This is a genomic window from Leptotrichia rugosa (assembly GCF_041200005.1).
Classification (GTDB): domain Bacteria; phylum Fusobacteriota; class Fusobacteriia; order Fusobacteriales; family Leptotrichiaceae; genus Leptotrichia; species Leptotrichia rugosa.
This window is the reverse complement of sequence record NZ_CP165644.1, coordinates 1839979-1897649: the sequence shown is the minus strand read 5'-3', so window position 1 is coordinate 1897649 and position 57671 is coordinate 1839979. Positions and strand designations below refer to the sequence as shown.

55 protein-coding genes and 9 tRNA genes (2 of these 64 only partly in view) are annotated in these 57671 nt (G+C 29.3%); 39 read left to right on the top strand and 25 right to left on the bottom strand.

What is annotated here, in order from left to right:
• The 20 genes from AB8B22_RS09680 to ricT all read left to right on the top strand — a co-directional run.
• A protein-coding gene (locus AB8B22_RS09680) for a prephenate dehydrogenase (RefSeq protein WP_369710965.1) crosses the window boundary here: on the top strand, positions 1–116 show its final stretch. Its footprint begins 763 nt before the window's first position; the window shows 116 of its 879 coding nt (coding positions 764–879); its start codon lies off the left edge, out of view; it ends in the stop codon at positions 114–116.
• Positions 117–302: 186 nt separating this feature from the next.
• The gene (gene aroB, locus AB8B22_RS09675; protein ID WP_369710964.1) at positions 303–1394 is read left to right on the top strand and encodes a 3-dehydroquinate synthase; all 1092 of its coding nucleotides are present in this window, start codon (positions 303–305) and stop codon (positions 1392–1394) included.
• An 87-nt stretch (positions 1395–1481) separates the two neighbouring features.
• Positions 1482–2258 carry a hypothetical protein gene (locus AB8B22_RS09670; RefSeq protein WP_369710963.1) on the top strand — a complete coding sequence of 259 codons (777 nt, stop codon included), beginning with the start codon at positions 1482–1484 and terminating at the stop codon, positions 2256–2258.
• Between the two features lie 16 nt (positions 2259–2274).
• The gene (locus AB8B22_RS09665) at positions 2275–2811 is read left to right on the top strand and encodes a hypothetical protein (protein ID WP_369710962.1); all 537 of its coding nucleotides are present in this window, start codon (positions 2275–2277) and stop codon (positions 2809–2811) included.
• 103 nt (positions 2812–2914) lie between these two features.
• On the top strand, positions 2915–3448 hold the full coding sequence (locus AB8B22_RS09660) for a DUF2262 domain-containing protein (protein WP_369710961.1): 534 nt from the start codon (positions 2915–2917) through the stop codon (positions 3446–3448).
• Between the two features lie 45 nt (positions 3449–3493).
• Entirely contained in the window at positions 3494–4024 is a 531-nt protein-coding gene (locus tag AB8B22_RS09655) for a DUF2262 domain-containing protein (RefSeq protein WP_369710959.1), read from the top strand.
• A 39-nt stretch (positions 4025–4063) separates the two neighbouring features.
• A complete protein-coding gene (gene aroA, locus AB8B22_RS09650) occupies positions 4064–5356 on the top strand; it encodes a 3-phosphoshikimate 1-carboxyvinyltransferase (protein ID WP_369710958.1) in 1293 nt (430 codons plus the stop codon).
• A gap of 162 nt (positions 5357–5518) precedes the next feature.
• Positions 5519–6139 carry a Type 1 glutamine amidotransferase-like domain-containing protein gene (locus AB8B22_RS09645; RefSeq protein ID WP_369710956.1) on the top strand — a complete coding sequence of 207 codons (621 nt, stop codon included), beginning with the start codon at positions 5519–5521 and terminating at the stop codon, positions 6137–6139.
• 27 nt (positions 6140–6166) lie between these two features.
• Positions 6167–7258, top strand: coding sequence for a chorismate synthase (aroC, locus tag AB8B22_RS09640; RefSeq protein WP_369710954.1), 1092 nt, complete (start codon positions 6167–6169; stop codon positions 7256–7258).
• Positions 7259–7287: 29 nt separating this feature from the next.
• On the top strand, positions 7288–8871 hold the full coding sequence (locus tag AB8B22_RS09635; RefSeq protein WP_369710953.1) for a prolyl oligopeptidase family serine peptidase: 1584 nt from the start codon (positions 7288–7290) through the stop codon (positions 8869–8871).
• 282 nt (positions 8872–9153) lie between these two features.
• A tRNA-Leu gene (locus AB8B22_RS09630) sits at positions 9154–9241 on the top strand.
• Between the two features lie 12 nt (positions 9242–9253).
• A tRNA-Gly gene (locus AB8B22_RS09625) sits at positions 9254–9329 on the top strand.
• Between the two features lie 6 nt (positions 9330–9335).
• Positions 9336–9411 (top strand) — tRNA-Lys (locus tag AB8B22_RS09620).
• Between the two features lie 12 nt (positions 9412–9423).
• Positions 9424–9500 (top strand) — tRNA-Arg (locus tag AB8B22_RS09615).
• Between the two features lie 3 nt (positions 9501–9503).
• A tRNA-Ile gene (locus AB8B22_RS09610) sits at positions 9504–9580 on the top strand.
• 12 nt (positions 9581–9592) lie between these two features.
• Positions 9593–9667: transfer RNA gene (locus AB8B22_RS09605), tRNA-Glu, on the top strand.
• 69 nt (positions 9668–9736) lie between these two features.
• Positions 9737–9823, top strand: a tRNA-Ser gene (locus tag AB8B22_RS09600).
• 3 nt (positions 9824–9826) lie between these two features.
• Positions 9827–9902 (top strand) — tRNA-Phe (locus AB8B22_RS09595).
• Between the two features lie 122 nt (positions 9903–10024).
• Positions 10025–10723, top strand: a complete 699-nt coding sequence (gene radC / locus AB8B22_RS09590; RefSeq protein WP_369710952.1) for a RadC family protein — start codon at positions 10025–10027, stop codon at positions 10721–10723.
• Positions 10720–11232 carry a PSP1 family protein gene (ricT, locus tag AB8B22_RS09585; RefSeq protein WP_094079677.1) on the top strand — a complete coding sequence of 171 codons (513 nt, stop codon included), beginning with the start codon at positions 10720–10722 and terminating at the stop codon, positions 11230–11232. Before radC ends, ricT begins: the two co-directional genes overlap by 4 nt.
• A 237-nt stretch (positions 11233–11469) precedes the next feature.
• On the opposite strand, the gene AB8B22_RS09580 is transcribed toward ricT, so the two are convergent.
• From AB8B22_RS09580 to AB8B22_RS09530, 11 genes are all read right to left on the bottom strand, one after another.
• Positions 11470–13965, bottom strand: coding sequence for an AMP-binding protein (locus tag AB8B22_RS09580; protein ID WP_369710950.1), 2496 nt, complete (start codon positions 13963–13965; stop codon positions 11470–11472).
• Between the two features lie 250 nt (positions 13966–14215).
• The gene (locus AB8B22_RS09575; protein ID WP_314082017.1) at positions 14216–14467 is read right to left on the bottom strand and encodes a hypothetical protein; all 252 of its coding nucleotides are present in this window, start codon (positions 14465–14467) and stop codon (positions 14216–14218) included.
• A 38-nt stretch (positions 14468–14505) separates the two neighbouring features.
• Positions 14506–16545: a hypothetical protein gene (locus AB8B22_RS09570; protein WP_369710948.1), complete on the bottom strand. Its 2040-nt coding sequence runs from the start codon at positions 16543–16545 to the stop codon at positions 14506–14508.
• A gap of 73 nt (positions 16546–16618) precedes the next feature.
• Complete coding sequence (locus tag AB8B22_RS09565) at positions 16619–17788, bottom strand: YARHG domain-containing protein (protein WP_369710946.1); 1170 nt, start codon at positions 17786–17788, stop codon at positions 16619–16621.
• 96 nt (positions 17789–17884) lie between these two features.
• Positions 17885–18343, bottom strand: coding sequence for a hypothetical protein (locus AB8B22_RS09560; RefSeq protein ID WP_369710944.1), 459 nt, complete (start codon positions 18341–18343; stop codon positions 17885–17887).
• Positions 18344–18486: 143 nt separating this feature from the next.
• Positions 18487–19119: a hypothetical protein gene (locus tag AB8B22_RS09555; protein ID WP_369710943.1), complete on the bottom strand. Its 633-nt coding sequence runs from the start codon at positions 19117–19119 to the stop codon at positions 18487–18489.
• Positions 19120–19218: 99 nt separating this feature from the next.
• A complete protein-coding gene (locus AB8B22_RS09550; RefSeq protein WP_369710941.1) occupies positions 19219–19803 on the bottom strand; it encodes a hypothetical protein in 585 nt (194 codons plus the stop codon).
• 34 nt (positions 19804–19837) lie between these two features.
• Complete coding sequence (locus AB8B22_RS09545) at positions 19838–20308, bottom strand: hypothetical protein (RefSeq protein WP_369710939.1); 471 nt, start codon at positions 20306–20308, stop codon at positions 19838–19840.
• 116 nt (positions 20309–20424) lie between these two features.
• Positions 20425–20901 (bottom strand): B-box zinc finger protein, encoded by a 477-nt coding sequence (locus AB8B22_RS09540; RefSeq protein WP_369710937.1) that lies wholly within the window; start codon positions 20899–20901, stop codon positions 20425–20427.
• Positions 20902–20981: 80 nt separating this feature from the next.
• Positions 20982–21599, bottom strand: a complete 618-nt coding sequence (locus AB8B22_RS09535; RefSeq protein ID WP_369710935.1) for a J domain-containing protein — start codon at positions 21597–21599, stop codon at positions 20982–20984.
• Positions 21600–21752: 153 nt separating this feature from the next.
• Complete coding sequence (locus AB8B22_RS09530; RefSeq protein ID WP_369710934.1) at positions 21753–22301, bottom strand: hypothetical protein; 549 nt, start codon at positions 22299–22301, stop codon at positions 21753–21755.
• 669 nt (positions 22302–22970) lie between these two features.
• Here AB8B22_RS09530 and AB8B22_RS09525 point away from each other — a divergent pair.
• The 8 genes from AB8B22_RS09525 (at position 22971) to AB8B22_RS09490 (ending at position 31133) form a co-directional block, all read left to right on the top strand.
• Complete coding sequence (locus AB8B22_RS09525) at positions 22971–23903, top strand: hypothetical protein (protein ID WP_369710932.1); 933 nt, start codon at positions 22971–22973, stop codon at positions 23901–23903.
• Positions 23904–24518: 615 nt separating this feature from the next.
• Positions 24519–25766, top strand: coding sequence for an RNA-guided endonuclease InsQ/TnpB family protein (locus AB8B22_RS09520; protein ID WP_369710931.1), 1248 nt, complete (start codon positions 24519–24521; stop codon positions 25764–25766).
• Between the two features lie 29 nt (positions 25767–25795).
• Positions 25796–26614, top strand: a complete 819-nt coding sequence (locus AB8B22_RS09515; RefSeq protein ID WP_369711954.1) for a M3 family metallopeptidase — start codon at positions 25796–25798, stop codon at positions 26612–26614.
• Between the two features lie 138 nt (positions 26615–26752).
• A complete protein-coding gene (gene cysK / locus AB8B22_RS09510) occupies positions 26753–27673 on the top strand; it encodes a cysteine synthase A (protein WP_369710929.1) in 921 nt (306 codons plus the stop codon).
• A gap of 167 nt (positions 27674–27840) precedes the next feature.
• Positions 27841–28380: a serine O-acetyltransferase EpsC gene (gene epsC, locus AB8B22_RS09505; protein ID WP_094079681.1), complete on the top strand. Its 540-nt coding sequence runs from the start codon at positions 27841–27843 to the stop codon at positions 28378–28380.
• A 175-nt stretch (positions 28381–28555) separates the two neighbouring features.
• Positions 28556–28630: transfer RNA gene (locus tag AB8B22_RS09500), tRNA-Gln, on the top strand.
• 312 nt (positions 28631–28942) lie between these two features.
• A complete protein-coding gene (gene glmS, locus AB8B22_RS09495; protein WP_369710927.1) occupies positions 28943–30772 on the top strand; it encodes a glutamine--fructose-6-phosphate transaminase (isomerizing) in 1830 nt (609 codons plus the stop codon).
• A 49-nt stretch (positions 30773–30821) separates the two neighbouring features.
• On the top strand, positions 30822–31133 hold the full coding sequence (locus AB8B22_RS09490) for a hypothetical protein (protein ID WP_068155935.1): 312 nt from the start codon (positions 30822–30824) through the stop codon (positions 31131–31133).
• 95 nt (positions 31134–31228) lie between these two features.
• Here AB8B22_RS09490 and AB8B22_RS09485 read toward each other — a convergent pair whose 3' ends face one another.
• The 3 genes from AB8B22_RS09485 to AB8B22_RS09475 all read right to left on the bottom strand — a co-directional run bounded on the left by AB8B22_RS09485 (position 31229) and on the right by AB8B22_RS09475 (position 33679).
• On the bottom strand, positions 31229–31891 hold the full coding sequence (locus AB8B22_RS09485) for a hypothetical protein (RefSeq protein ID WP_369710926.1): 663 nt from the start codon (positions 31889–31891) through the stop codon (positions 31229–31231).
• A gap of 70 nt (positions 31892–31961) precedes the next feature.
• Entirely contained in the window at positions 31962–32276 is a 315-nt protein-coding gene (locus AB8B22_RS09480; protein WP_094079684.1) for a winged helix-turn-helix transcriptional regulator, read from the bottom strand.
• Between the two features lie 83 nt (positions 32277–32359).
• Positions 32360–33679: an MATE family efflux transporter gene (locus AB8B22_RS09475; RefSeq protein ID WP_369710925.1), complete on the bottom strand. Its 1320-nt coding sequence runs from the start codon at positions 33677–33679 to the stop codon at positions 32360–32362.
• Between the two features lie 188 nt (positions 33680–33867).
• Here AB8B22_RS09475 and AB8B22_RS09470 point away from each other — a divergent pair, with 188 nt between their 5' ends.
• From AB8B22_RS09470 to AB8B22_RS09440, 7 genes are all read left to right on the top strand, one after another.
• Complete coding sequence (locus tag AB8B22_RS09470; protein ID WP_369710924.1) at positions 33868–35223, top strand: glucose-6-phosphate isomerase; 1356 nt, start codon at positions 33868–33870, stop codon at positions 35221–35223.
• Between the two features lie 260 nt (positions 35224–35483).
• Complete coding sequence (locus tag AB8B22_RS09465) at positions 35484–36857, top strand: aminopeptidase (protein WP_369710923.1); 1374 nt, start codon at positions 35484–35486, stop codon at positions 36855–36857.
• A 12-nt stretch (positions 36858–36869) separates the two neighbouring features.
• Positions 36870–39902 carry an alpha amylase N-terminal ig-like domain-containing protein gene (locus tag AB8B22_RS09460; RefSeq protein ID WP_369710922.1) on the top strand — a complete coding sequence of 1011 codons (3033 nt, stop codon included), beginning with the start codon at positions 36870–36872 and terminating at the stop codon, positions 39900–39902.
• A complete protein-coding gene (locus tag AB8B22_RS09455; protein ID WP_369710921.1) occupies positions 39899–40492 on the top strand; it encodes a GNAT family N-acetyltransferase in 594 nt (197 codons plus the stop codon). Before AB8B22_RS09460 ends, AB8B22_RS09455 begins: the two co-directional genes overlap by 4 nt.
• 117 nt (positions 40493–40609) lie before the next feature.
• Positions 40610–41812 (top strand): phosphoglycerate kinase, encoded by a 1203-nt coding sequence (locus AB8B22_RS09450; RefSeq protein ID WP_369710920.1) that lies wholly within the window; start codon positions 40610–40612, stop codon positions 41810–41812.
• 320 nt (positions 41813–42132) lie between these two features.
• Positions 42133–43059, top strand: coding sequence for an acyltransferase (locus tag AB8B22_RS09445; RefSeq protein ID WP_369710919.1), 927 nt, complete (start codon positions 42133–42135; stop codon positions 43057–43059).
• A 192-nt stretch (positions 43060–43251) separates the two neighbouring features.
• Complete coding sequence (locus AB8B22_RS09440; protein ID WP_369710918.1) at positions 43252–43947, top strand: FAD-dependent oxidoreductase; 696 nt, start codon at positions 43252–43254, stop codon at positions 43945–43947.
• Positions 43948–44029: 82 nt separating this feature from the next.
• Here AB8B22_RS09440 and AB8B22_RS09435 read toward each other — a convergent pair whose 3' ends face one another.
• The 3 genes from AB8B22_RS09435 to AB8B22_RS09425 form a co-directional block, all read right to left on the bottom strand.
• Positions 44030–45283, bottom strand: coding sequence for a dicarboxylate/amino acid:cation symporter (locus AB8B22_RS09435; RefSeq protein WP_369710917.1), 1254 nt, complete (start codon positions 45281–45283; stop codon positions 44030–44032).
• A 261-nt stretch (positions 45284–45544) separates the two neighbouring features.
• Complete coding sequence (locus AB8B22_RS09430; protein WP_369710916.1) at positions 45545–46267, bottom strand: endonuclease; 723 nt, start codon at positions 46265–46267, stop codon at positions 45545–45547.
• A gap of 35 nt (positions 46268–46302) precedes the next feature.
• Positions 46303–46692: a MerR family transcriptional regulator gene (locus AB8B22_RS09425; RefSeq protein ID WP_369710915.1), complete on the bottom strand. Its 390-nt coding sequence runs from the start codon at positions 46690–46692 to the stop codon at positions 46303–46305.
• A gap of 86 nt (positions 46693–46778) precedes the next feature.
• Here AB8B22_RS09425 and AB8B22_RS09420 point away from each other — a divergent pair, with 86 nt between their 5' ends.
• Both AB8B22_RS09420 and AB8B22_RS09415 read left to right on the top strand, forming a co-directional pair.
• Complete coding sequence (locus tag AB8B22_RS09420) at positions 46779–47549, top strand: SDR family NAD(P)-dependent oxidoreductase (protein ID WP_369710914.1); 771 nt, start codon at positions 46779–46781, stop codon at positions 47547–47549.
• Between the two features lie 77 nt (positions 47550–47626).
• Positions 47627–48040 carry a hypothetical protein gene (locus AB8B22_RS09415; RefSeq protein WP_094079700.1) on the top strand — a complete coding sequence of 138 codons (414 nt, stop codon included), beginning with the start codon at positions 47627–47629 and terminating at the stop codon, positions 48038–48040.
• Between the two features lie 177 nt (positions 48041–48217).
• Here the strand turns inward: AB8B22_RS09415 and AB8B22_RS09410 are convergent, their stop codons facing one another.
• Both AB8B22_RS09410 and AB8B22_RS09405 read right to left on the bottom strand, forming a co-directional pair.
• Complete coding sequence (locus AB8B22_RS09410; protein ID WP_369710913.1) at positions 48218–48565, bottom strand: glutamyl-tRNA amidotransferase; 348 nt, start codon at positions 48563–48565, stop codon at positions 48218–48220.
• 17 nt (positions 48566–48582) lie between these two features.
• Positions 48583–48951: a winged helix-turn-helix transcriptional regulator gene (locus AB8B22_RS09405; RefSeq protein WP_018450686.1), complete on the bottom strand. Its 369-nt coding sequence runs from the start codon at positions 48949–48951 to the stop codon at positions 48583–48585.
• A 112-nt stretch (positions 48952–49063) separates the two neighbouring features.
• On the opposite strand from AB8B22_RS09405, the gene AB8B22_RS09400 reads away from it, so the two are divergent.
• On the top strand, positions 49064–50059 hold the full coding sequence (locus tag AB8B22_RS09400; RefSeq protein ID WP_369711953.1) for an NAD(P)H-dependent flavin oxidoreductase: 996 nt from the start codon (positions 49064–49066) through the stop codon (positions 50057–50059).
• Positions 50060–50216: 157 nt separating this feature from the next.
• Here AB8B22_RS09400 and AB8B22_RS09395 read toward each other — a convergent pair whose 3' ends face one another.
• From AB8B22_RS09395 to AB8B22_RS09375, 5 genes are all read right to left on the bottom strand, one after another.
• The gene (locus AB8B22_RS09395) at positions 50217–51563 is read right to left on the bottom strand and encodes an MATE family efflux transporter (protein ID WP_369710912.1); all 1347 of its coding nucleotides are present in this window, start codon (positions 51561–51563) and stop codon (positions 50217–50219) included.
• 83 nt (positions 51564–51646) lie between these two features.
• A complete protein-coding gene (locus tag AB8B22_RS09390; RefSeq protein WP_094079704.1) occupies positions 51647–52681 on the bottom strand; it encodes an RluA family pseudouridine synthase in 1035 nt (344 codons plus the stop codon).
• Between the two features lie 954 nt (positions 52682–53635).
• Positions 53636–54301 (bottom strand): thiamine diphosphokinase, encoded by a 666-nt coding sequence (locus AB8B22_RS09385; protein WP_369710911.1) that lies wholly within the window; start codon positions 54299–54301, stop codon positions 53636–53638.
• A gap of 185 nt (positions 54302–54486) precedes the next feature.
• The gene (locus AB8B22_RS09380; protein WP_369710910.1) at positions 54487–55746 is read right to left on the bottom strand and encodes a sensor histidine kinase; all 1260 of its coding nucleotides are present in this window, start codon (positions 55744–55746) and stop codon (positions 54487–54489) included.
• 130 nt (positions 55747–55876) lie between these two features.
• Positions 55877–56581: a response regulator transcription factor gene (locus AB8B22_RS09375; protein ID WP_369710909.1), complete on the bottom strand. Its 705-nt coding sequence runs from the start codon at positions 56579–56581 to the stop codon at positions 55877–55879.
• A gap of 210 nt (positions 56582–56791) precedes the next feature.
• On the opposite strand from AB8B22_RS09375, the gene AB8B22_RS09370 reads away from it, so the two are divergent.
• Entirely contained in the window at positions 56792–57136 is a 345-nt protein-coding gene (locus tag AB8B22_RS09370) for a hypothetical protein (RefSeq protein ID WP_036060094.1), read from the top strand.
• Between the two features lie 229 nt (positions 57137–57365).
• Here the strand turns inward: AB8B22_RS09370 and AB8B22_RS09365 are convergent, their stop codons facing one another.
• A protein-coding gene (locus AB8B22_RS09365; protein WP_369710908.1) for a hypothetical protein crosses the window boundary here: on the bottom strand, positions 57366–57671 show its end. The gene runs 633 nt beyond the window's last position; only the last 306 of its 939 coding nucleotides appear in the window; its start codon lies off the right edge, out of view; it ends in the stop codon at positions 57366–57368.

Below are 57671 nucleotides of genomic sequence, written 5' to 3'. Positions count from 1 at the left end.
TTCAGCAGTTTGAAAATGAACTGGATATAATAAAAAATGCTTTGAAAAATGATGACATTGGAACATTAAAAGAGCAGTTTATAATTTCCACAAGAAGAAGGGAAAAAATAGACTAAAAGATTTTTAGTTTTAAATTTTTCTAAAAAAAATAAAAATAAAACAAAATTTTTAAAAAAAAATCAAAAACAAAAACAAAAAAATATAAAAGATAAAAAATAGTGAGTGCTTTCACAAAAAAAGAGTTTTGTAGTCAAAGCCTCACTTTTGAATTATAAAAATATAAATATTTAGGAGAAAAAATTATGAAAAAATTACATGTTGGCTTGGGAAAAAATTCTTATGATATTTTAATTGGAGAAAATTATGCGAAAGATTTTCCAAAATATATAAAAGAAATTTATAGCGGGAAAAAATTATTTGTCATAACTGACTCGAATGTGAACGAAATTTACAAAAATATTTATGAAAAAATGTTTAGTGGATTTGATTACATGGTTTATGTACTAAAAGCTGGAGAAAAAAACAAACATATCGGAATTATGCCACAAATTTATTCGGCGATGGTAGAAGCTGGTGTAAAAAGAAAAGATTTAGTCGTGGCTTTTGGTGGTGGAGTTGTTGGCGATATTGCAGGATTTGCAGCGGCTTCATTTTTGAGAGGAGTTAATTTTATTCAAATTCCTACGACAATTGTTTCACAAGTTGACAGCAGCGTTGGTGGAAAAGTTGGAGTTGATTTGCCTGAGGGGAAAAATCTTGTTGGGGCATTTCATCAACCGAAACTTGTTTTAATTGATAATTATTTTTTAAATACATTAACAGATAGATATTTTTACGACGGATTTGGGGAAATTGTGAAATATGGATGTATTTATGACAAGAAATTTTTTGATAGACTTGTGGAAATTGTGGAAAAAGTTGGGGTTTCGCAAGATGATGAAAATTATATACAAAAATTGCGTGAACATTTGATGAAGTATGTGAATGAGCTTGTTTATCGTTCTTGTGAGATAAAGAAGGAAGTTGTGGAAAAAGATGAGAAGGAAAGCAACTTGAGAATGATATTGAATTTTGGGCATACGATTGGTCATGCGATTGAGCAGTTTACAAATTATGAAAAATATTCACACGGAGAGGCAATTTCTGCTGGGATGGTGGATATTACAAAAATTGGAGAGAAAAAAGGATTTACTAAAGAAGGGGAAGCTGTGAAAATTGCAAAATTGCTTAAGGCATTGAATTTGCCGACTGAAATTGAGTATCCAAAAGATGAGATTGCTAAGATTATGAAAAGAGATAAGAAAAGTACGAGTGATGGAATTAATTTTGTAATTTTGAAGGAAATTGGGGAAGTTGAGATTATGAAGATTGGGGCGGAAGAGATTTTTGAGTAAGTGTTTGAAATTGTAAAAATAGAAATGTGTGATTATGAGGGGAAATTAAAAAGGTTAGGCTTTAAAATAGTGAGGGAGTGATAAAATATGGTACAGGAAAATTTTAAAAAAGTGGAAAAGGCGAACTGGTTAAAAATAATTTTTAATTCTGCAAAATTCTTAATTTCTTTGCTGATATTAAATATAGGAGTAGTTTTATTATTTGCTGTTGAAATTAGCAGAAATTTTTATGTTTCTACTGTTGTGATTTTTGTAGTTTTATTAATTATATTAGGTATAGTAGATTTCTTTGTGTTTTCGTATTATAAAAAGAAGTATCCAAATATTTATTTTTATGATGATAGTTTTAGTGTAGGAAAAAATGAAAAAAATTATTATAAAAATTTACAATATTTTCTTTCAAAGGAAGTATATATGGTGGGAAATACATTTACAGCCATCTTTTTCAAATCTAACGAAGGAAAGTGGGAAAAAATCAATGCAGGCGGGTATAGAAAAGATGCTTTTGATTTATTTCAGGAAGACTTTGTAAAACAGAATTATCCAAGTGCATTAGAAAAGATTGAAAATGGGGGAAGTGAGGAGTTTCCATTTAGAAAATCACATAGATTAAGTTTCAGTCTTTTCTCAGACAAGAAGCAAATTGAGAATTTTGATAATTTAAAGAAAATAAAAGTTTCGAAAGAAAATATTACATTTGATGATGAAATATATAACTGGGAAGAATATATAATTGGTGTAGCAGATGGAGTGATATTTGTAAAGGATTTAAACAATAATATTATTTTAGCTTTTGGAAATGAAATGGAGATTTTCTGTGAAAATCTGTTAGTCTTTTTAATAAAAGAGCTGAATAAAAATTAGATGAAAGGGATTATTTATGAAGAGATATTTAAACGGAATTTTATTTGCGGGGTTAAGCTCTATTATTGCAGCTATGATTTGCTTGGGTTTTTCGATGATTTTTTTAGGATATAAAATAATCTCTATAATTATATTTTTTATAGTTTTTTTTGGCTGGATATTTGGAATAAAAATTAAAAAGACAGAGACAGAAAGTAAAAATATTGTTGAACCTATACGTCAAAGTAAATTTGGAGCAAATGCTAAAAATGAAAATTTGCTAAATCCAAAATATGAAACTTTACCAATGAGGGATATTACAAAAGGAATTCCTGTAATTACAATTTTTTCTATTATTACAGTATATTTTATTGATGTAATTTTGGTAGCTTATTATTTGAAAAGAGAGCAAAAATTACCATTTCCAGAAGGTTTATCTTATTCATGGATGGAAGTTTTTAAAATAAGTAATGAAATATATACAGATTGGGCTTGGATAATTTTAGTTGCGATTGTATCTGTAGTTGCTTTTATAAAAGCTGAGAAAAAGGAACAAATGAGTAAGGAGAATTAAGAGGGAAATTAGATTTTATATAGTTTATTCAAAAAATGGAATTCGTCAGACAGTGTCTGATGAATTTATTTGGGATTAAAAAAGAATAAAATGGAGGACTAATATGAGTGATGCTATAAAAGATGAAGTTTTTGGAGAAATAAAAAATTTTGAAACTGAAGTTGAGTGGCTTGGGAGAAAAATAGGTGTGAATTTTCATTATGGAATTGAGCGTGATTGGAGTGAAGAGAAAAAATTAGAAGAAGTTAAAGGGGCAATTGAACAATTTAAAATTATGTATCTCAATCAAAAAGAATGGGATGAGAGAATAAAGGATAGAATTGTGGAAGATTTGCGTTGGTTAGCAGAAGATTGGTTTTCTTCAGTAGATGAGGAAGATGTGGATGAAATGATAGAAATACTTGAAAAAAATTCAAATTCTAAATTTACGGAAAAAGAAAAGGAAGAGTTAAAAGAACAAAAAGTTTCAAAAGAAGTTTTTAAAAATGGGATTTATCTTGAAGGGGTACATATAACTTCTGATGGAGATTTTACGGTGTACTATTATGATGATGAAGTATTTTTTGCAGGGCATGGGATTGATTTAATGGGGAATATTAGTGGGGAATTTAGCGGTGAAGCAGATATTATAGGATAATTTTAATTTTATGAAATAAAAAAAATAATAAAATGGAGGATTAGTGTGTGTAAAGCAATTATAGATGAAGTTTTTGGGGAAATAAAGAATTTTGAAACTGAAGTTGAGTGGCTTGGGAGAAAAATAAGTGTGAGTTTTGATGGTGGAATTGAGAGTGATTGGAGTGAAGAGAAAAAAGTAGAAGAAATTAAAAAGGTAATTGAACAATTTAAAATTATGTATCTCAATCAAGAAGAATGGGACACAAAAATGAAAGATTTGGTAAGTGATTATGGGAAAGACGGAGTTATGGATTGGCTTTGTGTTGACGATGAAGAAGAATTGGAAGAATTTATTGAGAATATTCATGAAAATTCAGAGATTGAATTATCAGAGGAAGAAATTGAAGAATTGAAGAGAGAAATAGTTCCTGAAAGAGTATTTAGAAATTGTATTTATTTGCAAGGTTTATGGGTAACCGCTGATGGAGATTTTACAGCATTTTATTATGACAATGACATATTTTTTCTTGGACATGCTATTATGTTAAGTGGAAATGTTAATGGAGAGTTGGATTGTGATGGTGAAGTAGGATAAAATTTTTAAAGTAGAATGAATAAAAAGGAGAAAAAATTTATGAAAATAAAAATAAAACCAAGCATATTAAACGGAAAAATAGAAATCCCGCCATCTAAAAGTTATTCACACAGAGCGGTAATTGCGGCTGCATTAGCTGAAGGCGGGAAGAAGTCAAAGATTGATAATTTGAAGTTTTCAGTAGACATTACAACAACGACAGATATTATGGAAAACTGGGGAGCGAAAATTAAAAGATTTGAGAGTGCTCTTGAGATTATCGGGAATGATGGGAAAGTCGTTCCGAAAGATAAATATGTACAATGTAATGAGTCGGGATCTACAATCAGGTTTTTGATACCGATTGGGATTACAAGTGAAAATGAACTGATTTTCGATGGAAAAGGAAAACTGGTGGACAGACCGCTTGAATCGTATTATAGGATTTTTGATAAGCAGGGAATCTTTTATAAAAATGAGAATGGGAAATTGCCGCTTACAGTAAATGGAAAATTGAAGGCAGGAAATTATGAAATTGACGGGAATATAAGTTCACAGTTTATTACTGGACTTTTGTATGCCTTACCACTCTTGGACGGAGATTCAAAGTTGACTATTAATAAGAATTTGGAGTCTAAGGGATATATTGATTTGACATTGGAAATATTGAAACTGGCTGGAATTGAGATTGTGAACAATAACTATAAGAGTTTTGATATAAAGGGAAATCAGATTTATAAGCCTTTTGATTATACTGTTGAGGGGGATTATTCACAAGTGGCGTTCTGGATTGTGGCTGGAATAATTTCTGCAAACAAGGATAATGAAGTGAAATGTCTGCATGTGAATAAAAATTCGTTGCAAGGAGATAGGGAAATTATTGAGATTGTTACTAGAATGGGGGCAAATCTTGAGATTTTGGATGATTATGTGATTGTGAAGCCATCTAAAACAAAAGGAACTGTGATTGATATTTCTCAATGTCCTGATATTGCACCGATTTTGACTGTGCTTGCTGCATTGAGCGAAGGAGAAACTCGAATTATTAATGGAGAAAGACTTAGAATTAAGGAGTCGGATAGAATTACTTCAATAAAAACAGAGCTTAATAAACTTGGTGCGAATGTGACTGAGGAAGGAGATAGCTTGATTATTCAAGGTGTACAAGGATTTACTGGTGGAGTTACAGTAAGTGCTTGGAATGACCATAGAATTGCAATGTCGCTTGCGATTGCTTCAACAAGATGCAAAAAGGAAATAATTCTGGAAGAGGCTGAAAGCGTTAGAAAATCTTATCCGCATTTCTGGGATGATTTTGTGAAAATGGGTGGAGAAATAGAGAAAGACTTTTAAAAAGATTTTTTAGAAAGATAAAGTTTATTTGTAATAGAAAAATAAGTTAAAAATGGTAGAATTTAAAATAAAATTTTTTAAAATAGAAATAGAGAGTTAATTGAATATGCGAATGTGAAATTTAATTAAATATTGTTAAAACCGTTAGGAAAGGGAATTTATATGAGTAAATTATTTTTGACATCATATTTAGCGGGAACGAAAAATTTAGTGAAAGAATTTTTAAAAGATATACTAGAAAAAGAAATTACGTTTGTTCCTACTGCTTCAAATACTGAAGATTATAAAGGATATGTAGACGAAGCTGAGCAGACATTTTTGGAATTGGGATTTTCAATAAATATTTTAGATATTTCAAAAACAGAAAAACAAAAAATAGAAAATATATTGAAGGATACAAAAATTTTGTATGTATCAGGTGGAAATACATTTTATCTATTGCAGGAACTAAAACGTAAAAAAATTTTAGATACTATTAAAGACAAAATTTCAAATGGAATGCTTTATATAGGAGAATCGGCTGGAGCGATTATTACTTCTAAAAATATAGAATACAATCAGATAATGGATAATAAGGATATTGCTCCTGATTTAGATAATTATGAAGCAATGGGGATTACGAATTTTTACATTTTGCCACATAATAATGAATTTCCATTTGTTGAAAGTACAAAAGAAACTATAAAAATTTATGAAAATAAATTAAATTTGCTTCCAATAAGCAATAGTGAGGCAGTTTTTGTAAATGGAAAAGATTTTGTTGTAAAAAATGATGATAAATAAAAATTTGGGAAAATAGAAAGGAAAAAAATGGCAGCAAATTTTGGAAAAAATTATAAAATTTCGATTTTTGGAGAATCGCATGGAAATGCATTGGGAGTAAATATTGACGGAATTCCGGCAGGAACGGAGCTGAATTTGGAATTTCTCTCACAGGAAATGAGAAGAAGAGCACCTGGAAGATCTAAATTGACAACGCCTAGAGTGGAAAAGGATGAATTTGAAATTTTGAGCGGCTTTTTTGATGGAAAAACAACTGGAACACCACTTGCAATGATTATCAGAAATTCAAACCAGCGTTCAAAGGATTACAGCGAATTGAAAAGAAAGCCAAGACATGCAGATTGGAGCGGATTTAACAGATATAACGGTTTTAACGATATTCGTGGAAGTGGGCATTTTTCTGGGAGAATAACAGCTTCATTGGTATTTGCTGGAGCGATTGCAAAACAGATTTTGAAAAGTCAGGGAATTTTAATTGCGGCACATATCAAATCTGTAAAGGATATTGAAGACAGGGACTTTGTGGAAAGCGATATTACAGAAAAAAATATTAATAAACTCAGAAATATGACTTTACCTGTCTTGAATGAGGAAATTGTGGAAAAAATTGAAAAAGTTGTGGAAAAAACTAGGGAAGAAAAAAATTCACTTGGTGGAATTGTAGAACTTATGGTTACAGGACTTCCTGCGGGAATAGGAGATCCATATTTTGAATCAATGGAAAGCGAGCTTTCAAGAATGATTTTCTCAGTACCAGCTACAAAGGGAATAGAATTTGGAGCAGGCTTTGGAATTACAGAAATGACAGGGTATGAAGCTAATGATGAGATGTATTTTGATGAAAATGGAGAAATAAAATCATTTACAAATAATAATGGTGGAATTATAGGTGGAATAACGACTGGAATGCCAATTTCATTTAAAGTGGCAATAAAACCGACGGCTTCAATTGAAAAAGCACAAAAAACTGTGAATCTTGAAACTAAGAAAAATGATATTTTGGAAGTTCATGGAAGACATGATCCAATAATAGTGCCGAGAGCAGTGCCAGTATTGGAGGCGGCTACGGCGATTGTAATTTTGGATAGAGTTTTGGAAGCTAAGAAATATCAATTGTAAAAAATTAAAATAGAGAAAGTGAGAAAATTATGAAAAAAAGCTTAATGACTGCAATATTTTTTCTCTTAGCGATTGGAGTAGTCGGGAATAGTGCTAAAAAGATCAATGTAAAAACAAGGAATTTTAGGAAGGTAAGTGAAAAGTCCGTGAAATTACCGAATTATGATGGAGTAAAGAAAATCAGTATTTTTGTAAAAGGTTTTGAAAGTGGGCCTACAGTGAGTAAAATTATTTTGCAAATGGATGATTATCGAATTACTGGGCTTGATAAAAATAATTGGAAGGTCAAGACTAATGGAGTTGAGAGAAAGGTAACTAATGTATATATTTCAGATGGTAAGGGGAAAAAAGCCTTTGATACTGGAATTGTTACGCTTGAATTGGAAAATGTATTTAATCAGAAGACTTTGAAATACGAAGGCTCACCGTTTTCATATAATATTAAGAAATTTTTTAATGAATGGGCGAAAGAATATGTTGTAGAAATTGACGGGAAAGTTACTGTTGATGGGGAAAATTATTCAGTTAATAAAAAGGAGGATGTGATTAATAATCGTGTTTCAAATGATACAGCATTATTTAATTACAGAAGTTCATTTAGTGAAAATTACAAAAATCCGATTACTAAAAAGATGGAAAATTTGAAATTGGAAATGGCTGCATATGAGCCTGAAAATTTGAAAAAAGGTGAGAAGAAACCATTAGTTATTTGGCTTCATGGACAAGGTGAAGGTGGAGATGATCCTGATATTGATATTTTGGGAACAGAAACTTCGGCACTTGCGAAAGAGGAAATTCAGAAATATTTTACTACGAGTGGAACTGATACGAAGGGAGCATTTGTGCTAGCTGTGCAGTCGCCTACTTACTGGATGGATGAAGGTGACGGGACAAATGGAAATGGAAGTGGAATTTCACGATATACGCAAATTTTGATGGATACGATTAAAGAATATGTGAAACATAATCCTTCTGTTGATACAGAAAGAATTTATCTTGCTGGAGATTCAAACGGCGGATATATGACAGTAAATATGATAATTAATTATCCAGACTATTTTGCAGCGGCCGTACCAATTTGTGAGGCGTATGCTTATTATGAATATGAGAGAAATGCTGACGGAACTTATAAAACAAATGATATTGAAGTTTCTGCAGGCGGGGAAAATAGTGCAGTTTCAAAATTTAAAGAAACAAAGAAATTATGGGTAACAAAGGAAAAAATTCAAAAAATGAAAAAAACGCCAATTTGGTTTATCGCAGCGGCAGATGATAGAATTGTAACGCCGCAAAAGTTTTCGCTTCCAACATACAGAGATTTATTGAAGGCTGGAGCAGATAATGCGTGGTATTCGTACTATGAAAATGTGATAGGGACAGATGAGCCAAATTCTAGATTTTCAGGACATTTTTCGTGGATATATTTTTTAAATAATCAAGTGGAAGGTGTGCAAAATCGAGAAAAAATAAAAAATTCTAAAGATGAGTCAACTTCTGGTTTTGAGCCAAGCAATTCTGGGAAAGGTGGAAACAAGAAAGCTCAGTTGAAAGGAAAGACATTTGAAAATGTGTTCGAGTGGATGAATTTTCAGAAAAAAATAAAAAACAGATAAAAGTTTAGAGAAATTTAGAAAGGAGCTGTCTTTTTCAGAAAAAATTAAATATTTGCAGTAACTTTTTTAAATTTATGTTATTATTACCTTGCATAGTAAAAATGATTTTTTCTAATTAGGCGAGATATTTTAGTATATCATTTTTACTATGTTTTTTAATGCATTTTTTTGTTACACTTAATTATACAATGTACTTTCAAAAAAAAATTAAAAAAAGTGTTGACAAGATAAAAAATATATGATATACTAACTAGGTAGTTAGGAATTTTGAAAAAAGATTATGCCTTGGTGGCGAAATCGGTAGACGCACAGGACTTAAAATCCTGTGGAATATTATTCCGTGCCGGTTCAAGTCCGGCCCGAGGCACCAAATCATATTTATGCGGGAGTAGCTCAGTTGGTAGAGCGTCAGCCTTCCAAGCTGAATGTCGCGAGTTCGACCCTCGTCTCCCGCTCCAAAGTATGAGCCATTAGCTCAGTCGGTAGAGCACTTGACTTTTAATCAAGGTGTCACTGGTTCGATCCCAGTATGGCTCACCATTTTTACCATATGTGCCTGTAGCTCAGTTGGATAGAGCAACGGCCTTCTAAGCCGTGGGTCAGGAGTTCGAATCTCTTCAGGCACGCCATATGGATCCATAGCTCAGCTGGTTAGAGCACTCGGCTCATAACCGAGCGGTCGCTGGTTCAAGTCCAGCTGGATCCACCATTTGAATTTTATGCGGCCTTCGTCTAGTGGTTAGGACTTCAGGTTTTCATCCTGGCAACAGGGGTTCGACTCCCCTAGGCCGTACCATTTTTTTTAAAAACCATATTAAATGTGGTATTTTTTTTGAAGTAATTATAATATAAATTTTTAAGTTATGGGTGGATGTCCGAACGGCTAAGGGACCGGTCTTGAAAACCGGCGAAATCGCAAGATGTCTGGGTTCGAATCCCAGTTCACCCGCCATATGCCCAGATAGCTCAGTCGGTAGAGCAAGGGACTGAAAATCCCTGTGTCCGTGGTTCGATTCCGCGTCTGGGCACCATTAAATTCAATAATTTGTATTTTAAGTATGATGTTTTATAAAAACATCTTTTTTTTTATTTGTTGAAAAAAAAAGGGAAATACGATATAATAAAAAAGGGTTAAAAAATTGAGGGGATTGTAATGGAAGAAATTTTAAAAAAAGATGAAGAAAAAGAAAAAGGGCATCGCAAGCGGTTGAGAGAAAAATTTTTGACTGTTGGAACTAAAGGGCTTCAGGATTATGAAATTTTGGAATTACTCTTGACTTATACAGTTGTGCGAAAAAATTGCAGGGGGATTGCTAAAGAATTGCTTTTGAAATATGGGGATTTGTATTCTATTTTGAAGCAATCTGGCGAAGAATTGCAAAAAAATAAAAATGTGACAGAAAGAGCTGTCGTTTTTTTGAAATTGATATTTGAAATAATTGAAAATGGGTTGTATAAAAAAATTTATAACAAAAGAATCGAAATATCCAGTAATACTAAATTATTAAATTATTTGAGTTGTTCTCTTTTAAAAAGGGATGTTGAAGTTTTTAAAGTTTTATTTTTAAATAGTCAAAATAAATTGCTGAAAGAAGAAGAGTTATTTTTTGGGACTTTGGATAGAAGTACAGTTTATATCAGGGAATTGATAAAAAAGATATTAAATTATAATGCAAAATCAATAATTATTGTCCATAACCATCCATCTGGATCGTTAAAGCCATCAGATTCAGATATTTTTTTGACAAGAAAGATAAAAGAACTTTTTGACAAGATAGAAATACAGCTTTTGGATCATTTGATAATTAGTGAGCGGGGATATTTCAGCTTTTTAGAAGGTGGAATATTGTGAAAATAATAAATATAAAATTTAGGAAAACTAAAAAAGTTTATCCGTTTATAATTAATGAAGTGGAAAATTATAAAAAAGGAGACTATGTCTTGGTTGATACCATTCGGGGAGAGCAGATTGGGATTGTTTTGGACGCTGTGTTAAATCAGGAAAAGATTTTGGAGGAAAAAGAAGAACTTAAAATGCGTGAAGTTAAGCGAAAATTGAATGAAAGTGAAATAAATAAACTTACGGAGCTTGATAAAAAGGCAGACGAGGCTTATTTTATATGTAAAAAAATTGTAAAAAGATTTCTTCCTGAAATGAATCTTGTAATTGGCGAGTATACTTTTGATGAAAATAAGCTAATTTTTTATTTTACAGCGGAAAAAAGACTTGATTTTAGGGAATTGGTAAAAGAAGTGAACAGAACTTTTAAAAAGAGAGTGGAGTTTTATCAAATTAAAGTAAATGATGAAGGTCGTATTTTATCAGCATTTGGAAAATATGGAAGAGAAATTTATTGGTAAAATTATATACTCAAACCTATTTAAAATTAAATTATTAAAAATTATATAAATCTAGGAGTTGAGTAAAATAGTCATAGTTTTTGAGTTCGGTTTTAAAACAGTTTTACTATAAAATAAAAAATTAAAAAAGATAAAAATTAGAAAATATCTAAAATTTATCTTTTTTTATTTTTATGTTAAGAAAAAATTGTTTTTTATAAATTTAATTTTTATGTATTTTTATTTTTCATAAAAATTTTAATTATTTATTATTAAATTTTCCACATATTTTTTTATAATATTTTGTGCTTTCTTGCAAATTTCGTCATAACTGCCAGCTGGCTTAAATTTTTCTAGTACCGCAACTTCAATTTTTTTCGGTCTTGGAAATTTCATATATCTCGAATATGCGTTAAATGCGCCTTTTATCCCAAGGCACTGAATATCTACACCCATTTCTTTAGCTATGATTGCGAATACTTTTTTAAACTCGGCAACTTTACCATCTTTTGTCCTTGCACCTTCAGGGAAAATTAGCACACTTTTACCACTTTTTAAATGTCCAACAATCTCTTCCACACTTTTTCTTATATTTTTGTTTATGTCAACTAAAATAACATTTCCATGGTTTACAAGAAGTTTCATAAAACCTTTTTTAAAATACCAGTCAATTGCTAAAAATAAAGTGTTATTTAATATTTTTCGTGGAAGCAGAGTTCCTAATACAACTGGATCAACAAAACTTTGATGGTTTGAGACAAAAATTTGAGGTTCTGCCGTAAGATTTTTTTTATTTATTTTTTTTGTCCTAAAATACAAATCAACTATTGGCTGAAGTGGTTTTAAAATTTTTGTAACCCAACGATTTTTATTGTCAACAATCGGTTTAGTTTCATCAATTATCTTTTTCCAGTCAACTTCATTATCTTCAATTTTTGTAGCTTTTTGGTTGATATATTCAGAAAGCAAAAGCAAATTAGGCATTTTAGAAAACTCATCTTCATCCAGTCTAATTCCAAAGTTACTTTCAATATATGCAAAAAATTCGACGATGTCAAGTGAATCCATTCCAATTTCAAGTTCCAGATTTTCCTGTGGCTGTGGAGCAATTCCCTTATTCTTTTTGACATATTCTTTTAAAATTCTGTAAATTTCGTTATCTGGCTCGATTACTTTTTCTTTTTTATCCGTTTCACCTTTTTCGTATAAGTCAGGCAACATAAATCTTCTTGTTTTTCCAACTCTTGTTTTCGGCAATTCATTTTCAAACAATTTGTAATCCAGTATTTTTTCATAGTTATGAGCTTTTAAGTTGTAGTCTTCCACAATATTTTTTATGTAAGTTTTTGTGTTTGTAATATTTCTTTTTCTAAATTCCAATAAATCTGGAACAATTATTGCCGCAAGTTTATTTTTATGATTAAAAATTCCGATTTCCTTTATAAGTCCGTCACTTTTTTTTAGAACTCTATCTTCTAGGGTTTCAGGATCAATATTTTTACCATTCGATAAAACAATCATCGTATTTCGTCTTCCACGAATTGTAATAAATCCTTCGTCGTCAATTGTTGCCAAATCTCCTGTTTTAAACCATCCATCTTCAGTAATCACTTCTTTTGTTTTTTCCGGTTTATTGTAATAACCTTTCATCACAATTGGTCCTTTTACCATAAGCTCTTCATTTTCAATCTTTACTTCGACATTAAAAAGTTTTTTCCCAACAGTTCCAATTTTTCTCTCTTTTTTAGAATTTACTGCTATAACTGGCGAAGTTTCAGTAAGTCCGTAACCCTCCAGAGAATAAATTCCCAAAGTTTCGTAAAATCTTGAAATTTCAGGATCCATTTTTGCTCCACCAACGACGATGAAATCCAAATGTCCTCCAAATTTTTTGTGAACTTTTGCGAATACTTTTCGTTTTAATTTTATAGAATTTGAGTTTTTCATAATTTTGTAAATAGTTCTTGTTAAAAATTTTGCATTAATTTGCTCCATAACTCCATCATAAAATAATTTAAACACTCTTGGAACCCCAATTAGCGCTGTAACTCTATTTTTTTCAAGAGCTTCGAAAATCTCTTTACTTGCAATTTTTTCCACAAAAACGATGGAAGTCTGATATTTTAACATCAAAAGCACAGTCGCTGTAAGTGGCAAAATGTGGTGAAATGGAAGCAGCGCCAAAATTTGGTCACGGTAGTCAAAAATTCCTTTTTCATAAATTCCTTCCATTTCAGAATTTAAGTTATCAAATGAGAGCATAACTCCCTTGGGATTTCCAGTCGTTCCAGAAGTGTAGAGCATAGCAGCAGTTTCATTTCCAGTCGGATTATTTAACTCAAAATCTGAATTTTTTATAAAATTTAACTTTTCTTCTGAGATTTTAACTTTATCAACATTAATTATTTTTATTTTATCCTTAAATTCATATTGATTGACAGCATCAATTATATTTTTTTGAGTCTCATCAGAACACAAAATAATATCAGGATTTGCGTCATTTAACACGTACAAAATTTCTTGAGGGTTGCTATTCGCATCAAGCGCAATTCCCGCCGAATTTTTATCCCAAATAGCCATAAATCCGTAAATCCACTCTGGACGATTTTCCATAATTATAAGTCCAAATCTGTCTTTTTCTAAATTTATTACATATTCTGAAAAATATTTAATATTATTTATAAGCTCAGTATAATTTATATGTCTATTTTTAAAATCGACTAAAGCAAGTCTGTCCGCTCTTTGTAAAAACATATATTTTCCTCCTCTTTTTAGATAAAAAAATTATATCACATTTTGGGTTGATACGCTATTTTTTTCTATTTTGGAGATAGTGTAAAAATTTTAGGGGCATATTTTGATTACAAGATGTCGAAGAGCACTTCTACTTAAAAAAATAAATTATTTTAGTAATTTCGTGGGTTGAATGGGAAACTTAAAATAGAAGTTTTTATTTAAATAAAGAGCAATTCTATTTTGTAATAAAATTACTCTTTTAAACTATTTATGGTTTTAGGTTAGGATGTTTCTTAAAATATTCTTCCCTCACTTTTTTGTAATTAGTAGGTGGTTTTCGATTGGGGTCAGGATATTTTGCCAAATCAAGAAAACTAAATCTTCTCATATTCATAGCATCTTTTTTTGTAGATTTTGTTCTAGTTGATGTTGTTTTTCTTTTTGTTTTTTTAGACCCTTTACTTGCTGAAAAGGCAAATAAAGATATTACGAGTGTTAATAATAGTATAATTTTTTTCATATATTTTTCCTTCTTTCTTTTTTTATAATTTTTTTATTTTAATTTAACAAGGCATACCCTTGTGAACTCATCGCAGCCTGAACTTCTCCTGCATTATTATATTTTTCTGTGGAAAAAGAGTTAGATTTTATTTCTTCATAAGAAGTAATATTATTGTTTTTATCTAAAACTATGTTCCCAATTTCAACTGGTTCAAAAGATTCAGTGTTGCCAAAAAATCCAGCAAATACGTTTTGAATGAAATATTTAACTGATAAATTTCCATTTTCATCCTGTTTGTAATAAATTCCTGCTAAATTAGGATTATCGGAAGAATTCTCATCTTTTTGCAATTCAATTTTTCTTTGTGCAAGTTTTGTAATATAATTTTTCAAATCTTTTACTTGATTAGCATTTTTAGCATATTCAAGAAGTCCACTGACTTTTATTTTAAATTTGCTGTTTTGAGGACGAATTTTTAATTTTTTTGCTACGTCTTTATTATAAGAAATGTCAACATCTATTGTATCCCCATTTTGTATTCCTTCAGTTTTTGAAAAATTAAATGTAATTCCTCCTTCTTTTGCAAACTCTTCCTCTTTTTTAGGTTTTCCTGTATTGCTATTTGCAGTTTCTAGAGGAAATTCAGGATTTTGATAATTTGTTATTTTCCCACTTCCAGAATCTCCGTCAATTCTAACCGTATAATATTTATTAAAGTCAAAATTTTGCAAAAATATAAAATTTGCACAGATGTAGTATAGTGCAATAATTCCTATTACAGCAATTCCAATAGTTGTATATTTTTTCTTTTTCTCAGGATCCATTGCATTTATTTTTTTAGCTCCGTTATTCCATTCTGATTTTATATCTTCAATTTCTACATTTTTTCCTTTAAAAATAACAAAATAATTAGTTACTACTGAACCTAGTGAAGTTATCAAAGTTAATATTAAAACAAATTGTGTAAAACCTAAATTTGGTGCTGAACCTGTCGCTGCTCCAAATATACCTGACAAGGAAGTGAACGCTTTTATAACTTTATTTACCGCATATATTTCTAAAAGTCCTGATATTCCAAATCCGAAGATAAAGTAATAATTTAGATTCTTTAATTTTTCTATTTTATTTTCTTTTTTTGCTTTTAGATAAATTAAAACAGTAACTACAATTACAGCGATTACTATTAAATTCAAAATGCCTTGCAATGTTTTTGCTGTTGAGATAAATCCCATTCCTTCTCCCAGTGTATTCATCCCACTGTTAAACAAATTGTCTAAAGAACTCGAATTAGCAGCTTCTGAGGCAAGTTTTTTTGCATTAAAATACAAAGTCAAACCTTTTATTCCAGCATAAAGAAGTATTACGGAAGCTATTGTTGACAACCAAAATATTATTTTTAAAAAAAGTTTACTATTTTCATTATCTTTTTGTAAAATATTATCTAAAAATCCTGGTTGTGAAACGTTTTCAGAATTATTATTTTCATTTGAGCTATTAATTATTTGACTTTGTTTATTATCTGTATTTTCCAAATTTTGAGCTACGTTATTATTAACATTAACGCCATTATCTTTTTGAAAAACAATAGGATAGTTTTTTAATAATGTAAGAGCAGAAAATACAATGCAGGCGATTAAAGCGACTAAACCTATAATTACAGCAAATTTTGAAAGAAATTCTGGCATCAAACCTATCATAGATAGGAGTAATATAACAAGAATTACAATACCTGATATTGCTAGTCTAAAAGGATTTGCATAATTTGGAATATTCATTTTTTGAAAATTATTAGAATTTAATGCTTTAGAACGAATATTAAAGATTACAACTATATTTATTATACTTGCAATTCCAAAAATAGCTAAAAGAGTTATTAATAATTTCATTGAGTTAAATCCATCAACTGCTCCTCCAATCATTCCGCCAAATCCGCTTGTAAGTTGTCCCAATATTCCAATTATTTTTATAAGAACAATTGCTAATGTTACAAATATTACGGCACTTAACCAAAATAATAATTTTATTTCTCCAAATTCTATCAAATTATTGGTGTTTTGGTTATTTGTTTTGTTTTCTATATTTTTATTATTATCCATTTTTCCTCCTGTTTTTAATTTAAACAAAATAACTTTACATTTTTTAGTATAAATTTAAAATAATTTATATGGATTACTTTTCATATTCTTTTATTATAAGAACAAATTTTTTCTCTTCTGGATTTAAAATTTCATCTGTATTATATCTTCCGTTGTACCAACTTTTTTTAGAAAAATAATCAGCATATTCACGACTTTTTGTGAATATATATCCCTTTTTTGCAAATAGCGTATTTCTTATATATCCTAATTTTTGTTTTGAAAAAGTCTTTAGTATGTCTTTGTTATTTTTGTGCATAACCTCGTCGTAAACTCTGTCCAATGTCGCCAAATCATCGTCATTTTGATTAGACTGTGCTGGTGAAGTAATTGGATTAGGATTAGTTGAATTTGCTGCATCTGTTGTATTTGGAGCAGCAGTTCCTGTATTTTGCTGTACTGGTTGTTCTGGAGCTGGAGTAGAAGGATTTGTGTTTTCTCCAGTAGCTGACATTATTCTTCTAAATAAAGTCATTCCATTTTCAAGCACCATATTAATTTCACTTAATTTTCTAACTCCAGACAATATTTCGCTTTTTTGTTTTTTGGAATCAAGTTTATATTGTGTTTCAGAAACTTCTCCAGTTGAGTTGTCAAAGTTATAGTAAATTTTATAAATTCCGCCATTTTCTTCAACTACTCCACTTACATATTTTTGATAATCTTCTTCTTTTACTTCCAAATTTTTCAAAGTTTTTCCATTTTTTTGAATTTCTCCATCCAAAGTTACAAAATCCATTGAATACGAGTCTTTATCATATTTTGTAGCAACCTTTACAATTTTTCGGTTATCGATAGAAGCAGGATCATCAGAATAATCTACAACAGTTGTTACATTATTTTCAGTTTGAGTAAGCTGCATAAGTTTTCCTTGCTCATAAACTTGCACTTTCTTCGTTCCAGTCAATTTATAATTTATTTCAGTTTCCCCTTGCAATTTTCCATTACTTACAAAGAAATATCCGCTTTTTTGTGGAAGATCAAATGTAATTTTTCCTGTAAAAATTGCTCCTTTATAATAGATAAAATCGTTGTCGACCCTAAAATCAGTTGAATTTAATGCAACCGTAGCTCCTTGTGGATTTTGCGGCTTTGTATAAGTAGCAGATTGATATCTAGTATCTTTTGCATTATTATCCTTATTTTGGTTTGAACAAGATGCTATAAATGCCAAAATAAGAATTACTATTGATAGTTTTTTCATATTTAAATATTTCCTTTCTTTAGCAGTTTGTGGACTGCTCATATTTATAATTTTTATTTGACAATCCCAAATTTTCTTTTCAAAATTCTATCAAAATTATTTAATTTCATCAGTAAATGGCAATTTTTTGTAGTCTGCCGCTTCAAAACCAAAATAGTTTTTTACAGTTTTCTCAAAAAATCCGACATTTTCAAAGCCAAGCTCAGATGATTTTGAGTAACCTATTCCACGCATTTCTACAGTATAGTTTTTTTCAAAATTTAATTTTGTACCCGCATTAAAGTATGTTTTATGATTAGCCTTTAACTTTTTATTAAAAAATTTATATGGAGCTACATTATCGCTTCTTCCCCAAGTGTATCCAAGAGCTACATCATTGTATTCTTTTCCGTTAATATTACAAACTTTATAAAATCTAAAAAATTCTCCCGCTCCAGAACCATGATCTCCACCAATAGATGTAATTCCTGTGCAGTAACTTCCTTTTTTTGTCACAATTGTTTGTCCAAACGCAAAACTTCCTAGTAATAATCCGGCTAATAATAATTTTTTCATTATTTTCACTTCCTTTTTTTAGTTATGTTTTTGTAAATTATTTTCTTTTAATTTAATAAAATATATTTTCTGATTTAAAAAATTTACTATTTAAATATTTCATTTCTCTATGTTTTTGGACTACTCACGATTATATTTTATAATCAAAATTTTTTATTTCTATTATCCATTCTTTCTTTAATTTGTTGTGCTTCTGAATAAGAAATAATTCTTTCGTTTTCATTGTGAACTCCGTATTGTTGTCTTTTATAAGCAGCCATATCAATATCATCTTGAACTTCTTGAATTCTATTTGATGCCATCCCCGCTACAAAGCCTGTAATACTTAGGAATTTGAATACTACGTAAGCCGCTACAGCAAATAAAATTATTGGTATAGCAAACAATAATCCGAAAAATGCTAAAATCCCTATGCCAATTAGTTTTAAAAGTAAAAGTATGTATTGTTTTGTATCTGTAGCTTCTTCTCTGCCTATATTTTTTTCTGAAGTTAGATATCGTTTATTTAATACAGCAAAAATAATTGCACTAGCTACTGCATGTAAAGAGTATCCAATCATAAAAATAGTTGATTCATCTATATGAGCATAATTTAAAAAGTTTAAAATGGCAAAAATACCTTGTAAAATAAGTATTACCAGAAGGCTTATAATTGTACCTCCAATAAATCCTGCTAACCAGTAAATTACAGCGTATGTAATCCAGACTTTTCCTTTTGTTATTCCTTCATTAGCTTTTCGTCTTGCTGCTTTAAATATAATAAACATATGTAGCAATATTGCTGCTAAAAATATAGATTTCATTATTAATGAAGAGTCATTAATAACTGCTATAAAATGGCTCATATTTCTTCTTTCCTTTCTTTTTTATTTTTTTTAGTAATTCCATTCATAATCCCCTTGTAAAATATGTGCTACATTTACATTTGGACCCACTAATGAAACATCAGAATTTTTTAGATTTTCTTTAGAAATAAGTTTTGAAATTTCATTATATGTTTTAACTGTTTCTTGTTCCAATTTATTTGGATCTAAGTTTTCTAATTCTTTTTGCATTTGTGCATATTCATCTATATGTTTTCTTTGTTCTTCAAATGTTTTATATGTAAGATTAAGTTTGTAAGTTTTTAAAATATCAAGTGGATACGTTGCTTTATCAGTTAATATCAAATTTTCTTTTCCTGATGCTCTTCTAGATTCTTCAAAACCTTCAAATTTTTCTTTTACATTTCCTTTATTAATTTCACAACCGATAGTAGCGTGTATTTGAAGAAATCTTTCATAATTTTCATCAAAAGAATCAGTATTTCCATGAGGACCACCTGCATGGCTGTAATATTCTTTTAACATTTCATTTAATCCTTCTGGCGTAAGACATTTTGATTCATCCACTTTTACTTTTTTCCCGCATGATACAGTAAACATAGCTAAAATGATAAATAAAGTTATAATTTTTTTCATTATTTTCACTTCCCTTTATAATATTTTATAATTTTTAATATACAGTATTTAATTTTAGAATTTTAAATTTTTTTAAATCGCAATCTCCTGCTATTTTTTCAAAAAAAATTGTAGTATTATTTTCATATATATTGAATTCCATTATAGGATAAACATATAAATCATAATTTGTCTGGTTACTGCAAAACCAAAAAGTTCCTTTTTCTGGATCAGTAAAAAAAACACCTACTTCACCTTTTTTATTCCAGTTAAAACTATTTTCTTTTGGTATTGGCAATTTTTCCATTCTTCTTTTTAATTCTCTCATTATTATTGAATTTTCAAGAGATAGACCTTTAAAAATATAGAAAATAACGACAGACCAAATTATAAGTCCTAGTATTAAATCATTCATTTCTTTTCCGTAAAAAATTTTTAAAAATAATGCTCTTATAACAAAAATTGCAATAAAAACATATTTTACCAAATAGCAGAGTTTTATGTAATTGTATTCTTTAGATTTCATATTAATCTCCTTCATTATTAGTTTAATAATTTTTTTTATAAAATATCAAAAGTTAAAACTTTTATAAAATACACGATAATAAAAAATATTTTATAAATTTCTTGAGCATTTTCTATTTAACGACAAGTTATTTTTTCAAGTAAAGCCTCGTTATTTTTAATAGTTTGCGATGTTTTCATATAAGTAAAAATTGAAATTATAGCAAAAATTGGACCAAATACAAAGGCGATTAGCCACTTTATTAATAAAAGTTTTCCTAAACCTTCATATGTAATGGGTACATACGGATTAGGCGAATTTTTCATTGCAAAAAGTCCTATTGGGAAAGTTCCCAAACCTATCCCAAGTATCATTGCTTCACCAGGATTGTCTTTTATTAGTCCAAAGAAAAAAATTGCTGCTAATACACCTCCTACTATATATCGTATTTTAAGTTTTGTAAGATATTTTTTCTGATATTCAATAACAGTGCTAAAACAATCTGGACAATATATTTCTCCATCAATGTTAACTGAACAATCCGAACAAATTGCTTTACTGCAGTGTTTACACACGGCATGGGCATCTTTGTCATGATGATAAAAACATTTCATAGTATTTCCTCCTAGTAATATGTATTTTTTAATATTATCATGTATTTTATAAAAAATTTCAACTTTTAAGATTTTTATTTTTAATTTTGAAATTTTTTAGATAAATAATATTCCAAATTGGCATCTAAATATTCTTTAGCCGCATTAACTTTTTGCATATCGGCAGTTGTATCTTTTCCAGGATTTTTGTCTGGATGAAGTTCCTTTGCCTTTGTTCTATGTGCTTTTTTTATATTTTGAAGAGAAAGTTGTGAATTTGCTTTTAATCCAAGAATCTTAAGATTTTCTTCAAATTTTTCAATTATATCTTCTACGGAATGGTAAGCTCCATATCCTTGATTTTGCTGTTTTTGTCTTGCACGTTCATATTTTTCATATTCATTTTGACACCATTCATTAAACCAATTTTCATACTCCTGATATATTTTTTTATCTTCTTTCTCTTCATCAAAAAATTTTCCAAACATTTCTGGCAGTTTAAAATTTAATGTTTCTGAACAAAATGCAATTGCTAATAAAATAATCACAAAAATTGAAAATTGCCAAAAGAAGCTCCAGTTATGAATAAAAAAACTTACAAGAGCTGTTAATGCAAGTGGAATAAAAAGAAGGTATCCTAAAATACCACTGACATATGTTAAAAAAGTTAAAATTGCATTTGTGGAAAATTGAATGATTCTGATTTTCTGTCTATCCATATTTTTTTATTTCCTTTCTTAATAATTGATTAATTTTTTGATTTTTTTAAAAATTTATAAAATTGTTTATTTTTTGTAAATTTTAATTTTCTTTTCTTGGTTTAAAAATTTTTTTATTATTGTTTGTAACAAAAGGTTTCTTTTTAAAAATAATTAATTATTATTGTGAAGTAGCCAATCTAAATACATTCTTGTATTTTTTTCAGTTTTAGAATTAAGTCTTTTTGCATTTTTTGATTTTAATAAAGCGTTTAATTCATTTTCTGAAAGTATTTGAAAGTCATTTCTTTCATATTTTTTACCTTTTCTAATTTCTGTTCCTGCGCTAATCACATAGTCAATTGTAATTTCATAAGAATCTGTAACTGGTGTATTTTGATTTTTTCGGCTGTTTACATAATATTTTTTCTCGATTCTATAATTTAATATTGGATATTTTTCTCTGTCATAAGATTTTACATTGTCGAACGGAGTATATGAAACTCTATATTTGTTTCCAACAGGTACTACATTGATAAAATAGTTGAATTTTTTCCAATACGACTCATCTGTTCCTGGTACTTCACCATAAAACCAGTCTTTTTGATTTGAAATATAAATTTTAGTATCTGATGAGAAAAAGCTCTCTGCTTCTTTAGTTGTAATTTCTGAAAAAGCAAATGTTTCAAAAATAAGTACTAACATTAAAATAAATTTTTTCATATTTTTTAGCCTTCTTTCTTTTTTATAATTTTTTTATATCCAATAATTTCTAAGTAAGAAAACTGAGATTTCTCCGAGTTTTCATCATTTTAAAATAACTAAAAATCTGTTCCTAAATTTTTTATTCTAACCTTTTCTTAATTAATATCAAATTTTTGGATATACTTCTGTTATTATATACCATTTTTTTTTTGGTTATAAGCAGCTTATTTTATTTATATAATATTAATTTATTATTAAAAAACGATTTTCGATGTCGTTTTTTATCAATCAAAATTTTTACTTTCAAATTTTTTAAGTTATTCTTGATTACAAGATGTTATTTTGTTTAATATAGTTTTTTATTTTTTACATAAGGGAAAGGACCGCCATTTCCCCTTATAATCCCCACGCTCGTCTAAGCATTTTTTTGAAGTAAATCCGAAACTCACTTCATTCAGACAGTCGTCTTTACTCCAAAAAAATCACGACATCTTTTGTATAGCACTCCTGCATAAAAAAGAAAAAAATGTTATTTTAATAATTTTATGGGTTGAATAAGAAATCTAAAATAGAAGTTTTTATTTACTCCTAAATATTTTACTCTATTTATTTACATAAAAAAATTGCTTTTTTTCCATAACTGTGGTAATCTTTGGGTATAAAAATTAAGTGAAAGGAAGTAAAGAAATGAATTTTAATGACTACAAATACGAACATATAGAAGTAGAAAAAATAAAAGATGAATTTTCTGAAAATATTAAAAATTTTGAAAATTCTAAAAACGTGGAAGAACAATGTGAATATTTTGACAAAATTATAAAACTTAGAAATTATGTGGATACGATGCAGACACTTGTGTCAATTAGACATAGCATTGATACAACTGACAAATTTTACGATAAGGAAAACGAGTATATGGACGAAATTAGTCCAATTTTATTTGGTTTTACAAATGATTTTTATAAAGCGCTTGTAAATTCTAAATTTAAAAAAGAGCTAATCCAAAAATACGGAAAATTTTTGTTTGACCTGGCTGAAAATACGCTAAAAACATTTTCTAGCGAAGTTATCCCAGATTTTCAGGAAGAAAATAGACTTACAAGTAAATATGAAAAACTTATCGCAAGTGCAAAAATTGAGTTTGACGGAAAAGAGCTAAATTTATCACAAATGGTGCCTTACACTCAGTCAAAAGACAGAAATGTGAGAATTGAAGCGGCTAAAAAAGTTGTTAATTTTTTCTCTGAAAATAAAGAAGAATTTGACAATATTTACGACTCGCTTGTAAAAGTTAGAGATAAGATGGCAAAAAAATTGGGTTACAAAAATTATGTGGAATTCGGCTACAAAAGATTATCTCGGCTTGAATATGACGCAAAAATGGTCGCTGGATACAGAAAACAAGTGTTAGAAAACATTGTGCCAATTCATACAGAACTTAGAAAAAGACAGGAAAAAAGATTGGGTGTAAAAAAATTGAGATTTTACGACGAAGCGATAAAATTCAATTCTGGAAATGCCGATCCGCATGGTTCACCTGAATGGATTTTAAATAACGGAAAAACAATGTATAAAGAATTGTCCAAAGAAACTGACGAATTTTTTACATTTATTAAATAGTGCAAGAACACTCGCGACTTTTAGTCGTGAGATGAATTGCACAAAAATTTTAGTAAGCATATAGGGAAACTTGTATGTAGACACAGAAGAAAAACTGTGCAACAAAGAAACTGAACTGCTGGGAACTCTTAAAGCTAGTATAACCACAACATAATACCTTCGTTAAAATATGGTATAAGTGTGATGGTAGTGAAAACAGAAAAAACATACTAGATGGTATAAGGTTAAAACCTAAGTATTATGATAATAGACAATCAGCAGCTAAGCCTGAAAAGGAAAGTTCAACGACTATCCCTCGTGAGGGGAGTACAATACAAGCGGTTGGTATTGGAAGTGGTTTCGCCTAAGTCCTTGAAATAGGATATGGATAAGATATAGTCTGTGCTTGTTAGAGATAACAAGAGGTTCAAGGCTAATCTCCTTAATTTATTAAGGAGTATATATGCCATGAGAACTGCATAAGTAGTAGCGCACTTATGTGAACGACACTTCCCACTGTTGTGGGGTTTTAAAAACTTTAAAAATATTTAAAAATAAATAAAAAATATTACTTTTTTGACAGATAAAATGTAGAATACATGGTATAATATCTCTGATGAAAAGGAGGTGATATCTATGTATTTAACTTTAAAACAGCAAGTAAAACATCTTAGTAAAAAAGAGTTTAGGAATTTAAAATATTTATCTCATATAGCCAAGAACTTAACTAATGAAGCTATATATAATATTAGACAGTATTATTTTAATAAGAAAAAGTATTTAAGTTATAACGAAAACTATAAAATGCTTAAAAATAGCGAGAACTATAAAAAATTAAATTCTAATATGGCTCAACAAATTCTAAAGGAAGTAGACGGAAGTTTCAAATCATTTTTTGGACTTTTGAAACTTGCTAAGAATGGTCAATATAATTTTAAAGATATAAAATTACCTAAATATCTTGATAAAGATGGTTTTACAACTCTTGTTATAGGTTTTGTTAGATTAAAAGATGATATGCTGATAGTTCCTTATTCAAATTCATTTAGAAAGACACATAAGGAAATCGCAATAAAACTACCACCAGTATTAAAAGACAAGAAGATAAAAGAAATTAGAATAATACCTAAACAACATTCTAGGTACTTTGAAATTCAATATACTTATGAGGTAGAAGAAGTTCAAAGGGAATTAAATAAAGAAAATGCACTAGGAATTGATTTAGGTATAGACAATCTTTGCACTTGTGTAACTAATAATGGAGCATCATTCATAATAGATGGTAGAAAATTAAAATCTATTAATCAATACTATAATAAGATAAATGCAAAATTGCAAAGCATTAAAGATAAGCAAAAGATTAAGCGGACAACATTAAGACAAAAAAGAATAGCTAGAAAGAGAAATAATCGTATAGAAGATTATCTTTCAAAAGCAGCAAGAATAATTGTAAATTATTGTCTTAATAATGATATAGGAAAAATAATTTTAGGATATAATGAAGATTTTCAAAGAAAATCAAATATAGGAAGTATAAATAATCAAAACTTTGTAAATATACCATATGGAAAATTAAGAGATAAATTAATATATCTATGTAAACTATATGGAATAGAATTTAAGCTGCAAGAAGAGAGTTATACATCAAAAGCAAGTTTCTTTGATGGAGATGAGATTCCAATATATGATAAAGAAAATCAAAAAGAATATATATTCAGTGGAAAAAGGATAAAAAGAGGACTATATCAAACAAGTAAAGGCTATCAATTAAATGCAGATTGTAATGGAGCATTAAATATATTAAGAAAAAGTAAAGTTGTGGACTTAAGCGTCCTATACAATAGAGGTGAGCTGGACACGCCTAAAAGAATAAGGGTAGTATAAAGCTATCAAACTTCTTAGAAAATTTTTGAATAATTTTAAAGATTTTAGAACCCCATGACTTTAGTCGTGGGAGGTTCAGGACCGAAAATAATTTACTTGACTTGCTTTCAAAAAAAGGAAAGATGAGCGGTGGATACTGCACCTACATTCCAGATTACAAATCGCCATTTATTTTTGCGAACTTTAATGCGACCTCGCACGATGTCGATGTTTTGACACACGAAGCCGGACACGCTTTTCAAGTTTATCAAAGCCGTGGTTATGAAGTTCCAGAATATTTGTGGCCGACTTACGAAGCCTGTGAAATTCACTCGATGAGCATGGAATTTTTAACTTGGCCGTGGATGAATTTATTTTTTGAAGAAGATACCGAAAAATACAAATTTATTCATTTATCAGAAGCGCTTTTATTCATTCCATACGGAGTAACTGTGGACGAATTTCAGCACTGGGTTTACGAAAATCCAGAAGTTTCGCCGCAGGAAAGAAGAGAAAAATGGCTTAAAATTGAAAAAAAATATCTTCCTACAAGAGATTATGGAGAAGTCGAAGAATTAAAAGACGGAATTTTCTGGTTTAGACAAGGACACATCTTTTCATCGCCATTTTACTACATAGATTACACTTTAGCGCAAGTTTGTGCATTCCAGTTTTGGATAAAAGCCAATGAAAATAGAGAAAAGGCTTGGAGTGAATATTTAAATTTATGTAAATTAGGTGGAAGTAAACCATTTTTTGAGTTGATGAAGTCGGCAAACTTAAAAAATCCTTTTGAAAAAGGCGTATTAGCTGAAGTTGTGCCAAAGATAAAAGAATATTTGGACAGTATTGATGATATGAAATTATAAATAAAATATATTAAATTATAAAAAAAATATATAATTAAATAATTATTTTTTACTTGCATTTACAAATGTTTAGTGGTATACTAATTGTAGATACAAATATGAGAGTTGAAAAATATAATAAATTATGGAGGAAAACGTATGATATACGAAAATATTATTGATTTAATCGGAAATACACCAGTTGTAAAATTAAATTTTTTAAAAGGTGATGATGTTGCTGATATTTATGTAAAATTGGAAAAATATAATATCGGAGGAAGTGTAAAAGATAGAGCAGCTCTTGGAATGATTGAAGCTGCGGAAAAATCTGGAGAATTAAAACCAGGTGGAACAATTGTAGAACCAACATCAGGAAATACAGGAATTGCATTAGCAATGATAGGAAAAGCAAAAGGATACAAAGTTATAATTATTATGCCAGATTCAATGAGTATTGAAAGAAGAAGTATTTTATCTGCTTACGGAGCTGAATTAATCTTAACTGAAGGTGCTAAAGGAATGAAGGGTGCAATTGCAAAAGCTGAAGAACTTGCAAAAGAAAATGGATATTTCTTGCCACAACAATTTAAAAACCCTGCAAACCCTGCAAAACATTATGAAACAACAGCAAAAGAAATTTTAGATGATTTTCCTGTACTGGATGCTTATATTTCAGGAGTTGGAACAGCTGGAACTCTTGTTGGGGTTGGAAAAAGATTGAGAGAAGAAAGACCAGAAACAAAAATATATGCTGTAGAACCTGCTTCATCAGCTGTGTTATCAGGAGAACAACCTGGAAAACATCTGCAGCAAGGACTTGGAGCTGGATTTGTTCCTGCCAACTATGACAGTAGCGTAGTCGATGAAATTATAAAAACAACAAATGAAGAAGCTGTGGAATTTTCAACAAGAGCTGCCAAGGAAAACGGATTATTCGTTGGGATTTCTTCGGGAAGTGCAATAGCTGCAGCGTACAAAGTTGCTAAAAAATTAGGAAAAGGTAAAAAAGTACTAGCCATACTTCCAGACGGTGGGGAAAAATATTTATCAGTGGATGCATTTAGAAATAGTTTACAATAAAAAAAAGAAAAGAGGGAGCATATTTTTGCTTCCTTGATTTTAAAAAATATATAAAATATGAGAATAGTTCAAGTAGTAATAAAATTATTTACTTGAAATTTTTTTATAAATTTTATAAAATTAAATATATAGAAAGCTAAAAAAACTAAAAGAAGGAGGAGTTTGCCATTTTTAAGCAATTAAAAGAAGAATTTGACAATATCGCTCAAAAAGATCCAGCAGCCAGACATAAATTGGAAATTTTATTATATCCGTCGCTACATGCAGTAATAAATCACAAAATAGCGCATTTTTTTCAAAAGAAAAAACTTTTTTTCTTGGCTAGACTTTTTTCTCAAATTTCAAGATTTTTTACTGGAATAGAAATTCACCCAGGAGCAACTTTAGGAAAACGAATTTTCTTTGACCACGGAATGGGAATCGTAGTTGGAGAAACTGCTGAAATTGGTAATGATTGTGTAATTTATCACGGTGTGACTTTAGGTGGAGTGACGACTGAAAAAGGAAAAAGACATCCTACATTAAAAAATAATGTGACAGTCGGTGCGGGAGCAAAAATTTTGGGAAATATAACAGTTGGAAACAATGTAAAAATAGGTGCAAATTCTGTCGTTTTAAAAGATATTCCCGACAACGCCGTAGCTGTTGGAATTCCTGCCAGAATTATTCAAAAAGCTGAAGAGGACTTTTTTATGTGGCATATTTAGTTTGTAAAAGTAAGTTTTAAAAATAGGGAATATTGAGATTGAAGTTCGATATTCTCTCTATTTTTTTATTTTAAAATTACCCATAAAAAATTTTTTGGATAAAAATAAAAAAAGTGTTGACAAAATTATTTTTTTTTGGTATACTTGTGAAGTCGTAAAAAAAATTATAATTTGTTGGGCTGTCGCCAAGCGGTAAGGCACTAGACTTTGACTCTAGCATGCAATGGTTCGAATCCATTCAGCCCAGCCATTTTTAAAAATTTAAAATAGTTATTTATACAAACTGTCTAAAAAGGCAGTTTTTTTTAATATTTCATAAAAAGAATTAAAATATTGAAAAATAAAAATAAATTTGATATAATTGTTAGACAAAAAGAATAAAAATTAAAATAGCGCTAGTCCTTTTTTAAAAGGAGACGAGGAAAAAGAGTTATCGAAATTTCAGCGGATGCTCTTTAGGTTATCACAACCTAAATAATATACAAAAATTATAAGAAATTATAAAACAAAAATATTATAGTGATTATTCTTTTTGAATTTTATATTTGTAAAGGAGAATGCTATGTGTGGAATAGTAGGTTACATTGGTTCACAAAATGCTCAGGATTTTGTAATTGATGGATTGGAGAAATTGGAATATAGAGGATATGATTCAGCTGGAATTGCTGTAAATACTGGAAAGTCAGAATTTAACATTGTAAAAAAAGTTGGAAGACTAAAAAATTTGGAAAATGCTCTAAAGGAAAATCCTTTGGAAGGAAATATTGGAATAGGACATACAAGATGGGCAACTCACGGGAAACCATCTGATGAAAATTCACATCCTCATTTTAACAAGGATAAGACATTAGTCGTTGTCCACAATGGAATTATTGAAAATTATCTGGAACTAAAAAAGGATTTAGTCGCAAAAGGGTATGAGTTTAAGTCAGAAACTGATACGGAAGTTGTGGCACATTTGCTAGATAGCCTTTATGAAGGTGATTTATTAGAAGCTGTAAAAAAATTGCTAAAAATTATTAAAGGTGCGTATGCGCTAGGAATGATGTCAATTTCAGAACCTGACAGAATTATTGCTGCAAGAAAAGAAAGTCCATTGATTGTGGGACTTGGAAAAGGAGAAAACTTTATCGCTTCTGACATTCCAGCAATTTTAAAATATACAAGAGATGTATATTTGATTGAAAATAATGAAATTGTAGAAATAAAAAAAGATTCTGTCAAAATAATGGATGTAGATGGAAATGAGATAAAAAGAGATGTAACACACGTTGAGTGGGATTTGGAAGCGGCTTCAAAAGGTGGCTATGAATATTTTATGGAAAAAGAAATTCATGAGCAGCCAGAAGTGCTTGTAAAAACTTTAAACAGCAGAGTTGATGAAAATTATAACATTAATTTTGATGATGCGGGGCTTACAAAGGAATATTTGAGCGGAATCAATGATATTTATATCGTGGCTTGCGGAACTGCTTATCACGCTGGGCTTGCCGGAAAGCATATTATTGAGAAAAAAACAAGAATCCGTGTGGATGTTGAAATTGCGTCAGAATTTAGATATAGAAATCCTGTGATTGATGAGAAGACGCTTGTTATTGTATTAAGCCAGTCTGGAGAAACTTTGGATACACTTGAGGCTATGAAAGAAGCAAAAAAACATGGGGCGAGAATTGTTGCAATTACAAATGTAGTTGGTTCTTCGATAGCAAGGGAAGCGGATCACGTAGTTTATACTTGGGCAGGACCTGAAATCGCTGTTGCTTCTACAAAGGCATACACTACTCAAATGGTAATTTTAAACTTGATGGCAATTGATTTTGCATACAAATTTGGAAAAATTACAAAAGATGAAGCAGTTGAAGATATTAAGAAATTATATGATGTGGAGCAAAGCATTCAGAAAATGCTGGAATATGACGAAAAAATAAAAAATGCCGCAGATAAGATTAAAGATAGCGAAAGCATGTTCTATCTTGGACGTGGGCTTGACTATGTAATCGCTGTGGAAGGTGCATTAAAATCCAAGGAAGTTTCGTATATTCATTCGGAGGCATTTGCTTCAGGGGAATTGAAACATGGTACAATTGCACTTATTACAGACGGAGTACCAGTTGTTGTAAACGTTACACAGTCTGGGTTGTTTGAAAAATCAGTATCAAATATTAAGGAAGTTACGTCAAGAGGAGCCTACGTTATCGCAATTGCAAAAGAAGGAAACACAGTTGTGGAAGAAGTGGCGGATGAAGTGTTCTATATTCCAGATGTAGAAGATGATTATGCAGGATTTCCAACAATCGTTATCCATCAGCTATTAGCATACTATTTATCAAAATTAAAAGGAAATGATGTGGACAAACCAAGAAACTTGGCAAAATCAGTAACTGTAGAATAAGATAATTATCTAATAATTATAAATAATAATGAAAATGGAGGAAAAAATTATGAAATTTGATGATTTGAAAAAAGGAGCGGAAGACGCTTTAAAGAAAACTGAAGATGGAGCAAAAAATTTAGCTGATAAGGCTGCTGAAAAAGCAAAGGAAGTTGCAGGAAGCGAAGTTGCTCAGAATATTAAAAAAGGAACAGAAGAAGTTTTTGAAAAAACTGTGGAAGGCGCAAAAGATTTAGCAGAAAAAGCTTCAAATAATAAAATTGTTCAAGATGTGAAAAAAGGCACTGAGGAAGCAGTAGACAAGACAGTAGAAGGAGCTAAGGGCTTAGCAAATAAAGTTACTGGTGTATTTAAAAAATAGTAATTTTATAAGATTTACATAGAAGAACAAGAGTAATAAAAAAATAAGGGTTATCTTTTTATAAGATAGCCCTTTTATAAACTTAATTTATATAATTATTTTGAAATTTTATACATTTGTCTGTAATTTTCTAATTTTTCTTCAAGTTCAGCAACTCCCCATTTTCCATTGTCTTTTTCCAAATAAATTGTAGCTTTTGAAGATGAATATTCTTGTGTTTGTTCCAAAGTTTTTTTCACAGTTTCAAACATTTTTGTTGTTATTTTATCAAAAATTTCATCTTCTGACAGATTCTTCAATTCTTTTTTGCTTATAAAATCTTCGTTTGTCATTAATTCAAATATTTTTTTGTAGCTTCCTGCCACATCTGGCATTTTTATATTTAATGTAACTTCCACGACATCATTTTTAACATATCTTATTTTTTCAACTTCAATTTTATTGTTGTTTAACATATAATCAATCATATCACTAGAAAATTTTTCTATCTTTTTTTGATAATTTTTAAGTATCTGATTATTATTTTTAGACGCTTGAAATTGTTGATTCATCATTCGGGAAAGCATTGATTTTGTTCCAATTGATGCTCCTTGTAAAATTAAATTATAGTCTCTTTTAGCTGCAATTTCGATTTCTTTATTATTCTTATCCAGTTCTTGCTGTGATAAAGTGACACCTTTTTTTTGAATAACTTTATAATTGTCTGAAAATAGCTGGATTGACAAAGTTAGTAAGAGAAAAGTTAGTAGCTTTTTCATAAATAATCACTCCTTTAAATTTTATTTTCTAATGTCATTTTAACATATTTTTTTAGAAAATGTAAAATTTTTATTTAACATAATATTTCTTCCCATAACTTTGCATAAGTTCCAAAATAGGCAGCAAATCTTTTCCTTTTTCAGTGAGAACGTATTCTGTCTTTTTTGGATAAACATCATATTCCCTTTTTTCGATGAGTTTTTCTTCGATTAAATAGTTTAGATGCTCGATAATCATTTTTTCGTTACTGCCTTTTATTTGATTTTTGAAATCTTTTGTTCTGACTTTTCCGTGTCTTAAAAGCCATAATATGATGACTGTCCATTTTTTTGATAATATTTTTTGAGTTAATTCCAGCGGACAAGTGTAAATTTTTTCTTCCATATAAATTTTCCTTTCGATGAAATTATTTGAAATTTTAAAAAATACCAAATAATCTTGATTTTACTATAATTCTTTTAATTTTTCTATATTTTTTTAGAAATTTTTATAAAATACCACACTCGAATTAGCAGTCCTCCTGTCCAGCCTATCGGTGCGGCAATCCAAATTCCGTTATAGCCTAACGATGTTTTGGAAAGTAAAATGGCTAGAGGCACTTGAAACATACAAAATGAAGTGATAGAGGCTATTAGTGGAACTAAGGATTTTCCGTAGCCTAGTAGTAATCCATTTAGTATTTGCATTGTGCAGAAAATTACGTAAAATGCTGAAATTATACGTAAATATTGATTTCCTATAAAAATCACTTCGGGATTTCGGTTAAATATTGAAATAAAGAATGCTGGAAAAATAAAAATAATAATTGAGATTATGATGGAAAATGTGATTCCTAAAATTAGGCTATCTTTTCCACCTTTAATTATTCTATCCATTTTTTTGGCTCCATAGTTTTGGGCTGTAAAAGTCATCAACGCCTGTCCTAAATTTATGGATGGCAATTCTGCAAAGGAGTCAATTCGGGAAGCAGAAATAAAAGCTGCAATACAGTCTGTTCCAAATCCATTTACAAGAATTTGAATAACAATAAATCCTAGGCTGATTAAAACTTGCTGTAACATTGCTGGCATTCCAATAATCAGTATTTCCTTTAAAATATTAAAATTTAAATTGAAATAATGTTTTTGAAAAATTAAATTTGGATATTTAAATTTTATGTAAAATAAGCAAAGAAAAAAGGAAATAAACTGTGAAATAACTGTTGCAATTGCTGCTCCTGCAACTCCAGAGTTTAGTACTGCTACAAAAAATATATCTAGGATAATATTTAAAATCACTGCGGTAATTAAGATGTAAGTCGGCGTTTTTGAATCACCTACGCCTTTTAGCGTATTTGTGAGGGAGTTATAACCAAAAGTTGGGACAACTCCAATAAAAATTATTTTTAAATAGATATTTGCCTCCAGTAACAATTTTTGTGGAACATTAATTAAAATTAAAATATTGTTTGACAGTAAAAAACCTAGTGTTGTAACAATAAGAGATAAAATTATGGAAAAGATAAATCCTGTATTTGCCGTGATTTTCAAATTGTCCATATCTTTTGCACCAAAATATTGGGAAATTAGAATGCTTGTCCCTAATGAAATACCTATAGAAACAGCTATTATAAGTACATTAATTTGATAACTTGAGCCTACAGCCGCAAGGCTTTCCTTTCCTAAAAAATTTCCCACAATGATTGTGTCTGAAATATTATAAATCTGCTGAAATAAATTTCCTATTAAAATTGGTAAAGAAAAATAAATTATAGTTTTTAATTCGTTTCCTTTTGTTAAGTCTTTCATCTTTATTTTTTCTCCTTTTTTTCTTTATCTGCCTCTTAATTGATATTTTAACATTTATTTCATTTGATATGAATAACATACTTTTTTGTAAGTAAAAATTTTAGTAGTATTTTTATTTGAAAAAAATATATTTTTTTGATATACTTAAAATGTAAAAAAATATTTTATAGATTTGAGGAGAAAAAAAGATGAAATTAGAATTTAGTTATAAATTTGCAAAAAATTTTTTTGATGAAAAAGAAATTACTCAACTAAAACCATTTGTAGAATTGGCAAATGAAGTTTTAGTAAACAAGGAAGGAGCGGGGAACGATTTTTTAGGTTGGACAACTTTACCTTGCGACTATGACAAAGAAGAATTTACTAGAATAAAAAAGGCTGCCGAAAAAATTAAAAATAATTCAGAAGTGTTGGTCGTAATTGGAATTGGTGGTTCTTATTTGGGAGCAAAAGCTGCAATTGAATTTTTATCACACAGTTTTTATAATAATTTACCAAAAGAAAAAAGAAATACCCCAGAAATTTATTTCGCTGGAACAAATATGAGCGGAGTTTATTTGAAACACCTAATTGAAGCAATTGGAGACAGAGATTTTTCAGTAAATATTATTTCAAAATCTGGAACAACAACTGAACCAGCAATCGCTTTTAGAGTGTTCAAAAAATTGTTGGAAGAAAAATACGGAAAAGAAGGTGCAAAAGAAAGAATTTTTGCCACTACTGATAAAGCAAAAGGAGCATTAAAAACATTAGCTACAAGTGAAGGATACGAAACTTTTGTTGTACCGGATAATGTTGGAGGAAGATTTTCTGTTTTAACAGCAGTTGGACTATTGCCAATCGCTGCGGCTGGAATAGACATTGATGAGTTGATGCGAGGAGCGGCTGATGCTGTAAAAGATTTTTCTAGCAAAAAATTGGAAGAAAACCAAGCTCTGCAATATGCAGCTGTTAGAAATATTTTACTTAGAAAAGGTAAAAGTGTGGAATTGATGGTCAATTATGAACCAAGATTACATTATTTCGCTGAATGGTGGAAACAATTATTTGGAGAATCTGAAGGAAAAGATGGAAAAGGACTTTATCCATCATCAGCTGATTTTTCAACTGATTTGCACTCTTTAGGACAATATATTCAAGAAGGTCAGAGAGTATTCATTGAAACTGTTGTTTCAATTGACAAACCATCGGTTGAATTTGAAATTGAAAAAGATGCAGAAAATTTGGATGGATTAAATTTTGTGGCAGGGAAAACTTTGGATTATGTAAATAAAAAAGCGAGAGACGGAGTTATTTTGGCTCACGTTGATGGTGGAGTACCTAATCTAGCGGTAAATATTCCTGAATCAACTCCTTATCATTTAGGATACGCTTTTTATTTCTTTGAAAAAGCATGTGGAGTAAGTGGATATATATTGGGTGTAAATCCATTTGATCAACCAGGAGTAGAAGCTTACAAGAAAAATATGTTTGCATTGCTTGGAAAGCCAGGATATGAAGAAGCGGGAAAAGAATTGGAAGCAAAGTTAAAAGAAATGGAATAAATAAAAGATTTTTTTAAAAAATAAATGTAGTAAAAAAGGGTTATTTTTTAGTAAAAGAAAATTAAAAAATAACTTTTTTTTAATTATTTTAAAAATAACTTGATTTTTTATAAAAAAGATGTAAAATATATTTGGATAGATGTAATATTAATTTTAAAATTGGTTTAATTATTAAATTGTTTATCGAAAAATTTAATTGAAAGTAATTTAAAGATAAATAATAAAATATATTTATGAGAAATGAATAAAAGGAGTTAGCGGTGACAAAAGAGAATTTATGGAAAAACTATTCCGAAGAAAAAAAATTAAAAGTATTTGAGTTTGCCGAAGGGTATAAAAAATATTTGGATTTGGCAAAAACGGAAAGAGAATTTGTTGTAGTAACGGAAAAAGAACTTAAAGAAAATGGTTTTATTGATATAAATGCAAAAGAAACTTTAAAAGAAGGAGATAAAGTTTATTTTAACAATAGAGATAAAAATATTATTGCAATAATTATTGGAAAAGAAGATATAAAAAATGGAATTAATATGGTCGTTTCGCATTTGGACTCACCTAGACTGGATTTGAAACCGAATCCGATTAAGGAAGTAGAAGAATTTGCACTATTAAATACACATTATTATGGAGGAATAAAGAAATATCAATGGGCTTCAACTCCGCTTGCATTACACGGAGTAATTTATCTAAAAGATGGTAAAAAAGTAACTTTATCAATTGGAGAAAAAGAAAAGGAACCTGTATTTTGTGTACCTGATATTTTGCCACATTTAGCTCATAAAGTACAAGGAGAAAGAGAAACGGCAGAAGTAATAAAGGGTGAGGAATTAAAACTGCTTTTCGGGAATACGCCTGTAAAGAACAAAGATATTGATGAAAAAGTGAAACAATGGGTTTTAAACAAATTAAAGGAAAAATATGGAATAGAAGAAGATGACTTTTTTACAGCAGAGTTAGAAATTGTTCCAGCTGGTAAATTAAGAGATGTAGGTCTAGATGAAACTATGATAGGTGGTTATGGACAAGATGACAGAATTTGTGCATATACTTCGCTAAAAGCGTTATATGAAGTTAAAAATCCTAAAAAAACAGTTATGGTTTATTTGACTGATAAGGAAGAGATTGGAAGTGAGGGCTCAACGGGATTAAAATCGACATTACCAGAATATATTGTAGGAAAAATTTTGTCAATGACAGAGAAAAATTATAATGACCAAATTTTAAGAGAAACATTGTGGAACTCAAAAGCATTGTCATCAGATGTGACGGCGGCTATAAATCCAGTTTTTTCTTCAGTTCACGATTTAGATAATGTGGCGAGATTATCTTATGGAATAGCTTTTGCAAAATATACCGGTAGCGGAGGAAAGTTCGGATCGAGTGATGCTGACGCGGAATTTATTCAAGAAGTTAGGAAAGTTTTCGAGAAAAATGCCATAGAATATCAGATTGGAGGGTTTAGCAAAGTAGACGAAGGCGGTGGAGGAACTGTTGCAAAATTCTTGGCTTATTATGGAATAAGAACAATAGATGCAGGACCTGCACTTATATCTATGCATTCGCTATTTGAGATTTCTTCGAAAGCTGATTTGTATGAGACATATAAAGCATATAAAGTGTTTTTTGAAATATAAAGGAGAATATAAATGAGCTATAGAATAGATATATACAAAGATAATAAGTTTTATAAAAAAGCCGATTTCAGAGAAAAGGGAGATAAACTTCTAATTTATAAATGGGAAAATGTTGATAAGGGAAGTTATTTTTTTGAAATAAAAGATGAAAACGACGAAACCTATGGGGTTACTTATAGTCACACAGCTCCATTTGCTGAAACTTTTGAGGCTGTTGTCAAAAAAAGTGTCCCTTCTAAACCAATAACAGGTTTTCAAAAAGGTGTCGACATTTTAATTATATTTGTACCAGAAGAAAAGAAATTTATTTTAAAAAAGATGAAGTTTTATAAGATGAATTTAAATATAGCTGAATTTGGATTGAGTGAAGCTAAGAATATAAAAATTGCAACAAATTACGACGGTTGGAGATTGGAAGACGAGCCAATAAGACAGCTTGACAAGACAAATTATGAAGTAATTTTAGCAATTCCTGAGGGAAGTTACGAATATAAATATGAAATTGATGGAAAATGGTATCCTGAAGGTGTGAATAGAAAATTAATAATTGGAGAAAATGGAGATTTATTTGCCAAAGGAGACTTGGGAACTGGAAAATTTGTGTATGAAGCAATTGACAAAAATGTTAATTTAAAAGCGATTGCGCATAACTACAAAAGTTTACAGTATTTTAATAAAATTTCTGATAGGGAATATGAATTTAAGCTTAGAACGCAGATGAATGATGTTGAAAGAGTTTATATAAGCATAGTCTTACATGAAGAAGACAACTATGAAATGATTTATGAGCTTGAGAGATTTCGTGACAGGACAAATGGATTTGATTATTTTGAGAGAATTATAGATTTTGGTAAAAAAGTTGATAAAATTCGTTATTACTTCATTTTGGAAGATGGTGGCGTAAAAGCTTATTTTAACGGGAAAATTCTGGATTATAAAGTGCCGCCTAAAATTGTAATTGATACAAAATCAGATGACATTCAAATTTTTAGTATTCCTGACTGGGCTAAAGAAGTTATTTGGTATAATATTTTTCCTGATAGATTTTATAATAAAAACCATTATAATGATCCTGTTTTTAATGAATTTGGACCAGAAGTATTCATAAAAAATGAACTTCACGAACAAAACTTTATAGAAAAATATAGATGGGGAAAAGTTAATAATTTATATGGAAAATTTGACAGAAACCGTTGGACAGCTGATTTTAAGGATAAAGTTGGCTGGGAGAGAGTCGGGGAGCAAAATATAGATTATAGCTTAAAATATGCTAGAATGTATGGTGGTGATTTGCAGGGAATAAAAGAAAAGATACCGTATTTGTTGGAATTAGGAGTAACCGCAATATGGTTGAATCCAGTATTTTTTTCATATCAAAACCACAAATATGGAGCAAATGATTTTAGACATATTTCACCAGATTTTGGAACTATTAAGACGAGTGGAAAAGAATACGGTGTGAGAATTAACAAAGAAAATAAATTTGGGAATAAATCTTATGTTGATGTACTTAGATCAAATGTAAAAAATAATAGTGAACTGAAGTTATTACAAGTAAATTTAAAAGGAGAAAACAGAGGTAAAAACGGCTATGGTGAAACTGAAGATCCGGCGACTTGGGTTTGGACAGAATCAGATTTGATAATGGTTGATTTAATAAAAGAGTTGCATAAAAATGGAATAAGAGTTATATTTGACGGAGTTTTTAACCATAGTAGCGATAGACACTGGTCATTTAATATTGTAATGGCACAAGGGGAAAGTTCAAAATATAAAGATTGGTATAAATTTACTGATTTTAGTGGTCATGTTCCAGTAACTGATGATATGACTGATGAACAAGCTTATGAAACGCTTATAATGAATAAGAAAAAAGTAGGTTATAACGCTTGGGCAGGATTTTATTCACTTCCAGAATTTAATACATTTAATCAGGAATACAAGGACTACATTTTTAATATCACGAGAAAATGGATGTATGGTCCAGATGGAGTTGAAAGTGAAGATTGGAGACAGGACGACGGAATTGATGGATGGCGATTAGATGTGCCAAATTGTTTGGAAAATCAAGGATTTTGGAATGAATGGAGAAAAGTTGTAAAAGAAAGCAAAAAAGATTCATATATAACAGCAGAATTATGGGGAAATGCTTCAGCTGATATAAATAACGGAAATAAGTTTGACACAGTCATGAATTATGAGTGGCTAAAAACTGTAATTGGTTTTTTTGTAAACCAAAGTAGCCAAGGTGGAGATCGATATAAGTTAAAGGCACAGGGTTTTTTTAACGAACTTCGGGAAAAGAGCTCTTGGTATCCGTATCAGGCACTTCAAGCCAGTCAAAATTTAAATGGTTCTCACGATACGGATAGACTTTATTCAAGAATAGTGAACGATGGAATTGGAAGAAATCTGGAAGAAGGAAAGCAGTTGGAAAAAGGTTATAACAGCATAAAACCGTGTCTTGCAGGAAATTATCATCCAAATACAACAATTGACTGGAGAAATAGCGAAATTAAGCCGAAAGACATTTTAAAATTAATTTCAATTTTCCAAATGACTTATATTGGAGCACCGATGTTATTTTACGGCGATGAAGTTGGAATGTGGGGAGCAACTGATCCATATTGCAGAAAACCTATGTTATGGGAAGAATTTATTTATGATGATGAAAAAAATCCATCATATATCAATCAAAATGAAGTTTATCCGCAAGAAGTTGATAGAGATTTGTTTCAATGGTACAAAAAATTAATAAGAATAAGAAAAGAAAATAAAGTTTTAGTCTATGGAAAATTTAAAGAAATAATGGCAGACAATGAAAAAGATGTCATTGTTTATGAAAGAATCAATGACAGGCATTCAATAATTGTCATAATTAATAATTCCTTTTATGAACAAGAAATTGAATTTTCAACTGATTACTTAGACGAAAGATTTATAAATTTGATAAATGGAAATACATTTCGTTCTACTAGTAACGGAAAGATAAAATTAAAATTAAAGCCAAAAGAAGGGAAAATTTTAAGAAAAGGGCATAAATGAGAAGATTGGAAGAAAAAAAAGTAAATTTCCGATTTGCGACAGCTGAAGATGCCAGTAAAATTTTAGAAATTTACAAATATTATATAGAAAATACGACTATAACTTTTGAATACGACGTACCAACATTTGTGGAATTTAAAGAGAGAATAAAAAATACTCTGCTTGAATATCCATACATTGTCTGTGAATATAAAAATGAAATACTAGGTTATGCCTATGCTCACAAAGTTTGGATGAGAGCTGCATATCAGTGGGATGCGGAGCTTTCTGTTTACATAGATAAAGATTACACAGGAAATGGATTAGGAAAAAAATTATATAAAATATTAATCGAAATTTTAAAATTGCAAAATGTCGTAAATGTGTATGGCTGCGTAACTTATCCAAATGAAAAAAGTGATAAATTACATGAAAGTTTAGGCTTTAAAAAAGTTGGAATTTTTGAAAATTCAGGCTATAAATTTGGAAAGTGGATAGGCGTAACCTGGTTTCATAAAGCAATTTTAGAGTATGAAAAAAAACCACGAAAATTAAAAAAAATATCACAAATTGACAAAGAAAAAATAAAAATGATTTTTTTTAACAAATAAAAAACGTTTTTAAGAGAGAATAAATTTGTGCAATAAATAACTTGAAAATTAGATTAAAGAGTGATATAATTTTAGTGGAAAATAAAATAATAAGTATAATAAATTTAGGAGGCACTGATGGCTAAGAAAACTTTAAAAGATTTAGACGTAAAAGGGAAAAAAGTATTAGTAAGAGTTGATTTTAACGTACCTATAAAAGACGGAGTTGTTGGAAATGATAATAGAATTACTGCGGCATTGCCAACATTAAATTATATTTTAGACAACGGTGGAGCAGTAATAGCTTTTTCTCACCTAGGAAAAGTTAAGACTGAAGAAGATAAAGTTTCAAAAACTTTGGCACCTGTTGCTAAAGTATTGGCGGAAAAATTAGGAAAACCAGTTAAATTTGTGCCTGTAACAAGAGGGCCTGAATTGGAAAAAGCGGTTGCAGAATTGAAACCTGGAGAAATTTTAATGTTTGAAAACACTAGATTTGAAGATTTGGATGGTAAAAAAGAATCTAAAAATGATCCTGAATTAGGAAAATACTGGGCATCGCTTGGAGATTTATTCGTAAATGATGCATTCGGAACTGCTCACAGAGCTCACGCTTCAAATGTAGGAATTGCATCAAACATCAAAGAATCAGCAGTTGGATTCTTAATTGAAAAAGAAATTAAATTCATTGGAGGAGCTGTTGATAATCCTGAAAGACCATTAGTAGCTATTTTAGGTGGAGCAAAAGTTTCTGATAAAATCGGAGTTATTGATAACTTGTTAGAAAAAGCTGATAAAGTAATTATCGGTGGTGGAATGATGTTCACTTTCTTAAAAGCTTTGGGAAAAAACACAGGTTCTTCATTATTGGAAGCTGACAAGGTAGATTTAGCTAAATCATTAATCGAAAAAGCTAAAGCAAAAGGTGTTGAATTATTGCTACCAGTGGATGCTGTTGTAGCTCAAAAATTTAGCAACGATGTACCATTCAAAACAGTTTCAGTTGACGAAATTGAAGATGGATGGATGGGATTAGATATAGGTGAAAAATCAGTAGAATTGTTCAAAAAAGCATTAGAAGGTGCTAAAACAGTAGTATGGAATGGACCGATGGGAGTATTTGAAATGTCTAACTTTGCCAAAGGAACAATTGGTGTATGTAAAGCAATTGCTGAATTAAAAGGTGCTAAAACAATTATTGGTGGAGGAGATTCTGCGGCAGCAGCAATTCAGTTGGGATTTGCTGACAAATTCTCTCATATTTCAACAGGTGGTGGAGCTTCATTGGAATACTTAGAAGGAAAAGTATTACCAGGTGTGGCAGCTATTTCTGAAAAATAAGATGAAAGATAAAAAATAAAGTTTGTTATTATATATAATTTTTTCATTTTAACAATATCTAGCAAGAAGTCTCCCTCTTCTACAAGAGGGAGATGAATTGCAGAACATAACTTGAAATAATAATTATTATATGGTATAATCTCGTACATCAGGGCAGGGACTGCCCGAAGAGCTTGGTAAATATATTTGGCTAACAGAAGCAGATACTTCCCAAGAAGCTCCCACTTCTAAAAGCGGGAGTAGTTCACTTATGGCTGTTTCTAAAATTTACTATTTTGGGAACGGTCATTTTTTATTAAAAAAATTTAGATAGGAGAACTATGGCTATTGATATTATTAGAATTCTAGCTTTTATTTTTATTGTATTGCTTCATACAGTAAATATTCAATACGGTGTAAATATATGGATTTTGTTATATGGCGTAATTTCTATAGGGGTTAATTTGTTTATAATGATTAGTGGGTATTTGCTTCTAGATAAATCAGAAAAAATGTCAGTTTTTTTTAAAAAAAGAATTAGGGGGATATTTCCACTTTTCATATTTTTCAATATAGTTTATATTTTTGTAAATAAAGTAAAAATAATGCCAGTATTGCAAGGAAAGGAAATTGTAGCTCCACATTTTTGGTATATTTATATGATTTTGGGTCTTTACTTTATCACACCTTGGCTTCAAAAAGTTCTGAAATTTGCTAAAAAGGAAACTTTTATAATATTAGTTTTATGGTTTTTGTGTAGCATTTTAAATCCACATTTCATAAAATTTGATCTTCCAAGAATTCCATTTTCACATTTTCCAATAACAGAATTTATAGGCTACTATATTTTGGGTTATTACATAAAAGTCGATAGAAATAAAATAAAAAAAGTACCTTTTTCTATAATAATTATAATTTATTTAATCGGATTTTTTATAAGTGCAATTTCCACAAAATATGTTTTATTAAAAACAGGAAACAGAATCAGCGACTTTTTTGATAAAAATTCACTTGGAACATTTTTTATGACAGTTTCATTTTTTACTTTTTTTATAAAACTTGATTTTAAAAATAGAAATGAAGCAGTTAAAATTGTCTCAAATTCAACATATTTTGCATTTTTAGTACATTTATTAGTTTTAAAAATTGTTGTGAAATTTAGTGATGAAATGATTTTTAAATCTTTTACTACAGTGATTATCAGTATTTTACTTGGAATAATTTATGAAATATTTGTAAGAAAATTTTTTTTAAAAATAAAATTATAAATTTTATAAAAATATTGTTTTAAATATAAAAATATTTTATTTACAAAATAACATTTATTACAAAAAAGGTTGATTTTTTCTCAAATTAAGGGTATTATTTTAGAGTAATATGATTTTGTAATCATATTTATTTTAGTATAATTTAAAAAAATATGGACAACAAAACTTGTCTATATTATAGAAGGAGAGAAAATGAGTATAAAAAAAGATTGGGCGGCAAAAGTCGTGAAAAGAGAAAAAGTTGCAAATAAAACTTATGAGCTGACTGTTTCAAAACCTGAAGGATTTAAATATGAAGTGGGGCAATATGTTAATTTTAAATTTCCAGAACCATATTTTGAAACTGAAGACAATATGATGAGACCACTGTCTATTGCTTCACATCCTGAAGAAGATGTACTAAAATTCGTAGTTCGTGAAAGTGAAAGCGATTTTAAAAAGATGTATAAAGAAATTAAAACGGGAGATCCTGTTTCACTTTTTGGACCACTTGGAAACTTTATTCCAGTAGAAATTCCTAAAGATCAAAATATAGCTCTTTTAATTTCAGGAATTGGAATTGCGCCAGTATTGCCATTTTTCAAAAAATTGAAGGATGAAAAACATGAAGGAAAAATTAAATTATTTTACAGCAATCGTACGCCTGATATTGTAACTTATGACAAAGAATTGGAAAATTATCCACTTGGCGATAATTACGAATATATAAAAGTTTTGACAGGAGTTCAAAAAAGAATTGATGGAGATTTTATTGAAGCTCATGTTGGAGATCTGAATGACTATGTTTATTATATCGTAGGAACTAAAGAATTTATTAAATCAATGAGAGTGGCATTAAAAGATAAAGGTGTTGACAATAAAAAAGTAAAAATTGATAATTTTGGATAAAAAAAGAAGGTTGTCGAAAAAGACAGCCTTTTTTCTTTTTATTGATTTTTTGAATAAATACTTTTTATAAGATCATTTCAGATTAATCAGAGAAATTTTTATCATTTACTTCTCTAATTTCATTTTCACTCTTTGCCACAACAATTGTACAGACAGCGTCTCCTGTAATATTTACAACTGTTCTAAACATATCAAGAATTCTGTCAACACCGATTACAACTCCAATTCCTTCAAGCGGCAATCCAGCTTGTTTTAACACAAGTGACAACATAAGCATTCCAGCTCCTGGAACTCCTGCCGTACCGACTGAAGCTAATACCGCTGTTAAAATAATCCCAATATATTGTGTTGGTCCCAAATGGATACTATAAAGGTTTGCGATAAATACTGCCGCAACTCCTTGCATAATCGCAGTTCCATCCATATTTACTGTCGCTCCCAATGGAATTGTGAATGAGCTAATTTCTTCTGAAACACCGAATTTTTCTGATAGTGTTTCAATATTTACTGGAATTGTCGCATTACTGCTCGATGTAGAAAATGCTACTGAAACAACGTTTAAAAAGTTTTTGAAAAACTTAATTGGATTCATTTTTGCCATACCTACAAGCATTATTTGATAAACTCCTGTGTGAATTACAAAAGCTATTAATGTCACGACAACAAATCCTATTAATTTAACAAGCACATCTATTCCTGTTGAAGCAACTACTTTTGAAATTAGTGCAAAAACTCCAAGTGGAGCAACTTGCATTATAAGTTCTACCATTTTTAATACAAGTTCATTTGCTTCTTCAAGTAAAGTCTTTAAATTTTTAACTTTATCTCCCAAAGCTGTAATTGCAACTCCTAAAAGCAAGAAGAATATTATTATAGCAAGCATTTTTTCCTCTGACATCGCATTTACGATATTTTTTGGAATCATATCAAGCAACACGTCAATAAGTTTGCTCTGCTGAGCAATTTCATATTCTCCTTTTGGAAGATTTCCGTGAATCATTCCTTTTCCAACATTAGTAATTTTTGCTACAAATAGTCCAATAGCTACGGCAATCGCAGTAGTTGCAAAATAAAATCCTAAAACTTTTGTCCCAATTCTTCTAAGTTTTTTTACATCTCCAATGGAAGCTGCTCCCATCGCAAGTGAAATAGAAACAAGCGGTACAATCATAACTTTCATAAGATTGATAAACATTCCTCCAAAAAACGCAAGAATCGAATCAATAACAACATCTTTCACAAATGGATTTTGTGAAAAAGGACTCAAAATTAACCCAAATACAACCCCAAGTGCCAGTCCAATCATAATTCTGGTTGTCAAACCAAATTTTTTCATAAATTTTTTAACAGTATAAAATACTGCCTCCTTTCCAAAATTTTGTAATATATCCTGTATTTTAACTTTTTATGAAAAAATTTACAACCTATTTTGAAAAATTTTATTATTTTTAAATATTTTTTTAATATATTTATTTTCTTTTAAATTTATTTCATCTAATATTTCGTTAACTTTATCGCTAAAAAACATTCTGATTGTGTAAAAAATATGTGAGAAAATATATATTTTTCGCTGTGCTGGTGTAAACATTGATGTATTTCATCTATTTTTTGTAATTTTTCTATTTTTTATAAACAGATAAATAATTTCCATAAGCAACATTACACTCCAAAACATCAAATAGAATGCTCTATTTTTTTTATACTTTGTTTCCAATTTTTTACTTAATTCTAAATTTAAAGAAATATTTTCATCTAAATCTCCTGTTTTATCTAATTGATATTGATATAAGATTTCTTTTTTACTCCCAAATTTATCAACAAAATACTCAGCATCCTGTAATTTTATTTCTTTTAAACCTAATCTTTTTTCTAAAGTTTTCTCATCTAAGTTATATTCAATTTTATTGTCGTTAATGAAAAAATATGTTTCTGGTTTAACACCATATTTTCCTTCGTAAGAATCTGTTTCTTCTATATAACCAACCCAAGTATTATTAATTTTAGCTAATCCATTTAAATACAAAATCAAATCTTCAGGCTTTGTCTTATCGACAAGTTTATAAACTTCATGCTCTGAATCCGAACTCAAAGTTCTTTTTATCAAAAAATTTTGTGATATTTTAATCTCACTATTACGGTTAACTGTGTCATAAGGAAAACGAAGATACCTAACAAATAATAATGATAAAATTGTAAATGCAATAAGAAAATTAAACTTTCGTTTTGAAACAAAAAACCAGAAAGTTAATAAAATTAATATTGGAATTATAAAAGGGGATAACAAGACAAATCCCCAAGTTATATTTGTATCTGCAAGCATATTTTCTCCTTAATTTCTATATATTTATGACCCTTTTATTTTTCAGAAATACTTTTTAAAAAACTCTCATAAATCTCAAGTTTATCGTCAAGATTTTGTAAATATTTTTGCCACTTTTCAATTTCTATGTTTACATATTTTTTATGGTTTGTCAAAATTTCCATTCTTTCTTTTATCGTTTCGTTCCCCTCATATCGTAAATCAGAATATTTCTTAATTTCACTCAATTTCATTCCCATGTCTTTTAATCTTTTTAACATTTTTATCCATTCAATATCAGTTTCATCGTATATTCTTCTATTTTTCTCATCTCTTTTTACACGAAACAGCTCCTTTTTTTCATAAAACCTTATTGTATATGGAGTTAAGCCTGTTTTTTCTGAAAATTCCTTTATTTGCATTATTTTTTGTTCATTCTTTTTCATTTTATTTTCTCCTTTCAAAAAACTCTTGACTTATACTATACTCTAACTGCTATCCTTTATTTATCAAATTTATGAAGGTAATAACTATGAAAACCAATATAACAGGAGCAAGTTCGGGAATAGGAAAGACTGTGGCTCTAAAATTTGCAGAAAGAAATAAAAATCTTGTTCTAATTGCACGAAGAAAGAATTTACTAGAAGACTTAAAAAGCGAAATTTTGAAGAAAAATCCTAATTTGGACATTATTGTAATAGATTTTGACTTAACTGATGTCGGTAAAATCCCTGAACTATATTCAAAATTAAACAATTATCACATTGAAACTTTAATAAACAATGCAGGTTTTGGAATGTATGGCGATGTAAGAGAGCAGCCTTTAAATAAAATTTTAGATATGCTTCATCTCAATGTAGAAGCATTAACTTTGTTATCTTCCTTATACGTCCAAGATTACCACAACAAAAAAGGAGCTCAATTAATCAATATCTCCTCAGCAGGAGGCTACACAATCGTCCCGAACGGAATTGTCTACTGTGCTACAAAATTTTACGTAAACGCCTTCACAGAGGGACTCGCACTAGAATTAAAGCAAAATAACGCACAATTAAAAGCAAAAGTCCTAGCACCCGCTGCAACCAAAACTAACTTTGGAAATGTCGCAACTGGTAAAACTGATTTTAATTATGATAAATCTTATCCAAATTATCATACAGCGGAAGAAATGGCAGATTTTCTCATTCAACTTTACGAAAGCGACAAAACTGTCGGTTACATCAGCCGTGAAACTTTTGAATTTGACTTATCCGATGGATTTTTTCAAAATGCGTTTAGTTCTAAAAATAATGTGAAATTTTAAATATTAGTTTTTATCGTTGATTTTCCTAAAAAAATATTATAAAATATAAAAAAAATTATTATTATGGGAGTGATTTTATGAAAAAATTTATATTTTTATTTTCTTTGTTAATTTGCAGTTTAAGTTTTTCTGACACTAATATTGACCAAATATCTTCTGAAGTTTGGAGATGCCCTTATTCTGTTGACAGAACTTTTAAGGGACTTACTTATATAAAATTCTTGAATGAAAATGGCAAGCCGTCTATTTCAGTTAGCATATTGGATAATCGCGCAGCATTAAAAACAGGAAAAGTTTCGCTTGAACTTTCACAATTAGATTACGAAGTAAAAGAAAATGAAAATTCTATCTATTTTACAAACTTGAGTGACAAAACACAAGTTTTTTCAAATTACAAATTATCTTATTCATTTGATAAAAAAAATAGACCTAAAATGGATTTATATCGTATTTCAGATAACAAAAAACTTTGCAGTCTTATAACAAATTAAATTATCAAAAACACAAAAATAATCAATAATTTTTAAGCAACGATTTCTTAGTGATTTTCGTTGCTTAATTTTTTTCCGACGGTTTTACGATTGGGTTTTTCCGACGGTTTTTTTACCAATCGAATTTAATAATATTTTCTCAAAAATCCCTATCTTTAAGTATTTGAAGCAATTTGTTTATATCATTTTTCCGACGGTTTTTATATATCTGATATTTCTAGTTGCCCCTATTTTTTGTAATATATCATTTTTCACCAAATATCTTAACAAATCTCTCGCACAGCTTTCTTTTATATTCAAAAGTTTTTCTAATTCCAATCGTGTAAGTTCATCATTAGTTTCAAAAAACTCTATTATTTTTTGAATTTGCACTTCTAAAATCTTTCTTTTTTTGATTTCAGCTTTAATTGTAGATTCCCTATTATTTAAATTTTTTATAAAATCATAATTTAAGTTTTTCATTACCACTCTAAATCCATTAAAATCTGAAAAAAATTCAACTAATTTTGTTTTCTGTATAATCATAGATTTATAATATAATTCTATATACTTTTATTTTTTATGTATTCCTCAACATAAAAGTTACCAAATTCTTCCATTGTATCGAGGACAGGAATCAATTTTTTTCCTTTCTCTGTCAAAAAATATTCAACTCTAGGAGGAACTTCAGGATAAACTTTTCTTCCCACGATACCGTCTTCTTCAAGTTCCCTTAACTGTTTAGTAAGTGAACCTTGAGAAATATTCGATAAAAACTTTTTGATTTCACTATATCTTCTGGCTTCATTTTTTAAAAACCAGATAATTGTTATTTTCCATTTTCCTGCAAAAATTTTTTGAGTATAATTTATTCCACATATTCTATTATTCTTTTCAATATTCTTTATTTTGTATTTTTTTAAATCTTTCATTATAAAACCTCCTCATATCACAAAAGTACATTTTTTAATACTATGTCATTTTTTATTGCCTACTTCAATATTTAGTGTAAATGTATTATAATATTTTAAAACAAAAAAATCAATAAAAATTGAGAGGAGAATAATAATGAAAGAAAACAGAATAACAAAAATTCTAGGAATCAAATATCCGATAATACAAGGACCAATGGCATGGCTAACAGATGCAAAACTAGTAGCAGCCGTTAGTAATGCCGGTGGACTAGGAATTTTAGGACCTAGTGCAGGTCAAACAACAATGACGCCTTCTCCACAGGAAACAATGGAAAGAATGAGGGAAGAAATTAGAAAAACAAGAGAATTAACTGACAAACCTTTTGGTGTTGTAATAATAGTAGATGTAGATATGAAATTTACAAATCCTCTTTTAGATATGATAATTGAAGAAAAAGTTCCAGTTGCACTTGTAAACGGAGTCGCAGGAATGGATTTTGAAAGTACATTTAAAAGATTAAAAAATGCTGGGATTAAAATAGTCTTTAGAGGGGAACCAACTGTTGAAAATGCTAGAACTATAGAAAAATTAGGAGCAGATGTATTTGTTGCAACAGGATTTGATGAAGGAGGAATGCTTCCAGGAGGGCAGATAGGAACTTTTTCAATAGTACCTTTAATAGTAGATTCTGTAAAAAATATTCCTGTTATGGCTGCTGGAGGAATTTCTGATATACGTGGTGTCAGAGCTGCATTTGCACTTGGAGCTGAAGGAGTATTTCTTGGAACAAGATTTTTAGCTACAGAAGAAGCAAGAACAGCACAGAATGTAAAAGAACTGATGCTAAAAACAAATGCTGAAGATTTACATATTTTTAGAACATTGCCTCACTTTTACAGATCTATTCCTACAAAACTATCGGCAGAATTAGTTGAAATGGATAAAAACGGTGCTACAAGAGAAGAACTGTTCTTAAAACAGGGTGGAGGGAAAAATATGAAACTCGGAATGCTTGATGGGGATGAAAATGGATACATTTCGGTTGGTTTAGGAGTAAGTTTTATTAAGGAAATTAAATCTGTTAAAGAAGTTGTAAACGAGTTAATGGCTGATTTTATTGATTAATTAGAGAGGTGTCTCATAAGTTAGAAATAATCCCAAAAACATATATATTATATATTCTTAGAAATTAAAGATGTTTGTTTTTATTAATTTTATAAAAATAATCATATATAAAATCTATGATTTTGTATTTTTATTCTCCTTATAAGACAGCCTTTTTTTATTTCATTTTTCTAATATCCCCATTCCCATAAAACGCAATTCCCAGTTGCCCCACCATCACAATCCAAATCAGCGGCTCGCAAATCATTACTCCAAAATAACCCAATTTTGGCACGATAAAAATTACGAAGATTATTTTTCCAAAAAATTCGATTATACTTGAAACAAGAGGGATTAATTTCTCTCCAAGAGCCTGTAAAGCGTATCGCAAGTTAAAGAGGATTCCTAGTATTGTGAAAAATGGAGAGGCGATTTTTAGGTAGGTTGAGCCGTTGCGGAGTACGATTTCAGATTCAGAGCCTGACATTAGGTGAATCATATTTTTGGAAAATAAATATACAAAAATTGTGATTCCAATTGCAAAAATTATGTCCATCATATTAGCGTAAAATACGCCTTTTCGGATTCTGTCTACTTTGTTTGCACCTTTATTTTGGGAAACGAAAGTTGCAAGTGCAAGTGCTATTGTAGTTAGCGGAATGTTGCAAAATCCCATAAGTTTTCTTGCCGAAGTATGTCCAGCGATAATCAAGTATCCAAACCCATTTATCGCATACTGTAAAATAAGCGTTCCCATAAGTACAATTGCAATCATAAATCCCATAGAAAGTCCCTGTCCAAGCAGTTCCTTGTACAATTTTTTATCAAATCTGAAATGTTTTTTTCTAGGTATTAAAATTGGCTCTTTTACGTAAATGTAGATAATACTTAAGATAACTGAAATTGCCTGTGCAATAACTGTTGCAACCGCAGCTCCTCCAATTCCCATTTTAAGGGAAGTTATAAAATAAATATCAAGAAAAATATTTAAAATTGAGGCAATTACCAAAAATACGAGCGACATAAAGCTATTTCCGATTGCACGTAAAAGTCCTGACGACAGGTTGTAGGAAAAAGTTACGCCAATAAACATTGTTATTATGTTTATATATTCAAATGCTTCTTTTATAATATTTTCAGGCGTATGCAAAATTTTTAGCAGTGGCATAAGAATAAACCGTGATAAAATCATTACTCCCACAGTAATCCAAATTCCAATAACAATTGAACCAGCTACAGACTTTTTCAAAAGATTCTTATTATTCGCCCCATAATTTCTAGCTGTAACCATACTAAGCCCATTTCCAATTCCTAACGCAAATCCAAAGATTAGTTCAAAAATAGCAGCCGAAGCCCCAATAGCCGCAAGCGAGTTATCTCCCAAAGTATGCCCCACAATAGCAATATCCGCCATATTGTAAAGCTGCTGAAAAATATTCGACACAAGTATCGGTATCGAAAAAATCAGAAGCGACTTCAAAATATTATCATTTATCAAATCAACCGAAAAATTAAATTTTTTCATTTTTTGTCCTTTCTTTTTGTTTTTAAATCATAAATTTTTTATTTTTATTTTAAAAATAGTTTTTTGTAAAAAATATAATTTTTCTATTTTTCTAAAAACTCTTTCATATCTGTAAACATTGGTATTTCCAGTTCAACTTCCTTTTTGCTTGCAGGATGTGTAAATTTTACCTTGTAGGCGTGCAAAAATTGTCTATTTATTCCAAGTTCTTTATTTAAGCCATTTCCATAAAGTTCGTCTCCTATAATTGTGTGTCCGATGGATTTCAAATGCACACGAATTTGGTGCGTTCTTCCTGTAAAAAGCTCACATTCCACAAGCGTCACATTTTTTTCATGATAAGTTTTCAACACTTTTACAGCCGTTTTCGCATACTGACCTTTCTCGTCAATAATTCTCTCCAAATTATCACCATCTCGAAAAATCCGTCTTTCGATAATTATTTTATTTTTTTCATCTTTTTCAAAATTTTGCTTCTCCTCAAATTCTTCATTCTCAATTTTTCCAACTTTTCTAACTTTTTCAACTTCAGCTTTCAAATTTTCTTTCTCAAAATCCTGAATTTTATGATTTTCCTCATCTTTTGCCAATTCATCTTTAATTCTAGAAATTTCCTCATCATCAATAATTCCATCCACAATCGCCAAATATTTTTTCTCAAAAATCGAAAAATTTTGTAAAAATGCCTGTGCAAAACTGTTTTTGGCAATAATAATCAGTCCAGATGTATTCATATCGAGCCTGTTGTAAAATCGTGGCACTCGAACTTCACCATATTTTTCCAAAAAATGATTTACGATTCCGTTCGCAAGTGTAAAATCAGCTTTTTTCTGTGTCGGATGTGTCAATAAAAATGGCTCTTTATTCACAACCAAAATATCTTCATCTTCAAAAATAATATCAAGTGGCAATTTAATAGGCTTAATGTCCGTCCCCTTTTTCTTCTCCACAACTCTCAAATTTCCGTGTGACGGCAATTTCTTAGTTAATCTTACCTGCTTTCCATTCAAAAAAACTTCCACATTTCTCAAACTTCTTCCCGAATAATTCTGTACTTCCCGCAAATACTGCGAGATTTTCATCCTCTGATGTTCCTTTTCTATCCTAAATTTTTTCATTATTTATACACATCCTTTTTACAAATTTATTTTTTAATAAGCTTTTAGTTTTAAAAATAAGTTGCTAAACAAATCTATTATTATACCATCTTCCCATTTAAATAATAAAAATCAGAAAATTCATTTAATTAAAGCTTTTTTTACAAGATTGTACTATTTATAATCTATGTACTTATAGAATATTTTTTAATTAAAGTTAATTATTAAGTATCCATATAAGGGATTTTATTTAGAGTTATGAAAAACTACTTATTGTTAATAAATGTTTTTTCATAATTCTATGTTTTCTCTTTTTATAAAGCAAGGGAAATCAATCGCCATTTCCCTTCATTTCGCAATAATAGTTATTCTAACATATTTAAATAATGATATATTAAAGAGAATGGCGAATGTGCTACGCACTAACCCTGACTCGTCTAAGTATTTTTTTGAAATATTCACAAATTTTATTTGGGAAAGTAGTCTAAACATTTATTATTTGGATAAAACCTTGATTACTACGAAAACGAAACTCGCTGACGCTCACTTTCGCAAACGAAGATTAGAACAACTTTACAAAATTTATTTGCTATGAAGGTTCTAGCGAAAGAAACACATTTATGTGTTTAGTCGTTTTCATTCCAAAAAAATCACGACATTCTATATTAAATTATAAAAATTATTATATTTAAATTTTAGGTTTTACATTTGGAAAATATTAAATAAGCAAAATTTCGTTAAAGGAAAAATAACTGTCTGAGCGTAGTTTTTACGAAGCGAGTTTTATTTTTTCTTTATAAGAAAGTTTTGCGTAAAGCGGGGTTGTAAGGGCATGGCGTCTGATGCCCTTACGTTAAAAAAACATATAAATGAAATAAGAAAAAGCATTTATTAATCATAATATTTATAAATAAAAGTACAAAAGTCTTTAAGATGGATACTTAAAAATTAGATTTAATTTTTTAAATGAGGGTGTTAGTATAAAAGATTTTTATTATTATTTTTCAAAATAATTATCAGTTTCCCATTTTTAAATTCCACACTAGCCTCATTTTCAAGAATAACATTGCTCACAAGTCTGGAACTTTCCCTTTTCACATCAATTTTATCCGTTTCAAACTTAAAGCCCTTCAAGGTTAATTTTTCAACTTTTTCAGTAATTGGAATGATTGAAAATTCATATTCCTTTTTGTTTTTTAGTATAAAAGACTTTTCTGCATAAAAAATTTCTTCATTTTCCTGCAAAAAAACAAGATTTTTATACTTTTCCATTATGAATAGGTTGCTTAAAGTCATGTCAATTCGTTTCCCAAGTCCACCAACAACAAATATTTTCTCAACAAAATTCTTATTTTTCGAAATTTTATTAATTTCTTTCAAAATCAGCTCAAAATCTGTAAAATCCTTGTCTTTTGGGAATTTTTTTATCAAAATATTTTTACTTTTATAATATTCCAAAACTTTTTTCTCAATCGAATCCAGATCCCCAATAATCACTTCTGGTATTTTCCCATATTTAAATGCAGAATTTGCCCCGCCATCTGCACAAAAGCAAACTGCATTTTCCGAAACTAATTTATCCATAAATTCCTGCGAATACTTATATTCACCATTTAAAAAAATTACATATTTTTTCTCCATTTTTCTCCCTTCAAATCAAGAAATATACTCAAACCTATTTTAAATTAAACTGCTAAAATTATATAAATTTAAGGTTTGAGTAAAATAGTCATAGCTTTTGAGTTTAGTTTTAAATAAGTTTTACCATACAATATATTTATTATACTGTTTTATCTGATTATTTACAAGATTGTAAAAAAATTCCTTTAAATTTCAGGAATCTCCAAAACAACCTTAAATCCTCCATATTCACTATGTTTCATCATAACTTTACCATTATGGACATCAATAATTTGCTTTACGATAAGAAGTCCCAAACCGTGCCGCTGTTCTGTCGTATTTTTATCACAAACCATATAATGTGGGGCATTATTGAGTTTTTCCAGCTCTTTGTCAGAAACTCCTATTCCATTATCTTCAACACAAATTATGCAATTTTTTTCATCTTCTTTTACTGATATATAAATTGTACATCCATTTTCGTTGTGATTAATACTGTTTTGAATTAAGTTCGACAAAGCTCGTTTTATCAAATTACTGTCGATATTGGCAAAGCAAGATACAAGTTCATTTTTCGTCTTCCACTCTATCGGAAATTTTTCATCGATATCCATATTCAAAAAATCAACGACAACTTGCCTAACTACTGCTATTAGATTTTCTTTTTTCTGCTCAAAAGGCTGCATATTATATTCTAACTTTGAAGCAAGATTCAAATCATTTATTAAATTTTTTATACGCTCACTTTGTTTCAAAATAACAGAAAGCTTTTTTTCCGTTTCATCTGATAAATTTAAAGATGTTTTCAATTGGCTTGTGTAGCCCATTATCATTGATAGTGGAGTACGAATATCGTGAGAAACTCCTGCAATCCAGTTGGCTCGTGCCGTGTCTTTATTTCGCAATTGTTCCCTTTGATTTTGCAAAATTTCAGAAGTTTTATTTATACTTTTTGCAAGTTCTGATAAAACGCCTTTTTCTTTAACATGTACAGGCGTATCTTTAGGCAAATTTTGTATGCCTTTTATTATTGGATTTACAGAACTTAAAAGTTTAGAGTTGGAAATAATGTATATCAAAAATATAAAAATTATGTTTAGACAAAAAAGTATAAGTAAAAATTTTGGAATATTTTTGACAAGTCCGTATTTCCAGTTGGCTACTGGGTATTTCCAATAACTATTTTTAGGATAGCCTAGCACGAGTAAATTATTTTCAACTTTAGAAGTGAAAACAGGATAATTTTTTATATAGGCATGTGAAAATATGGCAATATCAGATATTGAGTATTCTTTTGGAATATCATCAGGTAAATTGTCTGTTTGCCATATAACTTTTTTTGAATCATTGTCAATCAAGATTGCCCATATATTTTGTTTTTTTAAGTCAGCAGTCATTTCGTCAGGCAAAGTGTATTTACCATTTTCAAATTTTAACATATCTGCTACTTTAAAAGTATAGTTCATGGGAGGATTTTTTGATACATATTTAAGAATCCATAATCCGTATAAAAAAATATTTAAGAATAGAAGTAGGACAAAACTTAATATTAAGGTTATTATAAAACGACGTATTAGTTTTAGTATGCTTTTCATATTATTTTCCCTCCACAATTAGTTTGTAGCCTAATCCTTTCATTGTTATTAATGACACAGGATGGGAAGGGTTAATTTCAATTTTTTCTCTAATACGTCTTATATGTGTCATCAGTGAATTTGTATAAACATAGGCATTTTCGCCCCATACAGCTTCACACAATGTATCTATAGTTACAATACGTCCAGCATTTCGGTAAAGAGTCTGTAATAATTCATATTCCTTTGCGGTTAACGGTATATTTTTATTATCTTTTATAATTTCTCCACAAGAAAAATCAATTTGACAGCCATTTAAATTTACAATTGGACTTTCTTTTTTGTAAGTTCGCCGCAAAATAGCAGTAATTCTAAATAAAAGCTCTTTTGGCAAAAAAGGCTTTACAATATAGTCGTCCGCCCCCAATCCAAAGCCTTTGAATTTATCCTCATCTTCTCCACGTGCTGTAAGAAATAATATTGGATAATCACCAACTTTTCTTAACTTTTCCAGTAATTCAAAACCGTTCCCATCTGGAAGCATAACATCCAGTATCGCTAAATCAGGCTGTTTTTCTTCAACGCATTTCATAGTTTCTTTCACACTTTTTGCAGTCTGTATATTTTTATACCCGTAATCAGCTAAAATTGATATAGTCATATCTAAAATTTCCTGCTCATCATCAACAATTAAAATACATTTATTTGTCAAATATTTTTCAATCATTTCAAAATCTCCTTTTATTGCTATTTAAAATTTTATCAATTAATTATAGCATATAAATTAATTTCAGTTTTTTATTTTTTAAAAAAGTAAGGTAAATGTAAAGTAGAGAGAATGTTATCGTAAGGTTGATGTGGTAATATATGAGTGTAGGAAAGGAAGGAAGTATAAAATAAATATAAAAAAAAATTAATAGATGAGAGGAAGATTATTATGAAAATGGAACTAATAAAAAAATTAAGTGATGATGTTTTTGCAGATAAAAAACAACATTTAATGGCTAGCAGAATAGCATTAATTATGAGCGTAGTACCTATTTTAAGTCAAGTTATGTCAATATTTAAGGTAAATTATGTAATAGCGCATATGTTTGGTGCAGTAAATGCCTTGTGTATTCTATGTTCTTTCGTGTTATCTGTTTTATGTATAAAAAATCAAAAAAATCGTAATTTTATGAATGTTTGCTCAATAATAATAAGTGGATTTTTTATGCTTGTTGCTGCAGTGTTGATGGTTATAGGTTTAATTTATACTATTGCCTATGTGGTAAAACATTAAAAGAATTAGGAATTTTTGTATAATATTGTTTCAGATATTTGAATTTCATATTATATGAGTGAAAAATGAAAATTTATATATTTATTTGGAATAACAGAATTAATTGTGAAATATTAAAATAAATAGAAATAAATTTATTAGATTTGTTTAAATAAAGGAACTGTCTCAAAAATGATTAAAATTTTGAGACAGCTTTTTTTTGTCATAAAACAGCAATGTTTATATATTTTTAAATCATATTATTATTTTCAAAAATTTCTTCTAAATTCTTACTATTTTTCTTAAACTCAGTTCCTTCCAAATATTTCTCCAAATAATCTTCATCTTTTGCAGTTTCCAATTTTATTTTTTTGGCAATAAATGTATTTTCTAATTTTTTTAAATTTTCCTTTTTTAGAGCAGGATTTTTGATTTCTTCGTTTATCATCAAAATATTTAGAAATAGCAAAGTTTCTTTTCGTTCATTATATTTTCTGATGTTATCAGGAACATTACTGTTTCCAATGTTTTTTATATATTCCAAAACTGCTTTTTC

Coding starts and splice junctions, on each gene's coding strand:
- aroB (WP_369710964.1), top strand. CDS start 303: ATGAAAAAATTACATGTTGGCTTGGGAAAAAATTCTTATGATATTTTA.
- AB8B22_RS09670 (WP_369710963.1), top strand. CDS start 1,482: ATGGTACAGGAAAATTTTAAAAAAGTGGAAAAGGCGAACTGGTTAAAA.
- AB8B22_RS09665 (WP_369710962.1), top strand. CDS start 2,275: ATGAAGAGATATTTAAACGGAATTTTATTTGCGGGGTTAAGCTCTATT.
- AB8B22_RS09660 (WP_369710961.1), top strand. CDS start 2,915: ATGAGTGATGCTATAAAAGATGAAGTTTTTGGAGAAATAAAAAATTTT.
- aroA (WP_369710958.1), top strand. CDS start 4,064: ATGAAAATAAAAATAAAACCAAGCATATTAAACGGAAAAATAGAAATC.
- AB8B22_RS09645 (WP_369710956.1), top strand. CDS start 5,519: ATGAGTAAATTATTTTTGACATCATATTTAGCGGGAACGAAAAATTTA.
- aroC (WP_369710954.1), top strand. CDS start 6,167: ATGGCAGCAAATTTTGGAAAAAATTATAAAATTTCGATTTTTGGAGAA.
- AB8B22_RS09635 (WP_369710953.1), top strand. CDS start 7,288: ATGAAAAAAAGCTTAATGACTGCAATATTTTTTCTCTTAGCGATTGGA.
- radC (WP_369710952.1), top strand. CDS start 10,025: ATGGAAGAAATTTTAAAAAAAGATGAAGAAAAAGAAAAAGGGCATCGC.
- AB8B22_RS09580 (WP_369710950.1), bottom strand. CDS start 13,965: ATGTTTTTACAAAGAGCGGACAGACTTGCTTTAGTCGATTTTAAAAAT.
- AB8B22_RS09575 (WP_314082017.1), bottom strand. CDS start 14,467: ATGAAAAAAATTATACTATTATTAACACTCGTAATATCTTTATTTGCC.
- AB8B22_RS09570 (WP_369710948.1), bottom strand. CDS start 16,545: ATGGATAATAATAAAAATATAGAAAACAAAACAAATAACCAAAACACC.
- AB8B22_RS09565 (WP_369710946.1), bottom strand. CDS start 17,788: ATGAAAAAACTATCAATAGTAATTCTTATTTTGGCATTTATAGCATCT.
- AB8B22_RS09560 (WP_369710944.1), bottom strand. CDS start 18,343: ATGAAAAAATTATTATTAGCCGGATTATTACTAGGAAGTTTTGCGTTT.
- AB8B22_RS09550 (WP_369710941.1), bottom strand. CDS start 19,803: ATGAAAAAAATTATAACTTTATTTATCATTTTAGCTATGTTTACTGTA.
- AB8B22_RS09545 (WP_369710939.1), bottom strand. CDS start 20,308: ATGAAATCTAAAGAATACAATTACATAAAACTCTGCTATTTGGTAAAA.
- AB8B22_RS09540 (WP_369710937.1), bottom strand. CDS start 20,901: ATGAAATGTTTTTATCATCATGACAAAGATGCCCATGCCGTGTGTAAA.
- AB8B22_RS09535 (WP_369710935.1), bottom strand. CDS start 21,599: ATGGATAGACAGAAAATCAGAATCATTCAATTTTCCACAAATGCAATT.
- AB8B22_RS09530 (WP_369710934.1), bottom strand. CDS start 22,301: ATGAAAAAATTTATTTTAATGTTAGTACTTATTTTTGAAACATTTGCT.
- AB8B22_RS09525 (WP_369710932.1), top strand. CDS start 22,971: ATGAATTTTAATGACTACAAATACGAACATATAGAAGTAGAAAAAATA.
- AB8B22_RS09520 (WP_369710931.1), top strand. CDS start 24,519: ATGTATTTAACTTTAAAACAGCAAGTAAAACATCTTAGTAAAAAAGAG.
- cysK (WP_369710929.1), top strand. CDS start 26,753: ATGATATACGAAAATATTATTGATTTAATCGGAAATACACCAGTTGTA.
- glmS (WP_369710927.1), top strand. CDS start 28,943: ATGTGTGGAATAGTAGGTTACATTGGTTCACAAAATGCTCAGGATTTT.
- AB8B22_RS09490 (WP_068155935.1), top strand. CDS start 30,822: ATGAAATTTGATGATTTGAAAAAAGGAGCGGAAGACGCTTTAAAGAAA.
- AB8B22_RS09485 (WP_369710926.1), bottom strand. CDS start 31,891: ATGAAAAAGCTACTAACTTTTCTCTTACTAACTTTGTCAATCCAGCTA.
- AB8B22_RS09480 (WP_094079684.1), bottom strand. CDS start 32,276: ATGGAAGAAAAAATTTACACTTGTCCGCTGGAATTAACTCAAAAAATA.
- AB8B22_RS09475 (WP_369710925.1), bottom strand. CDS start 33,679: ATGAAAGACTTAACAAAAGGAAACGAATTAAAAACTATAATTTATTTT.
- AB8B22_RS09470 (WP_369710924.1), top strand. CDS start 33,868: ATGAAATTAGAATTTAGTTATAAATTTGCAAAAAATTTTTTTGATGAA.
- AB8B22_RS09460 (WP_369710922.1), top strand. CDS start 36,870: ATGAGCTATAGAATAGATATATACAAAGATAATAAGTTTTATAAAAAA.
- AB8B22_RS09455 (WP_369710921.1), top strand. CDS start 39,899: ATGAGAAGATTGGAAGAAAAAAAAGTAAATTTCCGATTTGCGACAGCT.
- AB8B22_RS09450 (WP_369710920.1), top strand. CDS start 40,610: ATGGCTAAGAAAACTTTAAAAGATTTAGACGTAAAAGGGAAAAAAGTA.
- AB8B22_RS09445 (WP_369710919.1), top strand. CDS start 42,133: ATGGCTATTGATATTATTAGAATTCTAGCTTTTATTTTTATTGTATTG.
- AB8B22_RS09440 (WP_369710918.1), top strand. CDS start 43,252: ATGAGTATAAAAAAAGATTGGGCGGCAAAAGTCGTGAAAAGAGAAAAA.
- AB8B22_RS09435 (WP_369710917.1), bottom strand. CDS start 45,283: ATGAAAAAATTTGGTTTGACAACCAGAATTATGATTGGACTGGCACTT.
- AB8B22_RS09430 (WP_369710916.1), bottom strand. CDS start 46,267: ATGCTTGCAGATACAAATATAACTTGGGGATTTGTCTTGTTATCCCCT.
- AB8B22_RS09425 (WP_369710915.1), bottom strand. CDS start 46,692: ATGAAAAAGAATGAACAAAAAATAATGCAAATAAAGGAATTTTCAGAA.
- AB8B22_RS09420 (WP_369710914.1), top strand. CDS start 46,779: ATGAAAACCAATATAACAGGAGCAAGTTCGGGAATAGGAAAGACTGTG.
- AB8B22_RS09415 (WP_094079700.1), top strand. CDS start 47,627: ATGAAAAAATTTATATTTTTATTTTCTTTGTTAATTTGCAGTTTAAGT.
- AB8B22_RS09410 (WP_369710913.1), bottom strand. CDS start 48,565: ATGATTATACAGAAAACAAAATTAGTTGAATTTTTTTCAGATTTTAAT.
- AB8B22_RS09405 (WP_018450686.1), bottom strand. CDS start 48,951: ATGAAAGATTTAAAAAAATACAAAATAAAGAATATTGAAAAGAATAAT.
- AB8B22_RS09395 (WP_369710912.1), bottom strand. CDS start 51,563: ATGAAAAAATTTAATTTTTCGGTTGATTTGATAAATGATAATATTTTG.
- AB8B22_RS09390 (WP_094079704.1), bottom strand. CDS start 52,681: ATGAAAAAATTTAGGATAGAAAAGGAACATCAGAGGATGAAAATCTCG.
- AB8B22_RS09385 (WP_369710911.1), bottom strand. CDS start 54,301: ATGGAGAAAAAATATGTAATTTTTTTAAATGGTGAATATAAGTATTCG.
- AB8B22_RS09380 (WP_369710910.1), bottom strand. CDS start 55,746: ATGAACTATACTTTTAAAGTAGCAGATATGTTAAAATTTGAAAATGGT.
- AB8B22_RS09375 (WP_369710909.1), bottom strand. CDS start 56,581: ATGATTGAAAAATATTTGACAAATAAATGTATTTTAATTGTTGATGAT.
- AB8B22_RS09370 (WP_036060094.1), top strand. CDS start 56,792: ATGAAAATGGAACTAATAAAAAAATTAAGTGATGATGTTTTTGCAGAT.